The 53,135-nt window shown below is 69.6% G+C and carries 47 protein-coding genes and 2 pseudogenes; 24 read left to right on the top strand and 25 right to left on the bottom strand.

Going from position 1 to position 53,135, the window contains the following annotated elements; translation table 11 throughout:
• Nucleotides 1-64: 64 nt before the first annotated feature.
• Nucleotides 65-463, top strand: coding sequence for an ArsR/SmtB family transcription factor (locus KHC27_RS12515; protein WP_246519900.1), 399 nt, complete (start codon nucleotides 65-67; stop codon nucleotides 461-463).
• Nucleotides 464-508: 45 nt separating this feature from the next.
• Here KHC27_RS12515 and KHC27_RS12520 read toward each other — a convergent pair whose 3' ends face one another.
• Together KHC27_RS12520 and KHC27_RS12525 are read right to left on the bottom strand one after the other, a co-directional pair.
• Nucleotides 509-1,885: a malonyl-CoA decarboxylase gene (locus KHC27_RS12520; RefSeq protein ID WP_213339663.1), complete on the bottom strand. Its 1,377-nt coding sequence runs from the start codon at nucleotides 1,883-1,885 to the stop codon at nucleotides 509-511.
• 127 nt (nucleotides 1,886-2,012) lie between these two features.
• Nucleotides 2,013-3,365: an Nramp family divalent metal transporter gene (locus KHC27_RS12525; protein ID WP_213339665.1), complete on the bottom strand. Its 1,353-nt coding sequence runs from the start codon at nucleotides 3,363-3,365 to the stop codon at nucleotides 2,013-2,015.
• Between the two features lie 223 nt (nucleotides 3,366-3,588).
• On the opposite strand from KHC27_RS12525, the gene KHC27_RS12530 reads away from it, so the two are divergent.
• The 5 genes from KHC27_RS12530 to KHC27_RS12545 all read left to right on the top strand — a co-directional run bounded on the left by KHC27_RS12530 (nucleotide 3,589) and on the right by KHC27_RS12545 (nucleotide 7,757).
• Nucleotides 3,589-4,329 carry a DUF3750 domain-containing protein gene (locus tag KHC27_RS12530; protein WP_213339667.1) on the top strand — a complete coding sequence of 247 codons (741 nt, stop codon included), beginning with the start codon at nucleotides 3,589-3,591 and terminating at the stop codon, nucleotides 4,327-4,329.
• Nucleotides 4,330-4,446: 117 nt separating this feature from the next.
• Entirely contained in the window at nucleotides 4,447-4,923 is a 477-nt protein-coding gene (locus KHC27_RS22050; RefSeq protein WP_343210902.1) for a lytic murein transglycosylase, read from the top strand.
• On the top strand, nucleotides 4,913-5,278 hold the full coding sequence (locus tag KHC27_RS22055; RefSeq protein WP_343210903.1) for a lytic murein transglycosylase: 366 nt from the start codon (nucleotides 4,913-4,915) through the stop codon (nucleotides 5,276-5,278). The genes KHC27_RS22050 and KHC27_RS22055 overlap by 11 nt, the downstream gene beginning before the upstream one ends.
• 27 nt (nucleotides 5,279-5,305) lie before the next feature.
• Entirely contained in the window at nucleotides 5,306-6,937 is a 1,632-nt protein-coding gene (locus tag KHC27_RS12540) for a GMC family oxidoreductase (protein ID WP_213339675.1), read from the top strand.
• Nucleotides 6,938-6,953: 16 nt separating this feature from the next.
• Nucleotides 6,954-7,757, top strand: a complete 804-nt coding sequence (locus KHC27_RS12545; RefSeq protein ID WP_213339677.1) for a shikimate dehydrogenase family protein — start codon at nucleotides 6,954-6,956, stop codon at nucleotides 7,755-7,757.
• A 124-nt stretch (nucleotides 7,758-7,881) separates the two neighbouring features.
• Here KHC27_RS12545 and mepA read toward each other — a convergent pair whose 3' ends face one another.
• Complete coding sequence (gene mepA / locus KHC27_RS12550; protein ID WP_213339679.1) at nucleotides 7,882-8,823, bottom strand: penicillin-insensitive murein endopeptidase; 942 nt, start codon at nucleotides 8,821-8,823, stop codon at nucleotides 7,882-7,884.
• A 152-nt stretch (nucleotides 8,824-8,975) separates the two neighbouring features.
• Nucleotides 8,976-10,127 (bottom strand): L,D-transpeptidase, encoded by a 1,152-nt coding sequence (locus KHC27_RS12555; RefSeq protein ID WP_246519901.1) that lies wholly within the window; start codon nucleotides 10,125-10,127, stop codon nucleotides 8,976-8,978.
• A gap of 172 nt (nucleotides 10,128-10,299) precedes the next feature.
• On the opposite strand from KHC27_RS12555, the gene KHC27_RS12560 reads away from it, so the two are divergent.
• Complete coding sequence (locus tag KHC27_RS12560; RefSeq protein ID WP_213339686.1) at nucleotides 10,300-10,683, top strand: PRC-barrel domain-containing protein; 384 nt, start codon at nucleotides 10,300-10,302, stop codon at nucleotides 10,681-10,683.
• Between the two features lie 80 nt (nucleotides 10,684-10,763).
• Here the strand turns inward: KHC27_RS12560 and KHC27_RS12565 are convergent, their stop codons facing one another.
• Entirely contained in the window at nucleotides 10,764-11,213 is a 450-nt protein-coding gene (locus KHC27_RS12565) for a hypothetical protein (protein ID WP_213339688.1), read from the bottom strand.
• Between the two features lie 146 nt (nucleotides 11,214-11,359).
• Nucleotides 11,360-13,165, bottom strand: a complete 1,806-nt coding sequence (gene lepA / locus KHC27_RS12570) for a translation elongation factor 4 (RefSeq protein WP_213339723.1) — start codon at nucleotides 13,163-13,165, stop codon at nucleotides 11,360-11,362.
• A 134-nt stretch (nucleotides 13,166-13,299) separates the two neighbouring features.
• Here lepA and KHC27_RS12575 point away from each other — a divergent pair, with 134 nt between their 5' ends.
• The 3 genes from KHC27_RS12575 to KHC27_RS12585 all read left to right on the top strand — a co-directional run bounded on the left by KHC27_RS12575 (nucleotide 13,300) and on the right by KHC27_RS12585 (nucleotide 15,336).
• On the top strand, nucleotides 13,300-13,935 hold the full coding sequence (locus KHC27_RS12575; protein ID WP_213339724.1) for an MBL fold metallo-hydrolase: 636 nt from the start codon (nucleotides 13,300-13,302) through the stop codon (nucleotides 13,933-13,935).
• A gap of 8 nt (nucleotides 13,936-13,943) precedes the next feature.
• A complete protein-coding gene (locus KHC27_RS12580; RefSeq protein WP_213339725.1) occupies nucleotides 13,944-14,393 on the top strand; it encodes a PACE efflux transporter in 450 nt (149 codons plus the stop codon).
• A gap of 91 nt (nucleotides 14,394-14,484) precedes the next feature.
• A complete protein-coding gene (locus tag KHC27_RS12585; protein WP_213339726.1) occupies nucleotides 14,485-15,336 on the top strand; it encodes an MBL fold metallo-hydrolase in 852 nt (283 codons plus the stop codon).
• On the opposite strand, the gene KHC27_RS12590 is transcribed toward KHC27_RS12585, so the two are convergent.
• The 9 genes from KHC27_RS12590 to pdxY all read right to left on the bottom strand — a co-directional run bounded on the left by KHC27_RS12590 (nucleotide 15,314) and on the right by pdxY (nucleotide 26,331).
• Nucleotides 15,314-17,401 (bottom strand): putative bifunctional diguanylate cyclase/phosphodiesterase, encoded by a 2,088-nt coding sequence (locus KHC27_RS12590; RefSeq protein WP_213339727.1) that lies wholly within the window; start codon nucleotides 17,399-17,401, stop codon nucleotides 15,314-15,316. The two genes, KHC27_RS12585 and KHC27_RS12590, sit on opposite strands and share 23 nt — an antisense overlap.
• Before the next feature lie 97 nt (nucleotides 17,402-17,498).
• Nucleotides 17,499-18,788 (bottom strand): amidohydrolase family protein, encoded by a 1,290-nt coding sequence (locus tag KHC27_RS12595; protein WP_213339728.1) that lies wholly within the window; start codon nucleotides 18,786-18,788, stop codon nucleotides 17,499-17,501.
• Nucleotides 18,785-19,729, bottom strand: coding sequence for an ABC transporter permease (locus tag KHC27_RS12600; protein ID WP_213339729.1), 945 nt, complete (start codon nucleotides 19,727-19,729; stop codon nucleotides 18,785-18,787). Before KHC27_RS12600 ends, KHC27_RS12595 begins: the two co-directional genes overlap by 4 nt.
• Nucleotides 19,729-20,796 (bottom strand): ABC transporter permease, encoded by a 1,068-nt coding sequence (locus KHC27_RS12605; protein ID WP_213339730.1) that lies wholly within the window; start codon nucleotides 20,794-20,796, stop codon nucleotides 19,729-19,731. The genes KHC27_RS12600 and KHC27_RS12605 overlap by 1 nt, the downstream gene beginning before the upstream one ends.
• Before the next feature lie 166 nt (nucleotides 20,797-20,962).
• On the bottom strand, nucleotides 20,963-22,525 hold the full coding sequence (locus KHC27_RS12610; RefSeq protein WP_213339731.1) for an ABC transporter ATP-binding protein: 1,563 nt from the start codon (nucleotides 22,523-22,525) through the stop codon (nucleotides 20,963-20,965).
• 165 nt (nucleotides 22,526-22,690) lie between these two features.
• Nucleotides 22,691-23,728, bottom strand: a complete 1,038-nt coding sequence (locus KHC27_RS12615; protein ID WP_213339732.1) for a BMP family protein — start codon at nucleotides 23,726-23,728, stop codon at nucleotides 22,691-22,693.
• Nucleotides 23,729-23,850: 122 nt separating this feature from the next.
• Nucleotides 23,851-24,570 carry an NUDIX hydrolase gene (locus tag KHC27_RS12620; protein WP_213339733.1) on the bottom strand — a complete coding sequence of 240 codons (720 nt, stop codon included), beginning with the start codon at nucleotides 24,568-24,570 and terminating at the stop codon, nucleotides 23,851-23,853.
• A gap of 11 nt (nucleotides 24,571-24,581) precedes the next feature.
• On the bottom strand, nucleotides 24,582-25,478 hold the full coding sequence (locus KHC27_RS12625) for a PhzF family phenazine biosynthesis protein (protein ID WP_213339734.1): 897 nt from the start codon (nucleotides 25,476-25,478) through the stop codon (nucleotides 24,582-24,584).
• Nucleotides 25,479-25,482: 4 nt separating this feature from the next.
• Nucleotides 25,483-26,331, bottom strand: coding sequence for a pyridoxal kinase PdxY (pdxY, locus tag KHC27_RS12630; RefSeq protein ID WP_213339735.1), 849 nt, complete (start codon nucleotides 26,329-26,331; stop codon nucleotides 25,483-25,485).
• Between the two features lie 186 nt (nucleotides 26,332-26,517).
• Here pdxY and KHC27_RS12635 point away from each other — a divergent pair, with 186 nt between their 5' ends.
• Both KHC27_RS12635 and KHC27_RS12640 read left to right on the top strand, forming a co-directional pair.
• Nucleotides 26,518-27,771 carry an amidase gene (locus KHC27_RS12635; protein ID WP_213339758.1) on the top strand — a complete coding sequence of 418 codons (1,254 nt, stop codon included), beginning with the start codon at nucleotides 26,518-26,520 and terminating at the stop codon, nucleotides 27,769-27,771.
• Nucleotides 27,772-27,854: 83 nt separating this feature from the next.
• A complete protein-coding gene (locus KHC27_RS12640; protein ID WP_213339736.1) occupies nucleotides 27,855-28,835 on the top strand; it encodes an aliphatic sulfonate ABC transporter substrate-binding protein in 981 nt (326 codons plus the stop codon).
• A gap of 182 nt (nucleotides 28,836-29,017) precedes the next feature.
• Here KHC27_RS12640 and metH read toward each other — a convergent pair.
• From metH to KHC27_RS12660, 4 genes and pseudogenes are all read right to left on the bottom strand, one after another.
• A pseudogene (gene metH / locus KHC27_RS12645) lies at nucleotides 29,018-31,675 on the bottom strand (methionine synthase); the annotation flags it as partial.
• Nucleotides 31,676-31,865: 190 nt separating this feature from the next.
• A pseudogene (locus tag KHC27_RS12650) lies at nucleotides 31,866-32,921 on the bottom strand (homocysteine S-methyltransferase family protein); the annotation flags it as partial.
• A gap of 190 nt (nucleotides 32,922-33,111) precedes the next feature.
• Nucleotides 33,112-34,044, bottom strand: coding sequence for a methylenetetrahydrofolate reductase [NAD(P)H] (gene metF / locus KHC27_RS12655; RefSeq protein ID WP_213339737.1), 933 nt, complete (start codon nucleotides 34,042-34,044; stop codon nucleotides 33,112-33,114).
• Nucleotides 34,044-35,072 carry an ArsR/SmtB family transcription factor gene (locus KHC27_RS12660; protein ID WP_213339738.1) on the bottom strand — a complete coding sequence of 343 codons (1,029 nt, stop codon included), beginning with the start codon at nucleotides 35,070-35,072 and terminating at the stop codon, nucleotides 34,044-34,046. Before KHC27_RS12660 ends, metF begins: the two co-directional genes overlap by 1 nt.
• Nucleotides 35,073-35,158: 86 nt before the next feature.
• Here KHC27_RS12660 and tsaA point away from each other — a divergent pair, with 86 nt between their 5' ends.
• Nucleotides 35,159-35,668, top strand: a complete 510-nt coding sequence (gene tsaA / locus KHC27_RS12665; RefSeq protein ID WP_213339739.1) for a tRNA (N6-threonylcarbamoyladenosine(37)-N6)-methyltransferase TrmO — start codon at nucleotides 35,159-35,161, stop codon at nucleotides 35,666-35,668.
• A gap of 150 nt (nucleotides 35,669-35,818) precedes the next feature.
• The gene (locus KHC27_RS12670; protein ID WP_213339740.1) at nucleotides 35,819-36,910 is read left to right on the top strand and encodes a L,D-transpeptidase family protein; all 1,092 of its coding nucleotides are present in this window, start codon (nucleotides 35,819-35,821) and stop codon (nucleotides 36,908-36,910) included.
• Between the two features lie 32 nt (nucleotides 36,911-36,942).
• On the opposite strand, the gene KHC27_RS12675 is transcribed toward KHC27_RS12670, so the two are convergent.
• The gene (locus tag KHC27_RS12675; RefSeq protein ID WP_213339741.1) at nucleotides 36,943-37,551 is read right to left on the bottom strand and encodes an MOSC domain-containing protein; all 609 of its coding nucleotides are present in this window, start codon (nucleotides 37,549-37,551) and stop codon (nucleotides 36,943-36,945) included.
• Nucleotides 37,552-37,714: 163 nt separating this feature from the next.
• Here KHC27_RS12675 and KHC27_RS12680 point away from each other — a divergent pair, with 163 nt between their 5' ends.
• The 4 genes from KHC27_RS12680 to KHC27_RS12695 all read left to right on the top strand — a co-directional run bounded on the left by KHC27_RS12680 (nucleotide 37,715) and on the right by KHC27_RS12695 (nucleotide 41,255).
• Complete coding sequence (locus tag KHC27_RS12680; protein ID WP_213339742.1) at nucleotides 37,715-38,293, top strand: HdeD family acid-resistance protein; 579 nt, start codon at nucleotides 37,715-37,717, stop codon at nucleotides 38,291-38,293.
• A gap of 89 nt (nucleotides 38,294-38,382) precedes the next feature.
• Nucleotides 38,383-39,579, top strand: a complete 1,197-nt coding sequence (locus KHC27_RS12685) for an OpgC family protein (RefSeq protein WP_213339743.1) — start codon at nucleotides 38,383-38,385, stop codon at nucleotides 39,577-39,579.
• Between the two features lie 15 nt (nucleotides 39,580-39,594).
• Nucleotides 39,595-40,371: an SGNH/GDSL hydrolase family protein gene (locus KHC27_RS12690; protein ID WP_213339744.1), complete on the top strand. Its 777-nt coding sequence runs from the start codon at nucleotides 39,595-39,597 to the stop codon at nucleotides 40,369-40,371.
• Nucleotides 40,372-40,373: 2 nt separating this feature from the next.
• Nucleotides 40,374-41,255: an SGNH/GDSL hydrolase family protein gene (locus tag KHC27_RS12695; RefSeq protein WP_246519903.1), complete on the top strand. Its 882-nt coding sequence runs from the start codon at nucleotides 40,374-40,376 to the stop codon at nucleotides 41,253-41,255.
• A gap of 70 nt (nucleotides 41,256-41,325) precedes the next feature.
• On the opposite strand, the gene KHC27_RS12700 is transcribed toward KHC27_RS12695, so the two are convergent.
• The gene (locus KHC27_RS12700) at nucleotides 41,326-41,616 is read right to left on the bottom strand and encodes a hypothetical protein (protein ID WP_213339745.1); all 291 of its coding nucleotides are present in this window, start codon (nucleotides 41,614-41,616) and stop codon (nucleotides 41,326-41,328) included.
• Between the two features lie 170 nt (nucleotides 41,617-41,786).
• On the opposite strand from KHC27_RS12700, the gene prmB reads away from it, so the two are divergent.
• Entirely contained in the window at nucleotides 41,787-42,695 is a 909-nt protein-coding gene (gene prmB / locus KHC27_RS12705; RefSeq protein WP_213339746.1) for a 50S ribosomal protein L3 N(5)-glutamine methyltransferase, read from the top strand.
• Nucleotides 42,696-42,772: 77 nt separating this feature from the next.
• Here prmB and KHC27_RS12710 read toward each other — a convergent pair whose 3' ends face one another.
• Both KHC27_RS12710 and ettA read right to left on the bottom strand, forming a co-directional pair.
• Nucleotides 42,773-43,990 (bottom strand): lytic murein transglycosylase, encoded by a 1,218-nt coding sequence (locus tag KHC27_RS12710; protein ID WP_213339747.1) that lies wholly within the window; start codon nucleotides 43,988-43,990, stop codon nucleotides 42,773-42,775.
• 91 nt (nucleotides 43,991-44,081) lie between these two features.
• The gene (gene ettA, locus KHC27_RS12715) at nucleotides 44,082-45,737 is read right to left on the bottom strand and encodes an energy-dependent translational throttle protein EttA (protein ID WP_213339748.1); all 1,656 of its coding nucleotides are present in this window, start codon (nucleotides 45,735-45,737) and stop codon (nucleotides 44,082-44,084) included.
• 301 nt (nucleotides 45,738-46,038) lie between these two features.
• Here ettA and otsB point away from each other — a divergent pair, with 301 nt between their 5' ends.
• The 3 genes from otsB to KHC27_RS12730 are packed head-to-tail and all read left to right on the top strand — an operon-like array spanning nucleotide 46,039 to nucleotide 49,966.
• Nucleotides 46,039-46,785 carry a trehalose-phosphatase gene (gene otsB, locus KHC27_RS12720; protein ID WP_213339749.1) on the top strand — a complete coding sequence of 249 codons (747 nt, stop codon included), beginning with the start codon at nucleotides 46,039-46,041 and terminating at the stop codon, nucleotides 46,783-46,785.
• Entirely contained in the window at nucleotides 46,782-48,581 is a 1,800-nt protein-coding gene (locus KHC27_RS12725) for a glycoside hydrolase family 15 protein (protein WP_213339750.1), read from the top strand. The genes otsB and KHC27_RS12725 overlap by 4 nt, the downstream gene beginning before the upstream one ends.
• Nucleotides 48,566-49,966, top strand: a complete 1,401-nt coding sequence (locus tag KHC27_RS12730) for an alpha,alpha-trehalose-phosphate synthase (UDP-forming) (protein WP_213339751.1) — start codon at nucleotides 48,566-48,568, stop codon at nucleotides 49,964-49,966. The genes KHC27_RS12725 and KHC27_RS12730 overlap by 16 nt, the downstream gene beginning before the upstream one ends.
• A 130-nt stretch (nucleotides 49,967-50,096) precedes the next feature.
• On the opposite strand, the gene KHC27_RS12735 is transcribed toward KHC27_RS12730, so the two are convergent.
• Nucleotides 50,097-50,999 (bottom strand): aldose 1-epimerase family protein, encoded by a 903-nt coding sequence (locus KHC27_RS12735; RefSeq protein ID WP_213339752.1) that lies wholly within the window; start codon nucleotides 50,997-50,999, stop codon nucleotides 50,097-50,099.
• Nucleotides 51,000-51,112: 113 nt separating this feature from the next.
• On the opposite strand from KHC27_RS12735, the gene KHC27_RS12740 reads away from it, so the two are divergent.
• Entirely contained in the window at nucleotides 51,113-52,357 is a 1,245-nt protein-coding gene (locus tag KHC27_RS12740; protein ID WP_213339753.1) for an MFS transporter, read from the top strand.
• A 68-nt stretch (nucleotides 52,358-52,425) separates the two neighbouring features.
• The gene (locus KHC27_RS12745; RefSeq protein ID WP_213339754.1) at nucleotides 52,426-52,635 is read left to right on the top strand and encodes a DUF1328 domain-containing protein; all 210 of its coding nucleotides are present in this window, start codon (nucleotides 52,426-52,428) and stop codon (nucleotides 52,633-52,635) included.
• A gap of 7 nt (nucleotides 52,636-52,642) precedes the next feature.
• On the opposite strand, the gene KHC27_RS12750 is transcribed toward KHC27_RS12745, so the two are convergent.
• Nucleotides 52,643-53,135, bottom strand: a 493-nt coding sequence (locus KHC27_RS12750) for a VIT1/CCC1 transporter family protein (RefSeq protein WP_213339755.1), incomplete at its 5' end; no start/stop codon positions are given.

Raw genomic sequence — 53,135 nt, forward strand, 5'->3', positions numbered from 1 at the left:
ACTTCCATATCATCGACCCGCGAAATTTCCGGGTTTTGATGTAGGCCGAGTATATGATGAAAATATGAATTGTAAAGCCCCCACGACGCCCGGACCCGCCGGCCCGCCGACCGTCCGCCCCATGCCGGGGCGGGCGGCACTCGCCGCACGGGCGGGCGAGGCCGCCGACTTCCTCAAGGGCCTCGCCAATCCCCACCGCCTGCTGATCCTGTGCGAACTCGCCGGCGGCGAACGCAGCGTCGGTGCGCTGATCGAGGCGACCGGCATCGCCCAGACCTCGATGTCGCAGCATCTGGCGAAGCTGAAGGAGGAGGGAATCGTCGATTTCCGCCGCGATCACCGCACGTTGCACTATTCCATCCGCCACCCCGCGACGCTGGAGGTGATGGCGGTGCTCTACGCGCGGTTCTGTGCGGAGAGGGACGACGCCGCGCCCGCGCCGGACACCCCCCCGGCCGGCTGAGGCCGGGAGACGGGAGGCCGCGGACGGGCGCAGCGCGGTGCGGCGTCAGCCCGGAACCAGCGCCTTGGGCGCGCTGTCGGCCCGCAGCAGCTTGCGCACCGGCGGGCTGGCGACGATCTGGCCCTTGTCGAAGAAGGCCTCGTGATTGGCCTCGATGTCGTCGAGGAGATAGCGGTAGTTCACCATCAGCCCCGCCGCCTGCTCGATGCCCTTGGCGGAGAGGTCGCCGAACGGGTTGATCCGTTCCAGCCGGGCGCCGTTGCCGAGGTGGAAGCGCGCCACCGGGTCGAGCGGGCGGCCCTTGGGCGAGCGGGCGACGAGGAAGTAATGCGCCGCCAGCGCCGCCAGCACCGGGCGCAGCGCCGCCTGCCGCGCCGTGTCCCCTTCCAGCCCATCGCCGTCCAGCGCCTCCAGCGCCACGCGGTCGGCGGGGGTCAGCGCCGCCGGGCTCTCGGCCCGGCGCTCGCGCTCCAGCCACGCCCGGAAGCCCGGAACCGGGGAGAGGGTGACGAAGGTCTTGAGGTCCGGCAGCTCGCGGGAAATCTCCTCCACCACCTGCTTGATGAGGAAATTGCCGAAGCTCACCCCGCCAAGGCCGGGCTGGCAGTTGGAGATGGAATAGAACACCGCCACGCTCGCCCGCGCCGGGTCGACCGTGTGGGCGCGCTTCACCGCCAGGATCGGGGCGATCGCCTCCGGCACCTCGCGGGTCAGCGCCACCTCGACGAAGATCAGCGGCTCGTCGACCAGGGCGGGGTGGAAGAAGGCGTAGCAGCGCCGGTCCGGGCTGTCGACGCGGGCGCGCAGGTCGTCCCAGTCGCGGATGGCGTGCACCGCCTCGTAGCGGATGATCTTCTCCAGCACATTGGCGGGCGTCGACCAGTCGATGCGGCGCAGCACCAGGAACCCCCGATTGAACCAGGACGCGAAGAGGTGGACGAAGTCGCGGTCCACCACGGAGAGATCGGCCCGGCGCGGCAGCACGTCAAGCAGCGCCGAGCGCATGCCGACCAGCGCGGCGGTGGCGCCGGGGGCGAGGTTCAGCCGGCGCACCAGTTCCTGCCGGCGCGGCTCGCTGGCGGCGTGCAGGGCCGCGATGCTGGCCTCGCCGGGATGGCGGGCATACTCGGCAAGGGCGCGCTCCAGCCGGGCGCGGTCGGGGCCGAAGGTGGCGGCCAGCGCCTCGAAGAAGGCGATGCGCTCCCCGGTCTTCAGGGCGCGGTAGCGGGTGAGGATTTCCTGCGCCAGCGCGACGCCGGACGCCTCGCCCCGGCCGGAGAGCAGCCGCTCGCACAGCTCCACCAGCCCGGCCGCCCGGGCGGCGCCGGCCGGCTTGCGGTCGCGGCCGAGGTCGAGCAGCGCCCGGCCACGCTCGGAGATGGTGCCGAGCAGGTCGCCGAAGAAGCTGACATTCGCGTTCATGGCGGGGCGCCTCCGTTCCGCTGCGGGCCGGCCCCTTCCGCTGCGGAGGGGGCCGATGCGGCGACAGGATGGGCGCTGCGGCCGGCCCGGCGCAAGCCAGACCTTGGGCGGCGGACCGTCCCCGGCGTCAGGCGCCGGTCACGAAATCGTAGACCAGCTTCATGTTGAGCGCGATGATCAGCGCCGCCGCCAGCGCGGCGAGCACGGTCTGCCAGCGCGGGGCGACATGCACGCCCATCTTGCGGCGGTCGGCGGTGAACATCACCAGCGGCACCACCGCGAAGGGCAGTTGCAGGCTCAGCACCACCTGGCTGAGGATCAGCAGCGCCCCCGCGCCGCTCTCGCCATAGGCCACCGTCACCGCCGCCGCCGGCACGATGGCGATGCCGCGGGTGATGAGCCGGCGCAGCCACGGCGCGATCTTCAGGTTGATGAAGCCTTCCATCACCGCCTGACCGGCGATGGTCGCGGTCACGGTGGAGTTGAGGCCGCAGCAGATCAGCGCGATCGCGAACAGGCTGGGCGCCAGCGCGCTGCCGAGCAGCGGGTTCAGCAGCTCGTGCGCCTTGCCGAGGTCCGCCACCTCCCCCACCCCGCCATGGTGGAAGCTCGCCGCCGCCAGAATGAGGATGGAGGCGTTGATGGTGAGGGCGAACATCAGCGCCACGGTGGAGTCGAGCGTGGCGTAGCGGATCGCCTCGCGGATGCCGCTCTCGCTCGGGTCGTGGCGGCGGGTCTGGACGATGGCGGAGTGCAGGTAGAGATTGTGCGGCATCACCGTCGCGCCGAGGATGCCGAGCGCGAGATAGAGCATGTCGGGATCGGAGACGATCTGCGTCGTCGGCGCGAAGCCGCGGATCACCTGGCCCCAGTCGGGGTCCGCCAGCGCGATCTGGATGCCGAAGCACAGCGCGATCACCCCCAGCAGGGTGATGATGAGCGCTTCCACCCAGCGGAAGCCGAGCTTCTGCAGCCACAGGATCAGGAACACGTCGAGCGCGGTGATGACCACGCCGAGTTCCAGCGGGATGCCGAACAGCAGGTTGAGGCCGATCGCGGTGCCGATCACCTCGGCGAGGTCGGTGGCGCAGATCGCCGCCTCGGCCAGCAGCCACAGCACCAGCGCCACCGGGCGCGGGAAGCTGTCGCGGCAGGCCTGTGCGAGATCGCGGCCGGAGGCGACGCCGAGCCGCGAGCACAGCGCCTGCAGCAGGATGGCGATCATGTTGGAGAGCAGCGCCACCGTGAGCAGGGCATAACCGAAGCGCGAGCCGCCGGCCAGCGAGGTCGCCCAGTTGCCGGGGTCCATATAGCCGGTGGCGACGAGATAGCCCGGCCCGATGAAGGCGAGCACCCGCCACAGCCCCGGCCGCTTCGGCACGGCGACGGTGCCGTGCACGTCCGCCAGCGCCGCCTCGCCGCGCTCGCGGCGCCAGCCGCCCGGTTGCGACGTGCTCCCCAGCCGTTCCAGCATGTTCATGACAGCATTCCCCAGACACGGGCCGGCGCCGGCCGGAAGGGTTTCGACAGCCCGGCGCGCACCCTAGATGCAAACTGTTCGCAACAAAGATGGAGCCGCGGCGCGGTGCTGTCAACCAAGTTGCAAATCATTCGCATCAAGCGGACGGGCGTTCACGCAACCGTGCGCGGACGGGAGGCGCGGCACCGCCGTGCCGCCACTTTCGCCCGGGCATGAACACCCCATGTTCCGCAGCGTGAAGATCGCCCTCCTTGCCTTCTGCCTCCTGTTCCTCGCCCCGCTCGGCCTCCACGCGCTCACCTGGAAGAGCGCGGACGGCAATGTGTCGTGGCGCAACGCCGACTGGTCGAGCGCCGGCCTGCTGCCGGCCGCCCGCGCCCATCCCGAGGCGATGGTGCGGGTCTACGCCGCCCGGGTCGGGCGCTGGCGCGGCATCTTCGCCGTCCATAGCTGGGTGGTGGTGAAGGACCCCGGCGCCGGCGCCTATGAGCGCTACGACAAAGTCGGCTGGGGCTCGCCGATCCGCCGCAACGGCTATGCCCCGGACGGGCGCTGGTACGGCAACGAGCCCGAGCTGGTGTTCTCCGCCGACGGCGCGGAAGCCGAGCGGATGATCCCCCGCATCCGCGACGCGGTGGCGCGCTATGCCTATGCCAATGCCGGCGACTACCGGGTGTGGCCGGGCCCGAACTCCAACAGCTTCACCGCCTGGGTGCTGGCGGCGATTCCCGAGAGCGGCGCCACCCTGCCGCCCACCGCCATCGGCAAGGATTTTCCGGTGGACGGAAGCTGGTTCGGCCTCACCCCCTCGCGCACCGGGGTGCGGGTCACGCTGGGCGGCTATGCCGGCCTCACCCTGGGCTGGATCGAGGGCGTCGAGCTCAACATCCTCGGCGCGGTCGCCGGGCTCGATCTGCGCCGCCCCGGTATCAAGCTGCCGGGCTTCGGCCGCATCGGCGTGTGACGCCGGGTCACCCCCGCCCCTCACCTTGCCGGGAGCGGGATTGGCGAGCCGGCCCATAGGCTTGCGGAGCCCGTGCGCGCCGTCCTAGATAGGCGCACATTCCGATTGGGGTCCTGCATGTTTCCGCGCATCGACTGGAAGGCCGCGCTGCTGCGCGGAGCGCTCGTCCTCTCGCTCGTCTCGCCCTTCGCCGCCGCTCCCGCCCTCGCCGCGCCCTGCGGCGACGACGGCGCCGGCTTCAGCGCCTGGCTCGCCGACTTCAAGCGCAGCGCCGTCGCGCAGGGCATCTCCGCCCGCACCGTCTCCGCGGCGCTGGACGGCGCGAGCTACGACACGAGCGTCATCCGGCTCGACCGCAACCAGAAGCACTTCGCCGTCAGCTTCGAGCAGTTCATCCAGAACCGGGTGACCGCCGGGCGCATCGCCCAGGGCAAGCAGAAGATGAAGCAGTATGCCGACGTGCTCGCCCGCATCGAGCGGCAGTTCGGCGTGCCTGCCCCCATCCTCGTCGCCATCTGGGGCATGGAGACCGATTACGGCGCCAACCAGGGCAAGAAAGCCGATCTTCCCCTCGCTGGCGACGCTGGCCTATGACTGCCGCCGCGCCGACTTCTTTACCGACCAGCTCATGGCCGCGCTGCGCGTCGCCGACCGCGGCGACGTCGCCATCCCGGACATGCGGGGCGCCTGGGCCGGCGAGATGGGCCAGACCCAGTTCATGCCGAAGTCCTACTACCAGTTCGCGGTGGACTTCGACGGCAATGGCCGCCGCGACCTCATCCGCAGCGCGCCCGACGCGCTGGCCTCCACCGCGAACTATCTGCGCGGCTATGGCTGGAGCGGCATGAGCTGGACCAACGGCGCCAATGCCGCCGCGCTGGCCGGCTGGAACAAGGCCACCGTCTACCAGCAGGCGCTCGCCTATTTCGCCTCCCGCCTCGTCGAGTAAGGTCCGGCCCGCCGCCGGAAGCCCGTCATGACCGCGCCCCCCTCCCCGGCCGCCCCTGAGCGCTTCGACTACATCGTGGTCGGGGCGGGCTCGGCGGGCTGCGTGCTCGCCAACCGCCTCTCGGCCGACCCGCGCAACCGGGTGCTGCTGCTGGAGGCGGGCGGGCGCGACAACTGGATCTGGTTCCACATCCCGGTCGGCTATCTCTTCGCCATCGGCAATCCCCGCGCCGACTGGTGCTACCGCACCGAGCCCGAGCCGGGGCTGAACGGGCGGGCGCTGGCCTACCCGCGCGGGCGCACGCTGGGCGGCTCCTCCGCCATCAACGCCATGATCTACATGCGCGGGCAGGCGGGCGATTACGACCACTGGCGCCAGCTCGGCCTGCCCGGCTGGGGCTGGGACGACGTGCTGCCGATCTTCCGCAGCCATGAGGACCACTGGCTCGGCGCCACTACCCATCACGGCGCGGGCGGGGAATGGCGGGTCGAGTTCCCCCGCCTCTCGTGGCTGCTGCTCGACACGGTGCGCCGCGCCGCGCAGGAGGACGGCATCGCCCCGGTCGCCGACTTCAACACCGGCGACAATGAGGGCTCCTCCTATTTCCAGGTGAACCAGAAGCGCGGCCTGCGCTGGAGCGCGGCGCGCGGCTTCCTGAAGCCGGTGATGGGCCGTCCCAACCTGAAGGTGGAGACCGGCTGCCTCGTATCGCGGGTGCTCATCGAGGACGGCCGCGCGGTCGGCGTGGAGTGGCGGCAGGACGGCGCGCTGCGCCGCGCCCGGGCGGAGGCGGAGGTGGTGCTGGCGGCGGGCGCCATCAACAGCCCGACCCTGCTGCAGCGCTCCGGCATCGGCCCGGCGGCCGAGCTGGCGGCGCACGGCATCCCGGTGGTGCTGGACCGGCCGGGGGTGGGCGCCAACCTGCAGGACCATCTCCAGCTCCGGCTGATCTACCGCATCGCCGGCCTGCCCACGCTGAACGAGCGCTACCGCTCGCTGTTCGGCCGGGCGAAGATGGGGCTCGACTTCGCGCTGTTCCGGCGCGGCCCGCTGACCATGGCGCCCTCGCAGCTCGGCATCTTCACCCGCTCGCGCCCGGAGATCGTGCGCGCCGACCTCGAATTCCACGTGCAGCCGCTCTCGCTGCCGAAGTTCGGCGAGCCGCTGCACCCCTTTCCCGCCTTCACCATGAGCGTGTGCCACCTGCGCCCGTCGAGCCGCGGCCGGGTGGGGCTGCGCGACGCCGATCCCGCCTCGGCGCCGGTCATCGCGCCGAACTACCTCGCGACCGAGGAGGACCGCCGGGTGGCGGCCGACGCCATCCGCGTCGCCCGCCGCATCGTCGCGCGGCCGGCACTGGCGCCCTACCGCCCGGAGGAGATGCTGCCCGGCCCCGAGGTCGGCGACGACGAGGCCGCGCTCGCCCGCGCCGCCGGCGATATCGGCACCACCATCTTCCACCCGGTCGGCACGGCGAAGATGGGCCTCGCCAGCGACCCCACGGCCGTGGTCGACGCGCGGCTGCGGCTGTTCGGCATCGACCGGCTGCGGGTGGCGGACGCCTCGGTGATGCCGACCATCGTCTCCGGCAACACCAACTCGCCCACCATCATGATCGCGGAAAAGGCCGCCCGGATGATCCTCGAGGACCAACCCTGATGCCGGCGGCCACACGATGATCTCGGGCGCGACCCAGCTTCTGTTTCATATGGGCGACCCGATCGCGCAGGCCCGCGCGCCCGGGCTGATGAATCCGCGGCTCGTCGCCCGCGGTCACGACGCCGTGCTGGTGCCGATGCATGTCGCGCCCGCCGCCCTCGGCGCAGCCCTTGACGGCCTGCGCGCCGGGCAGAATGCACGCGGCGCCGTCATCACCATGCCGCACAAGATCGCCGCCGCGGCACTGGTCGACGACCTGACGGCGGACGCGAAGCTGATCGGCGCCTGCAATGTCATCCGCCGCACCGGCGAGGGCCGCCTCGTCGGTGCCATGCTCGACGGTGAGGGCTTCGTCGCCGGGCTCGCCGCCGCCGGCCGATCGGTGCGGGACGCGCACATCGTCATGGCCGGCGCTGGCGGGGTGGCACTCGGCATTGCCCTGGCGCTGGCCCGCCATGGTGCCCGCCGCCTCTCGCTGTTCAACCGCAGCGCCGCCGGGGCGCAGGCGCTGCGCGAGCGGATCGGCCGCGCCGTGCCGGGCTTCGGGATCACGCTGCTGCCGCTGCCCGATCCCGCTGGATGCGACATCGCCATCAACGCGACCTCACTCGGGATGCGGCCGCACGACCCGCTGCCGCTGCTGGCCGACCGGCTCCGTCCCGGCGCGGTCGCTGCCGACGTCGTGATCCGCGACACACCAACGCCCTTTCTCGAAGCCGCGTCCCGGCGCGGCTGCGCGACCCAGCCCGGCCTTGCCATGCTGGAATCGCAGATCGACCTGATGATCGATTTCATGCTGGCGCCCACGCCTCCGGCATGAACGCGGGGCGGCGCCTCCAGAGCCTATCCGGTGAACGCGGGTTCCTCGGACAGGCACCAGGTTGTTGTTTTAACGCATTTTCTTCACGCGAACCGGAATCCACTTCGCTCGAAAATGCTCTCGCCTAGCGCGCCAGCAGCACCTGCCGGCAGGCGTCGGGCATGTCGGCGAGCATCATGGGCGGCTTCGGCTTGGGCGGAATGGCGGGCGGCCTCGGGTGCAGCACGCCCTCGCTGAACCAGTAGTTCAGCTCCGCGCCGCAGCCTTCCCCCCCGGTCACCGGCTCCTGCGCCTTGCACATCGGGCTGTCGGCGGTGCAGCCGATCCGCACATGCATGTGGTAGTCGTGGCCCCAATAGGGCCGCACCTTGCGCAGCCAGGAGCGGTCGCCGGTGGCGTCGCGGCACAGCGCCTTCTTGATCGCGGCGTTCACCAGCACCCGCTCCACCTGCGGGTCCTGGGCGGCGGCGCGGATCACCGCGACATGGGAGGGCGTCCACACCTTGGGGTCGACATCCAGCCGGTCCGGGCGCACCACCATCACCGCCGACATGGTCTCGCGCTCCTGCGCGCTGAGCTGGCGCTGCGGCATCGGGGTCAGCCAGATGTCGACGTCGAGCCCGACCTGGTGCGAGGCGTGGCCGGTGAGCATCGGCCCGCCGCGCGGCTGCGACATGTCGCCGACCAGGATGCCCGGCCAGCGCGACACCTTCGGCACGGTGGCGGCGAACCGCTCGAGAAAGGCGATCATCGCCGGCTGGCCCCAGTTGCGGTTGCGCGACAGCCGCATCACCTGCCAGCTCGGCCCGTTCACCGCCAGCGCCTCCGCCCCCGCCATGCAGCCCTTGGAATAGAAGCCGATCGCCTGCGCCGGCCCGGGCGTGGCGGAGCGCACGCCGCCGAACAGCTCCTTGGCCGGCAGCGTCGCCGCCAGCGCCGGGGTCACCGCGCGGGCGGGCGGCGGCGGGTCGAGCGTGCCCGGCGTCTGCGCCCGCGCCGGAGCGGCGGTGGCGGCCAGCGCCGCGAGAAGGGCGGCGGCGGCGAGGCGGCGGCGGACGATTCGCATGAGGCTCTCCATCGCCGCAGAATCCGCCGCCCGGCCGCGCGGATCAACTCACACGGCGCGGAGAAGGCCCGGTTCGTCGCCGTTCAGGCGGCGGCAGCTCGGGAAGCACGCCCCGAAGGGCGGGCGCCACCCGCCGGAAGGCCGGGCCGCCCTCAGCTCGTGGCGGCGTCGACGATGACGAAATCCCTGGCGCTGCGGGTGCCGGAATGGGCGGAGAGATCGGTGATGAGCATGGTGGAGCCGGGCACCAGCAGCTTCGCCAGCGTCTGGTTCGCCGCCGGCTCCACCGAAATGCGGGTGATGGCGTCGGAGGCCTTGCCCTGCCCGGCGCCGGACCCTTCATAGGAAAACGCGGTCCACACCACGTCGCCCTTCGTCTCCTTCAGCACATAGACCACATTGCCCAGCGGGGTGCCGGGGTCCTTGATCGTGACCGGCGCCTGGAAGGCGATCTCGGCGCCCTTCATCACGATCAGCGCCTTGTCGGCGCCCGACACCACCACCCCGACCGGCTGCGGCCCGGAGGCGGGCGCGGAACCGTCGGCCCCGGCGCCCTGCCCCGCCGGGGAATTGCCGGGCGCGGCGCTGGAGCCCGCCTCCGCCGCCTCCATCGCCTTCATGGCGTCGGCCGGCAGCACGAGGCCGGGGTGCAGCACGTCGAGCGGCTGGGAATGGGAATCCGCCACGATCACCGGCGTGCCGTAATGGGTGACGCTGAACACCAGCCGGGCAAAGGCCAGCGGCAGGTGCACGCAGCCATGCGAAGAGGGATAGCCCGGCAGCCCGCCGGCATGCAGCGCCACCCCCGACCAGGTGAGCCGCTCGGTATAGGGCATGGAGGCGTCGTCATATTCCGAGGAGTGGTGCACCACGTCCTTCTGCAGGATGGTGAACACCCCGGTCGGGGTCGCAAAGCCCGTTCGCCCGGTGGAGACGGTGGAGACCCCGATGCGGATGCCGTTGCGGTAGACATAGCAGCGCTGGTCCGGCAGCGACACGATGATGCCGACAAAGCCGGCCGGGGCACGGTCGGGGAACCAGGCGAACTCGCCCGGCTTCATCGCGGCGACGTCGATCATCCCGGGGTCGAGCGCGGTCTGCGCCCGCGCCGCCCCGCCGGGGAGCGGCAGGCCGGGGAAAAGGCCGAGCCCGGCCAGGCCGAGGCCGGCGCCGGCGAGCTGCCGCAGCACCGCGCGGCGGCCGGCAGGGATCGGCCCGGAGGAAGCGGCCATAGGATCGGCCCCGGTGGGGCTCCCGCCCGTGACGGCGGCGTCGGCGGCAGGGCGTGCGGCTGTGTCGTCCATGGCGGGCTTCCGTCTCGAATCAGCGCGTCGACCATACGACATGCCGGCGCAAACTGCCGCCCCGCCATGGCACCCGCACGACACCCGCCGCGAACCGCCGGGCAGCGGCGGGAACCCGCCTGCCCTTACGGACGTTGGGTTTGCGAACGTCACAACAAACGAGGAGGACCTGATGCACAGCACCCAGCCCAATCTCGAAGCCCGCGAAACCATGACCCTGATCGGCAGCGACAAGGTCGAAGGTACCTCGGTCTATCGTCCCAACGGCGACAAGATCGGCTCCATCGCCCGGGTGATGATCGACAAGCTCACCGGCCAGACCGCCTATGCGGTGATGAGCTTCGGCGGCTTCCTCGGCTTCGGCGAGGACTTCTATCCCCTGCCGTGGTCGCTGCTGAAATATGACGAGGCGCTGGACGGCTATGTCGTCGACCTCACCGAGGAGCAGCTCACCGGCGCGCCCAAGCTCGCCTCCGTCGACGAGCCGGGCTTCGGCAACCGGGAGTGGGACCGCAAGGTCAACGACTATTACGGCACCCCGCCCTATGTGATCTGACGCGGCGGACAGGGACATGGACAGCGGCCGGGCTCGACGCCCGGCCGCCTTGATTCCGGGCCTTTCCGCCGCGCGGCGCCTCACGCCTCGATGACGAGGACGACGTTGTGCCGGGTGATGCCGGCAACGGGCGTCGCGAAGAACGTGCCGACCGGCAGGCAGGAGAGGTCCGCGAAATCCGGGTCGTTCACGCCGTACAGGTCGATATGGCTGCCGTGAACCTGCAGCTGCCCGCCACTGAGCCCAGCGCCGAGACCGGTGCCGCCGAGGGTCACGCTGTCGCCGTCATAGTCGCCGGCCGCCGCCAGCGGAATGGATTGGGACGTGGTCTGCGCCACCCCGCCCACGACCGCCATAACGTTCGACAAGGTGTTCAAGACCAGCGAATTGTCCGGTTCGGTGGTCAATTCGGCAAGGGGCAGCGACCATTGATACTGGATGCCCACCGTATCGCTGATCTGCCCCGGCCCACCATCCCCGCCGGAGATGGAGGCCGTCGTCAAGCTCTTGGTTATGGTGATGGTGATCACAGACGTTCCCCCGTCGTCGACGTGGGAAGACGGTACACCAAAACCGCGCATCCGTCGCACATCATCGCGCGGAACGTGCATAAATGTCGGCGACCACGGACCCTAGCCCGATTGCCATAAGCCCATCTCGACCGGCCCGCCGGGGCTCAGTCGTCGACCTTCAGCGCCGCGATGAAGGCTTCCTGCGGGATTTCCACGCGGCCGAACTGCCGCATCTTCTTCTTGCCTTCCTTCTGCTTCTCCAGAAGCTTGCGCTTGCGGGTGATGTCGCCGCCATAGCACTTGGCCGTCACATCCTTGCGCAGCGCCCGGATGGTCTCGCGGGCGATGATCTTGGCGCCGATCGCGGCCTGGATCGGAATCTGGAAGAGATGCTGCGGGATCAGGTCCTTGAGCTTCTCGCACATGGCCCGGCCGCGATATTCCGCCCGGGTGCGGTGCACCAGCATGGAGAGCGCGTCGACCGGCTCGGCATTGACGAGGATCGACATCTTCACCAGGTCGCCGGCGCGGTACTCCGTGATCTGGTAGTCGAACGAGGCATAGCCCTTCGAGATCGACTTCAACCGGTCGTAGAAGTCGAAGACCACTTCGTTCAGCGGCAGGTCATAGGTCACCATCGCGCGCGAGCCGACATAGGTCAGCTCGACCTGGGTGCCGCGACGGTCCTGGCAAAGCTTGAGGACCGCGCCGAGATAGTCGTCCGGCGTGAGGATCGTCGCGCGGATCCACGGCTCGCGGATCTCCTTGATCTTCACCACGTCGGGCATGTCGGCTGGGTTGTGCAGCTCGATCACCGAGCCGTCGTTCATCTCGATTTCATAGATGACCGACGGCGCGGTGGCGATGAGATCGAGGTTGAACTCGCGCTCCAGCCGCTCCTGGATGATTTCCAGATGCAGCAGCCCGAGAAAGCCGCAGCGGAAGCCGAAGCCCAGCGCCGCCGAGGTCTCCATCTCGAAGGAGAAGGAGGCGTCGTTCAGGCGCAGCTTGCCCATCGCCGCGCGCAGATCCTCGAAATCGGCGGCATCCACGGGGAAGAGACCGCAGAACACCACCGGCTGCGCCGGCTTGAAGCCCGGCAGCGCCTCGGCGGTGGGCCGCTTCTCCTCGGTGAGGGTGTCGCCCACCCGGGTGTCGGCGACCTCCTTGATCGAGCCGGTGAGGAAGCCGATCTCCCCCGGCCCGAGCTCCGACATGACGGTGAGCTTGGGCGTGAAGACGCCGACGCGGTCCACCTCATAGGCGGCGCCGGTCTGCATCATCTTGATTCGCTGGCCCTTCTTCATCACGCCGTCGACGATGCGGACCAGCACCACCACGCCGAGATAGACGTCGTACCAGCTGTCGACCAGCAGCGCCTTGAGCGGCGCCTCGCGGTCGCCCCTGGGCGGCGGCAACCGGGTGACGATGGCCTCCAGCACATCGGGAATGCCGATGCCGGTCTTCGCCGAGATCAGGATCGCCTGCGAGGCGTCGAGCCCGATCACGTCCTCGATCTGCGCCTTCACCTTTTCCGGCTCGGCGGCGGGCAGGTCGACCTTGTTCAGGACCGGAACGATTTCGTGATTGTTGTCGATGGCCTGATAGACATTGGCGAGGGTCTGCGCCTCCACCCCCTGCGAGGCGTCGACCACGAGGAGCGAGCCCTCCACCGCGGCGAGCGAGCGGTTCACCTCATAGGCGAAGTCGACATGGCCGGGGGTGTCGATGAGGTTCAGCACATAGGTCTTGCCGTCCTGCGCCTTGTAGGAGAGGCGGACGGTCTGGGCCTTGATGGTGATGCCGCGCTCGCGCTCGATGTCCATGCTGTCGAGCACCTGCTCCGACATCTCGCGCTCGGACAGGCCGCCGGTGATCTGGATCAGGCGGTCGGCAAGGGTCGACTTCCCATGGTCGATATGGGCGACGATGGAGAAGTTGCGGATGTTGTCGATCGGCTCGGTGCTCATGCCGCGCGGGATAGCATCGGCTCAGGCGGGCCACAAGCGCCGCGGGGCGCTGCTGCCTTGCGGGATGGGGCGCGATCGTGGAAAGTCCCGCTCCCCGCGCGCCCGCCGCGTCACGGACCCCAGCCGAGGAGCCCATGCCGGAACTGAAGATCGCCGTCGTCCCCGTCACGCCCTTCCAGCAGAACTGCTCCATCGTCTGGGACGAGGAGAGCAAGAAGGGCGCCGTGATCGACCCGGGCGGCGACCTGCCCCGCATCCTGGCGGCGCTTGAGGAGCTGGAGGTCACGGCCGAGAAGATCGTGCTGACCCATGGCCATATCGACCATGCCGGCGGCGCCGCCGAACTCGCCGAGACCCTGAAGGTGCCGGTGGAAGGCCCGAACGAGGCAGACCGCTTCCTGCTCGACGACCTGCCCAGCGCCGGCGCCCGCACCGGCATTCCCGGCCGCCCGGTCACGCCCTCGCGCTGGCTGAACGAGGGCGACACCGTCGAGATCGGCGGCTTTTCCTTCGAGGTGCTCCACGTGCCCGGCCACACCCCCGGCCATATCGTGCTGGTGAACCGCCCGGCCGGCTTCGCCATCGTCGGCGACACGCTGTTCCAGCGCTCGGTGGGCCGCACCGATTTCCCCTATGGCAATCACGACCAGCTCATCGCCGGCATCAGGACCAAGCTGCTGCCGCTCGGCGACGCGGTCGGCATCCTGCCCGGCCACGGCAGCACCTCCACCATCGGGGCGGAGAAGCAGTCGAACCCGTTCCTGCGCTGAAAACGATCATGTCCCAGCCTGTTCCCCTGCCGCGCGGCGCCCATCCGGTGGCGCGCCGCGTGTTCTATGTGCTGAGCTACGAGGGCATCGCCGTGGTGTTGGCGAGCCTCGGCCTGTCGGCCCTGTCCGGCGACGGGCTGGAGACGACCGGCGTCATCACCTTCGCCGTCTCGCTCATCGCGGTGGGCTGGAATTTCCTCTTCAACAGCCTGTTCGAGAAATGGGAAGCGCGGCAGAAGGTGCGGGGCCGCAGCTTCGCCCGCCGGGCCGCCCACGCCCTCGGCTTCGAATTCGGGCTGACGCTGCTCATCGTGCCGATGTTCGCCTGGTGGCTGGAGGTGACGCTGCTCGAAGCCTTCCTCTTCGACGCGACGCTGATCGGCTTCTTCCTGATCTATACCTTCCTGTTCAACCTGGCGTTCGACCGGCTGTTCGGGCTTCCGGCCTCGGCCCGGTAGCTTTTTCCGCCATCTCGCCCGGCTGTGAATGGCGCGCGGCGCGGCCCTGGCCGATCATGCCGCCTCCCCCAACGGCATGGGACGCGACAGGATGAAACGGCTCGCCGCGGTGCTCGCCCTCCTCGTGCCGGCTTTCGGCCTGCCGGCGCCGGCCTCGGCGGCGGCCGACCGCTGCCCCAAGCTGGTCGCCCAGCGCGGCCTTCCCGTCTGGCCGGCCCGGCTCCCGCCCCTGCCGGCGCGCGCCGCGCGCGCCATCCCGGCGGACTTCCGGCTGGCGGCGCTGCAGCCGGATCAGGTGAGCCTCACCTTCGTCGGCCACTCCACCTTCCTGATCGAAACCGCCGGAGGCGTCACCGCGGCGACGGACTACAACGACTATGTCCGCCCGCAAGGGGTGCCGCAGGTCGCCACCATGAACCGCGCCCACTCCACGCACTACTCGCTCGCCCCCGACCCCGGCATCGCCCATCTGCTGCCGGGCTGGGGCGAGGCCGGGGCGCCGGCCCGGCATGATCTGGAGGTCGGCGACCTCTGGGTCGGCAACCTGCCCACCAATATCCGCGACCACCAGGAAGGCACGCTGGTCAACGGCAACTCGATCTTCATCTTCCGCGCCGCCGACCTGTGCATCGCCCATCTCGGCCATCTCCACCACACCCTGACCGACGACGACCTCGCCGTGCTCGGGCGCATCGACATCGTGCTCGCCCCGGTGGACGGCAGCTACACGCTCGATCTCGACGGCATGGTGGAGGTGCTGAAGCGGCTCGAGGCGCCGCTGGTGATCCCGATGCACTATTTCAACCGGACCACGCTGGAGCGCTTCCTCGCCCGGCTCGGCAGCAGCCGCTACGCGGTGGAGCGCGCCGACAGCCCGACGCTGGTGGTCTCGCGCGCCACGCTGCCGGCACGCCCGACGGTCACGGTGCTGCCGGAAAGATGAGACGGGAGGCGATCTGCGCGGCCTCGCGCAGGCGCAGCCAGTGGGCCAGCTCGTCCGCCGGCATCGGCCGGCCGTGCAGATAGCCCTGCACCTCGTCGCAGCCGAGCCGCGCCAGCATGCCCGCCTGCTCCTCGGTCTCCACGCCTTCGGCCAGCACCGTCATGCCGAGATCGTGGCCGAGGCTGACCACCGCGCGCACGATGGCGAGATCGGCGGGGTTGCTGGTCATGCCGGCGATGAAGGACAGGTCGATCTTGATCTTGTCCACCGGCAGGCGGCGCAGATGCGTCAGCGAGGCGAAGCCGGTGCCGAAATCGTCGAGGGCGATGGAAAAGCCGAGCTGGCGCAGGTCGGACAGCACGCCGATGGCGTTTTCGCCGGCACGCCCCAGCGTCATGGTCTCCGGCACCTCGAACTCGAACTGGTCCGAGGTGAGGCCGTAGGCGGAGACGGTTTCCAGCATGAGCTGGGGCAGGCCACGGTCGCGCAGCTGCCCGGCGCCGAGATTGATCGCCACCCGGCCCGGCTTCAGCCCGAGGGCGCGCCACTCCCTCAGCCGGGCGCAGCAGGTCCGCACCACCTCCAGCCCGAGGCTCGGCAGCAGGCCCGCATTCTCGGCGAGGGCGATGAATCGGCCCGGCGCGAGAAGCCCGCGGGTCGGATGCCGCCAGCGCACCAGCGCTTCCAGCCCCCGCACGGTCTGGCCGGTGATGCCGATGAGCGGCTGGAAATGCACCTCGAACTCATGGCGGGCGAGACCGAGGCCGAGCTGCTCGACCAGCTCGCGCTGCTCGTCGCTGCCGCGCCGCATCTCCTGGTCGAAATAGCGGAAATCCCGGCCATCCTGGGCCTTGGCCATGTAGAGCGCGAGATCCGCGTTGCGCTGGAGCACCTCCACCGTCTCGCCGTCGGTCGGCCAGATGGCGGCGCCGACGCTGGCGCCGATCGTCACCGGCGTGCCGGCGCCGCGCGGACCTTCCACCCGGATCGGCTGGCGCAGGCGCAGCAGAACCTCCTCGGCGCGGGCCCGCGCCACCTCCGGATCGCTCACCCCGGGCAGGATGAGGGCGAATTCGTCGCCGCCGATCCGGGCGGCAAGGTCGCCCGGCCGCGCCACCGCCGAAAGCCGGCAGCCGACCTCCCGCAGCACCGCGTCGCCGGCGATATGGCCGAACGTGTCGTTGACGCCCTTGAACTCGTCGAGGTCGATGAGCAGCAGGGCGCCCCGTGCCGCCATGGCCGGGACCATCATCTCGCCGAGCCGCTCGACGAAATGCGCGCGGTTGGCGAGCCCGGTGACCATGTCGTAGGAGGCGAGGTACTGCACGCGCTCGCGCGCGCGCAGCGCGTCCGTGATGTCCCGCTCATTGACCAGGATCGCCGGCATGCCGGTGACGGGGTCGACCGTCGGCCGGGCGTCCAGCCGGTGCCAGCGGTTGCCGGCCTCGGTCCGCATGACGAACTCGCCCCCGAGCTCCCCGCCCTTGAACGGGTCGGTGCCGCCTTCCAGCCGCGCCAGAATGGCCTGCCACAACAGGGCTCCGTCCGCGCGCTCGGCGAACCGGTCGAGGAAGCGGTGCGCCGCGCCGGGATAGCAGATTTCCGCGGCGGGATTGCGGAACAGCACGTTGCCGTCGGTGTCGTAGAGCGAGACATAGACCGAGACATGCCGCAGCGCCTCGACCCCGCGCAGCTCCTCCGGGCCGACATCCGGGGCGGCGGCCTCGACCAGCATGCCGACCCCGCCATCCGGCAGGCGCACGCCGCTCATCATGCAGTCGACATGCACCGCGTGGCCGCGGGGATAGAAGGTCCAGCGCTCGGTCACCACCTGCCCGGCCTTGATGCGGGCGACGAGGTTGCCGAGCCGGGCCCGGATCGCCTCGGAGTGCGGCCAGAAGTCCCGGGAGAACAGTTCCTCCGCGCTGTCGGCCTGCCACAGCGCCAGCGCGGCGGCGTTCGCGAAGACCTTGTGGAAGGTACCGAGATGTAGAATCCAGACGGGACGATGCAGCAGTTCCAGGCCGTCCGGCCGGAACTCGGGCAGCTCGCGCGCGTCGGGCATATCCGATCGGGGCGTCATGTCACCACTGGGTTGGTCAGAAACCCCTGAAGCTTTAGCGATATTACCGCCCGGCTCCAACCATCTCCAGATACCGCGTTCACGCTGTGGCGGGGGCGTAGGCGGCGGCGTCCACCTGCGCGGGGCGACCGGGAAGCGCGAGCCGGGCGAGCCGCGGCGCGCTCTCGGCGATGACGCGGCCCCGCCGCACCACGAACAGCCGCGCCGCCTTGAGACGGATCGCCTCGATCGGGTCGGCGGCCTGCAGCACGACGAAATCGGCGTTGCAGCCCGGCGCGAGGCCGTAGCCCTCCAGCCCCATGATGCGGGCGGGATTGGTCGTCACCGCCTCGAAGCACCACCGCATCGCCTCGCGCGAGGTCATCTGCCCCACATGCAGGCCCATATGGGCGACGTCGAGCATGTCGCCGGAGCCGAGCGAGTACCAGGGGTCCATCACGCAGTCATGGCCGAAGGCGACATTGACGCCGGCGGCCCGCAGCTCCGGCACCCGGGTCTGGCCGCGCCGCTTGGGATAGGTGTCGGCGCGGCCCTGCAGGGTGATGTTGATGAGCGGGTTGGCGATGGCGTGCACCCCCGCCTCGGCGATGAGCGGGATCAGCTTGGCGGCGTAGTAATTGTCCATGCTGTGCATGGAGGTGAGGTGCGAGCCGGCGACCCGGCCGTGGAGCCCCAGCCGCTGGGTCTCATAGGCCAGCGCCTCGATGTGGCGCGAGAGCGGGTCGTCGCTCTCGTCGCAGTGGATGTCGACCTGCAGCCCCCGCGCCGCGGCGATCTCGCACAGCGCCCGCAGCGAGGCCGCCCCGTCCGCCATGGTGCGCTCGAAATGGGGGATGCCGCCCACCACATCGACCCCGAGGTCCAGCGCCCGCAGCAGGTTGGCGGCGGCGCCGGGCGAGCGGAAATAGCCGTCCTGCGGGAAGGCGACGAGCTGCAGGTCGATATAGTCCCGCACCTTCGCCTTGACCTCCAGCAGCGCCTCGACGGCGAGCAGGCGGTCGTCGCAGACATCGACATGGGAGCGGATCGCCAGCAGGCCCTGGCTGACGGCGAGGTCGCAGTAGCGCAGCGCCCGCTCGATCACCGCCTCCTGGGTCAGGATCGGCTTCAGCTCGCCCCACAGCGCGATACCCTCCAGCAGCGTGCCGGACTGGTTCAGCCGCGGCAGGCCGAGCGAGAGCGTGGCGTCCATGTGGAAATGGACATCGACGAAGGGCGGCGCGACGAGGCGCCCGCCGGCGTCGATCACCTGCCCGGCCTCCGCCTCCAGCCGCGGTTCCACGGCGAGGATGCGCCCGCCGGCACAGCCGATGTCGGCGGGGCGGCCATCCGGCAGGACGGCGTTCTTCAGCAGCAGGTCGAAACTCATCTCTGTCCCTTGAAGTACGGCTTCATCAGCGCACGCGGATAGTCGGCCCGCCGGGCCAGCAGCACCAGCGCGGCGATGGAGAACAGGTAGGGCAGCATCAGGAAGACCTGGCTCGGCACCACCCCGCCGGCGATGGTCTGGATGCGGAGCTGGTAGGCGTCGAGCGCGCCGAACAGCAACGCGCCGAGCAGCGCCTTGCCCGGCCGCCACGAGGCGAACACCGTGAGCGCGATGCACACCCAGCCGCGCCCGTTGATCATGCCGAAATAGAAGGCGTTGAACGCCGAGAGGGTGAGGAAGGCGCCGCCCAGCGCCATCAGCGCCGAGCCGGCCGTGACCGCCCCGACCCGCAGCGCCACCACCGAGAGCCCCTGCGCCTCCACCGCCTCGGGATTGTCGCCCACCGCCCGCAGCGCGAGGCCGAGCGGGGTCCGCGCCAGCACCACCGCGACGGCGCCGACGCACAGGAAGGCGAACACCGTGAGCGCGCTCTGCTGGCCGAGCACGGTGCCTATGAACGGCAGGTCGCCCAGCACCGGCACATGCAGCGGGGGAAACGGCTCGATGCGCGGCGGGGTGCTGACGGTGGAAAAGGCGACGCGGTAGCCGAAATAGGTCGCGGCGGTCGCCAGCATCGTCACCCCGAGGCCGGTGACGTGCTGCGACAGGCCGAGCGGCACGGTGAGCAGGCCGAGGAGCAGGCCGAACGCCGCCCCGGTCGCCGCCGCCACCGCCACCCCGCCCCAGAGCGAGGCGCCGAGATAGACCGCCAGCCAGCCGCTCATGGCGCCGGCCACGAAGATGCCCTCGATGCCGAGATTGAGCACCCCGGCGCGCTCGCACACCAGCGCGCCGAGCACGCCGAAGATCAGCGGGGTGGCGATGCGGATCGCCGCCGCCCAGAAATTCGCCTGCAGCAGAATGTCCAGCGCCGCCCACATCACACCGGCTCCCGGCGGACCCGGACGATGCGGAACCGGGTGACCAGCCCGCCGACCAGCACGCTCAGCAGCGCGAAGGACACCACGAGGTCGGCGAGATAGTTGGACACGCCGATGGCGCGGCTCATGCTGTCGGCCCCCACGAACACCCCGGCGACGAAGATCGCCGCCGGCACCACCCCGAGCGGCGAGAGATTGGCGAGCGTCGCCACCACGATGCCGGCATAGCCGAAGCCGGGCGAGAGGTCGGCGGTGAGATAGCCCTTCAGCCCCGCCACCTCGCAGGCCCCGGCAAGGCCGGCGAGACCGCCGGAGAGCAGGCCGACCAGCGCCATGGAGGCGCCGACCGGAATGCCGGCATAGCGCGCCGCGCGCGCATTCTCGCCCACCGCGCGGAGACGCAGCCCCCACACGGTGCGGCCGATGAAGACATGCAGCAGCCCCGCCGCGACCACCGCCAGCACCAGCCCGGCATGCAGCCGCAGCCCGGCGAACAGGCGCGGCAGCGTCGCCTCGTCCAGCAGCGGCGCCGATTGCGGCCAGCCCAGCGCCATCTCGTCCTTCATCGGCCCTTCCAGCATCATCTGCACCACCAGCAGCACGACGAAGTTCAGCAGCAGCGTCACCACCACCTCGTCGGCGCCGAACCGGGTCTTGAACAGCACCGGCACCAGCAGCAGCGCCGCCCCCGCCAGCGCCGCGCCGAGCAGCACCAGCGGCAGCAGCACATAGGCGGGCGCCGCGATCGCCCCGCTGCCAAGCGCCACCGCCGCCAGCGCGCCGGCATAGAGCTGGCCCTCCGCGCCGATGTTCCAGAGCCGGGCGCGGAAGGCAACGGCGGCGGCAAGGCCGGTGAAGATCAGCGGCGTCGCCCGCGTCAGCGTCTCGGCGAGGGCGAAGCCGGAGCCGGCGGCGCCCTGCGCCATCAGGCCGAAGGCCCGCAGCACCGGGGCGCCGGAGAGCGCGAGGGGAATGACGGTCAGCAGCAGCGCCGCCACCCCGGCCCCGATCGACACCGCGACGGTGAGCCAGAGCGGGGTGCGCTCGCGCGGGACGAAGCGGATCATGCGGGGCCTCCGGCCACATTTGTCCTGCCGGCGGCCGTCGCGACGCGCGGCGTCGCCCGCGCGCCGACGGCACCGGGCCGGCTCCGGCCTTCCGCGGACTCCCGAATGAAACCGGTGGCGTCGACGGGGTGGATGCCCCGGCCCGGTTGCGTGCCGGCGGCGGCCATCACGCGGCCTCCCCGGCGGCGTGCCCGGCCATCATCAGGCCGACCCGGCGCAGGTCCAGCCCCTCCGCCGGCAGGGCGGGCGAGAGCCGGCCGGCATGGATGACGGCGATCCGGTCGGCGAGGGCGAACAGCTCGTCGAGGTCCTCCGAGATCAGCAGCACCGCGGCGCCGCGCCCGCGCGCCGCGAGCAGGCGGCGGTGCACATCCGTCGTCGCGCCGATATCGAGGCCGCGCGTGGGCTGATGCGCCAGCACGAGGCGAGGCGCGCGCTCCAGCACCCGCGCCAGCACCACCTTCTGCATGTTGCCGCCGGACAGGGCGCGGATGGCGGCGTCCGGCCCGGGACAGCGCACGTCGTAGTCGCGAATGGCCTGCGCCGCCCGGGCCCGCAGCGCGCCGTAGCGCAGGAAGCCGGCGGACTGGTTTTCCGGCGCGGCGATGGTCTCGATCACCAGATTCTCGGCGACGCTGAGCGCGCCGATGGTGCCGTCGCGGTGGCGGTCCTCGGGAATGCGGCCGACGCCGGCCGCAACCCGGGCCGCCGGGTTCGCCGCGCCGAGCCGGGTGCCGGCGAGGTCGGCGCGGCCGCCGCTCGGCGCCATCAGCCCGGCCACCAGCCCCGCCAGCGCGCCCTGGCCATTGCCCGAGACGCCGGCAATGCCGACGATCTCGCCGGCATGGACCTTCAGCGTCGCCTCGACCAGACGGTCGCGCTCGCCGGCGCGGCCGACGCTGACGCCGTCGAGGTCGAGCACGCAGGCGCCGGGCCGGCCCGGTGTGCGGGTGCGGGGCGGGATCGGCCGGCCGACCATCAGCTCGGCCAGCGTGGCGCGGTCGGCACCCGCGCTCGGCCGGTCCGCCACCTTGGCGCCGCCGCGCAGCACTACGATGCGCTCGCACAGCGCCAGCACCTCCTGCAGCTTGTGGCTGATGAAGAGGACCGCGAGGCCGCGCGCCGCCAGCCGGCGCACGGTCTGCGCCAGCCCCTCCGCCTCCTGCGGCGTCAGCACCGCGGTCGGCTCGTCGAGGATGAGCACGCGCACGTCGCGGTAGAGCGCCTTCAGGATTTCCACGCGCTGCTGCTCGCCCACCGACAGCCGGCCCACCGGCACGTCGAGGTCGATGTCGAGCCCGGAGCCGCGCATCAGCCCCTCGATCTTCGCCCGCGCCGCGCCACGGGAAAAGCCCAGCCGCCACAGCGGCACGGTGCCGAGCACGATATTTTCGAGGCCGGTCAGATTCTCGGCGAGGGCGAAGTGCTGGTGCACCATGCCGATGCCGGCCGCGAGCGCGGCCTGCGCCGAGCCGCCCGGCAGCGGCGCCATCTGGCCCGAGGCGTCGGCGATGTGGATGCTGCCGGCGTCGGCGACGTAATGGCCGAACAGGATGCTCATCAGCGTGGTCTTGCCGGCGCCGTTCTCGCCCAGCAGCGCGACGATCTCGCCGGCCCGCACGTCGAGGTCGATGGCGTCGTTGGCGGTCAGCGCGCCGAAGCGCTTGGTGATGCCGGAGAGCGACAGTACCAGCGGGCGGGTCTCGTGCGGCGGCAGGTCGGATGGCATTCGCTCGCTCCGGCGGCACGCCCCGGCCGGGATGGCACGGCGCGGCGGGATCGCGGGACCGGCGGACGGTCCCCCTCTCCGGCCGCGGCGGCCGGGGAGGCATCGGCAGTCAGGATGGACGCGGCGCCCCCGGCGGGGCGCCGGCCCGGCCTCACGGCATCGGCGTCACAGGGTGGACTTGGGCTCGGCGTCGTTCACATTGACGCGGAACAGGCCGTCCTTGATCTCCTTCTCCCGCGCCAGCACCAGCTCGATGACGTCGGGGGGGACCAGCTTGGGGTCGAGCGGGGCGAGGCTGGCGCCACCCTCCGCCATGTAGCTGTAGGGGCCGTAATCGGCGGCGACGAAGGTGCCGTCGATCACCGCCTTGATCGCCCGGTCGATGGTCGGCTCCATCTGCCACAGCGCCGAGGCCACGATCGTGCCGGGATACTGCGCGGAGGTGTCGATGACATTGCCGATCGCCTTGACGCCGCGCTCCTTGGCGGCGTCCGACACGCCGAAGCGCTCGGCGTAGAGAACGTCCGCGCCCTTGTCGATCTGGGCGAAGGCGGCCTCCTTGGCCTTGGGCGGGTCGTACCAGCTGTTGATGAAGGTCACGATGAACTTCACGTTCGGGTTCACCGAGAGCGCGCCTTCCATGAAGGCCTGCATCAGCCGGTTGACCTCGGGAATGGCGTAGCCGCCCACCAGCCCGATGATGTTCGACTTGGTGAGCTTGCCCGCCACCATGCCGGTGAGGAAGGAGGGCTCGTGGATGAAATTGTCGAACACCGAGAAGTTCGGCTTGGTCGGGCCGAAGGAGGAGCCCATCAGATAGGCGGTCTTGGGATAGTCCGCCGCCACCTTGCGGGCGGGCCGCTCCACCGCGAACACCTCGCCGACCACGAGGTCGGCGCCCTCCTGCGAATATTGCCGCATCACCCGCTCATAGTCGGTGTTGGCGACGTTCTCGGAGAATTTGTAGGTGATGTCGCCGCGCGCCTCGGCCGCCTTCAGCGCCTTGTGGATGCGCGAGACCCACTGCTGCTCGACCGGCACGGTGTAGATCGCCGCCACCTGGATCGGCTTGGCCTTGGCCGCGAAGGCCGGTCCGCCGAGGGCCGCGACCGCGAGCGCACCGGCGCCCAGCGCCAGAACCTGCCGCCGGTCCACCGAGGCTGACGAAAAAAGCGGCAGGGACCGCGACGATTTCACGTCCATTGTTCTCTCTCCCACGCAGCGACCGGGCGGCCCTGCCCCCGGCGCGTCTGAAGCCGAACCCAGATGCGAGCGACGTGCCATTCTCGGACGGGCATGGCGCGAGGGCCAGCCCCGCCGCGACGTCAGCCGCCGCGTTTCCACATCGACCTGAGATAGGCGACGATGAAATCCGGCATGGCGGGCGAGAGGTCGTTCTCGCCGCGCACCACCACCACGCCGTCGAGTTCCGGCCGCTCCTGGGTGGCGAGCAGGGCGCGGATGCGGGCGGCCACCGCCTCGGCCTCCTCATGCGCCACGAGCTGGCGCATCAGCGCGATGCGGGGGCCGGCGAGCACCGCGTCCCACCCCGGCGCGGGGGAAACGTCAGCCGCGCCGAGCCCGGTCTCCTCGCCCAGCTCGCGCATCACGCTGCCGGCGAGGTCGACCCGGCCGTCGGCGGTGACGTCGGAGGGGTCGGGCGTGCCGGCGGCGAAATAGATCCGGCCGGGATTGGCGGTCCAGCCAGCCATGACGCCGAGGATGAAGGCGCCGTCGGCGCCGCGCAGCGCGCCCATGGCGAAGGCGTTGCGCAGCGTCGGGTCGGGAAAGCCCATGTCGCGCCACCACATGAAGGCGGCGAAGTCGCACTCGCGATAGGCGCCCGTCAGCGCGCCCGCGGCGATGGCGTGGCGGGCCAGCAGCAGCACCCGGCCGTTCCACAGCGCCGGGTTGGCCGCCTTCAGCGTGTCGAAATGGGCGGCGATCGCCGCGGCGTTGGCCTGCGCGAAGGCCGGCGGGCCCTCCTCGCGGATGAGGTCCAGCCGCGCCAGCGGCTCGATCTCGGGCGCGAGGGCACCGCGCATCCCGGCGCCGCTCACAGATGCAGCGCGCCTTCGGAGACGACGACGGCGCCGCCCCCGATGGTGACGCCGGTGAGAACCCCGTCCGCCACCTCGAGCCCCAGCCGCACCAGGCTGGGCCGGCCCATCTCCACCCCCTGCAGGATGTCGAAGGCGTGGAAGCCGTCGGCCGGGCGCTCGCCGGCCATCAGCACCGCCGCCAGCGCCGCGGCGGCCGAGCCGGTGGCGGGGTCCTCGGCGATGCCCATGCTCGCCCCGAACATCCGGGCGCGCAGGTCGCCCTCGCCATCCTCGTCGCGGCAGAACACATAGACCGAATCGGCCCCCACGCCGAAGGCGCGGATCAGCCGGCCGACGCTCGGGGTGATCCGCGCCAGCGCCGAGCGCGAGGCGAGCGGCACGCAGACGAAGGGCACGCCCGCCGAGGCGACCACCGGGCGGTAGTCGTCGAAGCCGATATCGGCGATGTCGAGCCCCAGCGCCTGGGCGCAGGCCTCCACCGTGACCGGCTCGCTTTCCAGGATCTCCGGCAGGCGGGGCACCGCGAAGGTGGCGGTGCCGTGGCGCGGGCCCTTCACCTGCACGTGGCAGGAGACCGGCCCCACCCCCTCCTCCAGCACGAAATCGGTCGAGGTCGTCACCCGGTCGAGAATGGCGAGCAGCACCGCCGAGCCCACGGTGGGATGGCCCGCGAAGGGCAGCTCGTGGTTGACCGTGAAGATGCGCAGCTGCGCCCGGTGCTCGCCTTCTGCCGGCTTCAATACGAAGACCGTCTCCGACAGGTTGAACTCCCGCGCGATCGCCTGCATCTGGTTGCCGTCGAGCCCGTCCGTCTCCAGCACGACGGCCAGCGGATTGCCGGACAGGGCCCGGTCGGTGAAGACGTCGAGGGTGACGAAGCGGCGGGGCATGGGATCAGAGCTTCTCCGGTGTGAAGACGCGCGAGGGGCTGACGAACTCGTCCTGGGCGGCGACGGTGAGGATTTCGCGCGAGCCCGCCGCCGCGGTCCGCGCCAGCAGGCCATAGGCCGAGGAGGCCGCCTTGGCGAGGGCCTCGGCGGCGCTGTGGGTGGTCTTCCAGTGCACGAAGAACAGCGCCGCGATGGCATCGCCCGCCCCGTTGACCGAAACGTCGAGCTTCGGGGTGCGGACGCGGAACCGGCCGTCCGGCCCGCTGGCCAGCAGGTCGATCGAATCGGCCGGCGTGTCCTCGGTGTGCAGGCTGGTGACGAGGATGACGCGCGGTCCGCGCGCATGCACCGCGTCGCAGGAGGCGACCGCCTCGGCCAGCGTCGAGCTGCCCCGGCCGGAGAGATAGTCCAGCTCGAACTGGTTGGGGGTGATGAGGTCGGCCGCCGGCACCGCCTTGTCCCGCATGAATTCCGGGATGCCCGGGCGGACGAAGATGCCGCGGCCGACATCGCCGATCACCGGATCGCAGCAGTAATGCGAATCGGCATTGGCCGCCTTCACCCGGGCCGCGGTGTCGAGAATGGCCTCGCCGATGTCCGCCGCGCCCATATAGCCGGAGATCACCCCGTCGCAGCGCGGCAGCACGTTCAGCTCCTCCATGCCGCCGACCAGCTCGCGGATCAGCGCGGCGTCGAAGACCTGCCCGCGCCACGCGCCATAGCCGGTGTGGTTGGAGAACTGGACGGTGTGGATGCCCCAGGCCTCGTGCCCCAGCCGCTGGATGGGAAACATGGCGGATGCGTTGCCCACGTGGCCATAGGCCACCCAGGATTGGATCGAAAGGAAGTTCATCGCGCAAGCCCCGGCCGTTTCTGAACAATCCGCGCTTAGCGCAGAGCTGGCAAGCACCCAAGCGAATTTCGGTGAAACGATTCATAAACGCCGCGGGCCCCGCCGGCCGGCCCGCGCCTTGCCACGCCGGGGCACGCATGCGAGAGCCCCCTCACCCGGCTTCTGAAGGACCCGCCCATGACCGAGATGCTCTCCGCCCGCGCCCTTGCCGCCGACATCCGCAGCGGGCGGCTGACCCCGCTCGACGTGGCCGAGCGCTGCGCCGCCGCCATCGCCGCGCGGGAGGCGGAGGTCGGCGCCTTCGCCGCGCTGGACCTCGACGGGCTGCGCCGTGAGGCCGCCGCCCCCGGCCTCGGCCAGACCGCGCTCGCCGGCCTGCCGGTCGGCATCAAGGACGTGCTCGACACGGTGGACTTCCCCACCCGGCGCGGCTCGCCCATCTTCGCCGACCACCGCCCGGCCAGCGACGCCACGGTGGTGCGCATGGTGCGGCGGGCGGGCGGCCTGGTGCCCGGCAAGACCGAGACCACCGAGCTCGCCTTCCTGGAGCCGGCCCGCACCCGCAACCCGCGCGACCTTACCCACACGCCCGGCGGCTCCTCCGCCGGATCGGCCGCCGCGGTGGCGGCCGGCATGCTGCCGCTGGCGCTGGGCACCCAGACCGGCGGCTCGGTGATCCGCCCCGCCTCCTTCTGCGGGGTGGCGGGGTTCAAGCCCTCCTTCAAGCTGATCCCGACCACCGGCATCAAGGCCTTCTCCTGGTCGCTGGACACGATCGGCCTGTTCGCCGCCGGGGTCGAGGACCTCGCCTTCGCCATGGGGGCGATCACCGGGCGGGACTTCGCGCTGGCCGAGGAGCCCGGCACGCCCCGCATCGCCGTGGTCGACACGGTGGAGGGCGCCAGCGCCTCCGACGCCGCCCATGCCGCGCTCGCCGAAGCGGCGCGGGCGCTGGCGGCGGCGGGACTGCCGGTGGCCGCCTTCACCCTGCCGGAGGCGGTGCAGGCGGCGAATGCGGCCCACGCCCTGGTGCAGGACTTCGAAGCCTTCCTCGCCCTCGCCGACGAGTGGGACCGCCACCGCGACCAGCTCTCCGACCTGCTGCGCCACCATCTCGGCGGCGCCGCCGCGATCACGCCGGAGCGTTACGACGAGGCCCGCCGCACCGCCCGGCGGGCGCGCCACGCGCTGGCCGACAGCTTCGCCGGCTTCGACGCCATCCTCACCTTCTCCGCCCCCGGCATCGCCCCGGAAGGGCTGGCGACCACCGGCCTTTCCAGCTTCAACCGGATGTGGACGCTGCTCGGCTCGCCCTGCGTGAACGTTCCCGGCCTCACCGGGGAAAAGGGCCTGCCGATCGGGGTGCAGATCGTCGGCCGCTTCGGCCGCGACCGTGCCGCGCTGGAGACCGCCCGCCTGCTGGAGCGCGCCCTTTCCTGAGGCGGGGTGACGGAGCGGCGAAAAGGGTTGCGCCGCTGGGTGTGCCGATTAGTATATTTTGACGATATACTAATGGTGGAACAATGACCCCAGACCGTCGCCTCTCCCGCCGCGCCTTTGGCGGCCTCCTCGCCGCGCTCTCCGCCCTCGCCGTATCGGCCACGGCCCGCACGCCGGCCCGCGCCGACACCGCCACGGTGCGCATCGGCTACCAGCGCTCCTCCACCCTCATCACCATCCTGAAGACCAATGGCGCGCTGGAAAAGGCGCTGCAGCCGCTGGGCGTCGAGGTGACGTGGCACGAATTCACCAGCGGCCTGCCGCTGCTGGAGGCGCTCAATCTCGGCAAGATCGACGTCAGCGCCGATGTCGCCGACACGGTTCCGGTCTTCGCCCAGGCGGCCGGCGCCAAGCTCGTCTTCTTCGCCGAGGAAGGCCCCTCGCCCACCGCGCAGGCGATTCTGGTGCCGAAGGATTCGCCCATCACCTCGGTCGCCGGGCTGAAGGGCAAGCGGGTCGCGGTGACCAAGGGCGCCGGCAGCCACTACCTGCTGCTGGCCGCGCTCGCGCAGGCGGGGCTCTCGTTCAAGGACATCACCCCGGCCTACCTCACCCCGGCGGACGGGCGCGCCGCCTTCGTCAGCGGCAATGTCGACGCCTGGGTGGCGTGGGACCCCTTCCTCGCCACCACCCAGCAGCAGTCGGGCGCCCGGGTGCTGGCGGATGGCGCGGGCCTCGCCGGCTACAAGCGCTACTACCTCACCACCGCGAGCTTCGCCAAGGAGCACGGCCCGGTGCTGGCGGTGCTGTTCGACCAGCTCAAGGCGACCAGCATCTGGGTGAAGCAGCACCCGGCCGAGGCGGCGCGTCTGCTGGCCGGGCTCTGGAACATCGATGCCGCCGCCATCGAGACCGCTAACGGGCGCCGCAGCTATGCCGTCGCCCCGGTGACCCGGCAGGGGCTGGCGGAGCAGCAGAAGATCGCCGACGCTTTCGTAGCGGAAGGTCTGGTGCCGAAGCCGGTCGACACCGCCGATGTCGGCATCTGGCAGCCGGCGGGCTGAGCCCGCGGCGGCGGCGCATCGGCGGCGATCGCGCTCCCTTCCCGGGGAGGCGGTTGTCCGGCCGTGATGGACGGTCTCATCGGCCGATGGATGGTCTCATCGGCCGGATCGTCCACCTCACCAGCCTGACCATCCACCGCCGGGGCGAGGCTGTATTGGTATTTTAATACAGGTCCAAAGGGCTACTCCGCCGCGGCCTTCAGCGTGGCGGGATCGTAGTTCAGGATGGGGGCGAGCCAGCGCTCGGCTTCCTCCACGCCCATGCCCTTGCGGCGGGCATAGTCCTCCACCTGGTCGCGCTCGACCCGCCCGACGCCGAAATAGGCCGCGTCGGGATGGGCGAAATAGAGCCCCGACACCGCCGCGCCCGGCCACATCGCGAAGCTTTCGGTCAGCTCGACGCCGATCGCCGCCGTCGCGTCCAACAGCTTGAAAAGCGTGGCTTTTTCCGTGTGGTCCGGCTGCGCCGGATAGCCCGGCGCCGGCCGGATGCCGCGATAGGCCTCCTTGATGAGCGCCTCGTTGTCGAGCGCTTCGTCGGCGGCATAGCCCCAGAACTCGCGGCGCACCCGCTCATGCATCCGCTCGGCGAAGGCCTCGGCCAGCCGGTCCGCCAAGGCCTTGAGAAGAATGGAGGAATAGTCGTCATGCGCCGCCTTGAAGGCGTCGGAACGCTCCGGCTCGCCGAACCCGGTGGAGACGCAGAAGCCCCCGACATAGTCGGCGACGCCGCTTTCCAGCGGCGCGACAAAATCCGCCAGCGCCAGATGGCTCCGCCCGGCGCTCTTGGTCATCTGCTGGCGCAGCGTGTGGAGCCTCGCCAGTTCCTCCGCCCGCGCGTCGTCGCGGTAGAGAACGATGTCGTCGCCGACCGCGTTGGCCGGCCAGAAACCGACGACGGCACGGGCACTTAGCCACTTCTCCGCGACGATGCGCTCCAGCATGCGGCGGGCATCCTCATAGAGCGCCCGCGCGGGAATGCCGACCTTGGGGTCGTCGAGAATGGCGGGAAAGCTGCCGATCAGCTCCCACGACTGGAAGAACGGCGTCCAGTCGATATAGGGCACCAGCTCGGCGAGATCGTAGGTCTCGAACACCCGGGTGCCGAGGAGACGCGGCGCCGGCGGCACATAGCCGGCGAAATCGAGCAGCGCCCGGTTGGCGCGGGCGTCGGCGATCTTCACCCGCACCTTGTTGCGGTCGGATTTCGCATGGGCATCGGCGACCTTGGCGTATTCGGCGCGGATGCTGGCGACATAGTCCGGGCGGCTGTTGTCGTTCAGCAGGTTGGACACCACGCCGACGGCGCGGCTGGCATCGGTGACATAGACCGCCTGTCCGCGCAGATAATGCGGCGCGATCTTCACCGCGGTGTGGACACGGGAGGTGGTCGCCCCGCCGATGAGCAGCGGCACATCGAAGCCTTCGCGCTCGAGTTCGGAAGCAACATGCACCATCTCGTCCAGCGAGGGGGTGATGAGACCGGAAAGACCGATGACGTCGACCTTCTCGCGGCGCGCCACTTCGAGGATCTTCGCCGCCGGCACCATCACGCCGAGATCGATGACTTCGTAATTGTTGCACTGAAGCACGACGCCGACGATGTTCTTGCCGATGTCGTGAACGTCGCCCTTCACGGTCGCCATCAGCACCTTGCCGGCGGCCTTCGACTCGGTGAGGCCGAGCTCGAGCTTCTCCTGCTCCATGAAGGGCATGAGATAGGCCACCGCCTGCTTCATCACCCGGGCCGATTTCACCACCTGCGGCAGGAACATCTTGCCCGCGCCGAACAGGTCGCCGACGACATTCATGCCGTCCATCAGCGGGCCTTCGATGACATGCAGCGGTCGCGCCACGCGAAGCCGGGCCTCCTCGGTGTCGGCCTCGACGAAGTCGGTGATGCCGTTGATCAGCGCGTGCTGCAGCCGCTTGTCCACGCTCCAGCTCCGCCAGGCGAGGTCCGCCTCCTTCTTTTCGCGGGCTCCGCCGCGGAAGCGCTCGGCAATCGTCAGAAGGCGCTCGGTGGCGTCGGCACGGCGGTTGAGCACCACGTCTTCGCAGGCTTCGCGCAGTTCCGGCTCGATTTCGTCATAGACCGCGAGCTGGCCGGCATTGACGATGCCCATGTCCATGCCCGCGGCGATGGCGTGGTAGAGAAACACGGCATGCATCGCCTCGCGCACCATCTCGTTGCCGCGGAACGAGAAGGAAAGGTTCGAGACGCCGCCCGAGACATGGGCATAAGGCAGGTTCTGCCGGATCCAGCGGGTCGCCTCGATGAAGGCGACGCCATACCCGGCGTGCTCCTCGATGCCGGTCGCCACGGCGAAGATATTGGGGTCGAAGATGATGTCCTCGGGAGGAAAGCCCACCTCCTCCACGAGAATGCGGTAGGCCCGGGCGCAGATCGCGATCTTGCGCTCATAGGTGTCGGCCTGCCCCTGCTCGTCAAACGCCATCACCACCACGGCGGCGCCATAGGCCCGCACCAGCCGGGCATGATGGCGGAAGGCCTCCTCCCCCTCCTTCATGGAGATGGAGTTGACGATGCCTTTGCCCTGGATGCACTTCAGCCCGGCCTCGATGACGCTCCACTTCGAGCTGTCGATCATGATCGGCACGCGGGCGATATCCGGCTCGGCGGCGAGCAGGTTCAGGAAGGTGACCATGGCCTTCTCGGAATCGAGCAGGCCCTCGTCCATGTTGACGTCGATGATCTGGGCGCCGTTCTCCACCTGGTCCCGCGCCACCGCCAGCGCGGCGGCATAATCGCCATTGGTGATGAGCTTGCGGAAGCGCGCCGAGCCGGTGACGTTGGTGCGCTCGCCGATATTGATGAAGGTCGCGACGGGGGCGGTCATGTCGGCTGCTCTGTCTGCATCGGAGATGGAATATAGGGCAGATGGTCGGCACGTTCGATCGAGCAGGCGGCCGGGACGCCGGAGCGCCGGGAACCTTCACGTGGAAGCCGCGCCGGTCTGACGCCGGCCGGCCCCGGCGCCCGCGCAAAAGGGATCACGCCACCACCTCGAAGGCTTCCAGCCCCGAGAGCCGCAGGCGCGGCGCAATCTCGGGCACCTCGCGCGGCGCGTGGGGAGCGACCGCCTCGGCAATGGCGCGAATATGGTCCGGCGTCGTGCCGCAGCAGCCGCCCACGATGTTGACGAGGCCGGAAGCGGCGAACTCGCCGACCAGTTTCGCCATCGCTTCCGGGCTTTCGTCGTAAAGGCCGAATTCGTTGGGCAGGCCGGCATTGGGATAGGCGCAGACCAGCGTGGCGGCGATGCGGGAGAGTTCGTCGATGTGGGCACGCATCTCGCGGGCGCCAAGCGCGCAGTTGAGGCCGACCGAAAACGGCCGGGCATGGCGCAGCGAATTCCAGAAGGCGGCCGGCGTCTGGCCGGACAGGGTGCGGCCGGACAGGTCGGTGATGGTGCCGGAGATCATCACCGGCACGCGCAGATCACGCGCCGCGAACAGCCGCTCGATGGCGAAGACGGCCGCCTTGGCATTCAGCGTGTCGAAGATGGTTTCGATCAGCAGCAGCTCGGCGCCGCCCTCGAGCAGGGCCTCGGCCTGCTCGCCATAGGCGGTGGCGAGTTCGTCGAACGAGGTCGCGCGGAAGCCGGGATCGTTCACGTCCGGCGAGATGGAGGCGGTACGGTTGGTCGGGCCGATGGCGCCGGCGACGAACCGGCGGCGGCCATCCTTCGCCTGTGCCAACGCCGCCGCCTCGCGGGCAACCCGCGCGCCCTCGATATTGATCTCGCGCACCAGGCTCTCCATGCCGTAGTCGGCCATGGCGATGGTGGTGCCGGAAAAGGTGTTGGTCTCGACGATATCGGCCCCTGCCAGGAAATAGGCGAGGTGGATGTCCCGCACCGCCGCCGGCTGGGTGAGGTTCAGCAGGTCGTTATTACCCCGCAGATCGCGGTTCCAGGTACGGAAACGCTCGCCGCGATAACCCGCTTCGTCCAGCTTCAGCTGCTGGATCATGGTGCCCATCGCCCCGTCGAGGATGAGGATGCGCTGGGCCGCCGCCTCGCGCAGGGCCTCGAAGGTGTCGCTCGGATGGTTGGCGGTCATGGCAGGCTCACTCTCTGCGGCCCCGTGGCCGCGGAAGGCAACGCTGGGAAGGATCGGTGCGAGGGCCGGCGTACGCAGCGCCGTCGTCTCGCGCAGACTCTCGATACGGCACGTCAGATGGTTATGCCAGCAGGGCGGGAGGAGATGGTGGCCGCACCGGCCGGCCCCCTCGCTCCCGGTGCACGGCGACTCATGCGGCCACGCCGGCGGCCACCCCAGGCCCCTCCGCCGCGGCCGGCGGGCGGATGCCGAGCAGGTGGCAGATCGCGTAGACGAGATCGGCGCGGTTCAGCGTGTAGAAATGGAACTCGGTCACGCCGCGGTCGACCAGATCGAACACCTGTTCCGCTGCCACGGCGGCGGCGATGAGCTTGCGGGTCTCGGGATCGCCGTCCAGCCCCTCGAAACGCGAGGCCAGCCACTCCGGCATATAGGTGGCGGTCTTCTCGGCGAAATTGCGCGCCTGCTTGAAGTTGCTCACCGGCAGGATGCCCGGCACCACCGGCACGTCGATGCCCCGCGCCCGCACCTTGTCGAGAAAACGGAAATACAGGTCGTTGTCGAAGAAGCACTGGGTGATGGCACGGCTGGCGCCGGCATCCACCTTGGCCTGAAGAATGTCGAGATCGACCTCGAAGGAGGGGCTTTCCGGGTGCTTTTCGGGGTAGGCCGAGACCGACACCTCGAAATTCGCGATGCGCCGCACCCCGGCCACCAGTTCGGCCGAGGAGGCATAACCCTGGGGATGGGGCTCATAGGCCTGGCCGACCCCGCCCGGCGGATCGCCGCGCAACGCCACAATGTGGCGCACGCCGGCATCCCAGTAGCCCCGCACCACATCGTCGACCTCGCCCCGGCTGGCGGCGACGCAGGTGAGATGAGCCGCTGGCGCGAGCCGGGTTTCATCCACGATACGGGCCACCGTGGCATGAGTACGCTCGCGGGTGGAGCCGCCAGCGCCGTAGGTTACCGATACGAATTTAGGTGCCAGCGGCGCGAGCCGGGTGATGGAGCTCCACAACGTCGCCTCCATCTCCGGCGTCTTCGGCGGGAAGAACTCGAAGGAGACGGAAATGGGCCGGCCGCCGGCTCGGCGGCTGCGGCGCTCGGTGTCGGTGGGCATCAGGCGACCTCCTTGCGGTCTTCCGACCCGGCGGGGGTCGTGTCGGTTGCGGCCGCCCCGGGGCTGCGCGGATCGCGCGCCAGCCAAAGCGACACGGTGAGGGCCTGCCCCGCTGCGCTGCCGGGAGCGAGCGCGATGTGGGACAGCGTTTCAAAGCCGGAATGGGCCAGCCAGCCTTCCATCGCCTCGCTGGAGAAGCCGAGCCGACGATGGGCGTGCTGCTCGCGCAGGAATTCGAGATCGTGGGGAGCGAAATCCACCACCAGCAGCCGGCCGCCAGGCTTCAGCACCCGGCCGGCCTCCTTCAGCGCACGCGGCACGTCGTCAAGGAAATGCAGCACCTGATGGAGGATGACGACGTCGAACGTGTCGCGCGGCAAGGCGAGCCCATAGATGTCGCCCTGCCGCACGGTGCAGTTGCGCGCACCGGCGCGCTCCAGATTGGCGCGCGCCACCGCGAGCATATCGGCGGAGAGGTCTATTCCCACGCCGCGCTCGATGCGGTGGGCGAACAGTTCCAGGATCCGCCCGGTGCCGGTGCCGAGATCGAGCAAGGCGCCGATAGGCTCAGGACCCAGTGCGGCGAGGATGGCGGCCTCCACCTGCTCGTCCGGGGCGTGCAGCCGGCGGATCGCATCCCATTCGTGGGCGTGCGCTCGAAAATAGGCCTGCGCTCCCGCAGCCCGGGCGGCCCGCACGGCGGCGAGCCGTTCGCGGTCGCGCTGCAAAATCTCGTCGTCCGGGGCCATGAGGCCCAGCAGCGCGTCGGTCAGCGCCGCACCCGGCGTGTCAGCGCTGCGGCGGTAGAACACCCAGCTCGCCTCGCGGAACCGCTCTACCAGCCCCGCCTCCGCCAGCAGCTTGAGATGGCGCGAAATGCGCGGCTGTGACTGGCCCAGAATGTCGGTAAGCTCGGAAACCGTCAGCTCCCCGTCCGCGATGAGCGCCAGAAGGCGCAGGCGCGTATCCTCGCCGGCCGCCTTCAGGCCGTCGAGCAGCGGCGCCAGGCGGAGCGTCGGAGCGGACATGAACACCTCATTCAAGATATAAAGATATCTTTATGTCTTTTTTCGCCGCCCCGCAAGCGGCTCATCGAGCGACGGGACACGACCCAATGACCTCATCCAGCGCCGGCGCGGCATTCGGCCATCGGACCGGCGAAGTCACAATCGACCTGCCGGAGCGGCCGGACGCCGCCCTCTTCTTCATTGGCCGCCTCCACACACCCTGGCAGGAGCGGTCAGCCTGTCCGAAGAACGGGCGTGAAAGCGATGCGCTGTGCACGGTCGAGCTCGACCCCCGCTACCAGCCTGCCCTTGAGGGGCTGGAGGGCACCACGCACCTCTGGCTACTGTACTGGATGAACCTGGCGCCACGGGATCTTCTGGTCCAAATTCCCCGCCATTATGGAACAGGTCGCGGCACCTTCGCCCTGCGCAGCCCGGCGCGGCCCAACCCCATCGCGCTGAGCGCGGTTCGCCTCATCGCGATCAACGAGGCGAGCCTGACGGTGACGGGGCTTGATTGCCTCGACGGCACGCCGCTGCTGGACATCAAGCCGTACTTCGCCTCCACCGACAGCCACCCCGAGGCCCTCGTGGGCTGGCGCGAAGCGCGGCGTTGAGGCCAGTGTGGCCGCGAAACATCACCCCGGCTTCTCACGCATATCTGACAAACCCTGGCCACCCCTTGGACCAAGTTGGTCTTGAACCTGCCTTCTTCCTAGGTCATCAGCTTTGTCAAACATTCCCGCAGACCTTGCCTTGCAGGATCAATGATGGCCGTTCGTCTCGCCCTCGCCCCCGCTGTCGCGATTTCCGTGCTGACCATCGGCACCGCCTTCGCACAGACCTATCCGGCGCAGACCGGAACCGCACCGATCTATCAGGAGCCGGACGCCGGCGCGTCCGAGCCGCCGGCTCCGCAGGTGCCCGCCGCGTACGACCCGTATGGCTCCGCCACCTCGACGGCTGCACCGGGTACCACCCAGCCGGCCACGGCCGCGCAGCAGGGCTATCCCGCCCAGACGGCTAACGCGCCCTCGCAGCCCTACACGCCGGCCGGCTATCCCCCGGGGGCCTATTCCGGCCAGCCGCCGGCGGGCATGAACTCGCCCTATGGCGCGACGACGACCTATGCCGCGCCGGCCCAGCCGGCCGCCACGGGTTCGGCCTATCCCGCCCAGCAGCAGGCTGCCTATCCCGCGCCGGCCGCGGCGGTGCCGCCCGGCGGCGTCGGCATGAACAATGCCGCTGAAGGCGCCAATGGCTCCAGCGTCGCCATGCTGCCGCCGGAAGACCAGCCGGAAGAGGGTGCGCCGCGGCCGCTGCCGGCCAACCTCAAGCGCCAGGTGGTGGACTACACCGGGAAGGACGCGCCGGGTACCATCGTCATCGATACCCCCAATACCTACCTCTATTACGTGCTGCCCGGCGGCAAGGCCGTGCGCTACGGCATCGGCGTCGGCCGCGAGGGCTTCACCTGGTCGGGCACCGAAAAGATCACCCGCAAGGCGGAATGGGCCGACTGGCGCCCGCCGGCGGAGATGATCGAGCGCCAGCCCTATCTGCCGCGCTTCATGGCGGGCGGCCCCGGCAACCCGCTCGGCGCGCGCACCATGTATCTCGGCGGCACGGTGTATCGTATTCACGGCACCAACCAGCCCTCGACCATCGGCCAGTTCATGTCCTCGGGCTGCATCCGCATGCTCAATGAGGATGTCGAGGACCTCTACGACAAGGTGAAGGTCGGCACGAAGGTCGTGGTGCTGCCGGGCAATGCTCCGAAGACCGCGTCGGCCGCCGATGCCGCGGCAACGCCGCAGCCTATCCCGGTGAGCGCCCCGGCCAGTTCGGCCGTCCGGTGAAGCCTCGCGGCTGAGGCTGGTCGCCCCTGCGCCTAGCGCCGCCACAGGCGCTGGGCGGGAACCCAGACATCGACCTGCGTACCGGAGACGAGTTCCCCGGCACGCTCGACCCAGCCGACCAAACCGCGCAGACCGCGCGCGGCCGTGACAAAGGCGAGGTCCAGTCCCGCCGGCGCGTCCGGAACGGCCGCAGCCACAGCCTGCCCGGCGTGGCGGCACGGCGCATTCTCCCCTTCCACCACCAGCGTGACGCCACCTGCGTGCAGCCGTGTTCCCGGCGGCAGGCGCGTCAGTTCTCCCACCCCTTCCAGCACCATATTGGCTCCGAGCCATTCGGCGCGCACCTCCGCCACGCCCAGCCGGGCGGCGATCGCGACCAGTTCGTCCGGCGCGACGATGGAGATCTGCCGGCTGTTGCGGATCGGCGTGCGACGGGGAAACCACGGCACCCGGCTGCAGGCCGGCCGCGCGAAGCCGCGATGGCGATCACCGGCAATCCCCTCCAGGTCGACGTCGAGGCGGTCCACCGGCCGGGTGCCGAATCCGACGCCATCGGCGACCAGAAGCTGCGCAAGCCTTGCCCTGAAGCGTTGCGCCGGCATCTCGTCCGCTACGCCGAAAAGCTCAGCCTGCTGTCCCATCGCGCGTCTCCCCGAGGCACGTGCCCGGGCGGATATCGACATGAGCCGCCCCCTGTCGTGCATACCGCACAGGCGTAACATAGAAGAGTGCGTTCCCGGCGACTCCGCCCGGAACGAGGAAGACGCGGGAGCGTTCTCGCGTCGGGGATATTGGGGAATCGTCATGTCACTTCCGTCCGACTCGCTCCCGCGCTCTCCGGCCAGCGGCCTTGCCGGCTCGCTGGCGGCGCTGCATGCCAAATGGGGGTGGTTCGTCGCCCTGGGCATCGTGATGATCGTCGCCGGCATGATCGTGCTGGGCAATGAGGTGCTCGGCACCGTGCTTTCGGTGGTCACGCTTGGCGTCTTCCTGCTCGCCAGCGGCATTGCCCAGATCATCCACTCCTTCCAGGTCAAGGCCTGGGGCGCCTTCTCGTTCTGGCTGCTGGACGGCCTGCTCTATGTCGCGGCGGGCGCCATCGCGATCTACAATCCCGTGCTCGCCGCGGGCGTGCTGACCCTCATCCTCGGCGTCTCGCTGCTGGTCGCCGGCGGCTTCCGGCTCGCCGCGGGCTTTTCCGCGCGCCACACCGCCGGCTGGGGCTGGATCATCGCCTCCTCCCTCGCGACGCTGCTGCTGGGTGCGCTGATCGTGCTGGGCTGGCCGGTGAATTCGCTCTGGGTACTCGGCCTCCTGCTCGGCATCGACCTCGTCTTCAACGGCGTTGCCGTGCTGATGCTCGGCCTCCGGCTGAAGAGGTGAGTCGGTTGCCCGCGGCACTGCGCGAGGGACAGGCGAAGCGGGGGCGTGCCCCCGCCGATGTCGGCCCCTTTCGGTCCGGGGGCACATCGGTGCTCCCGCCCGGGGATGCCAGCCTCGGTGCCTCGCCCTCGCGGGGGAGCGAGGAGACCGGCGGCCAGCCGGAGCGCTCCACCGGGCGGGACCTGCGCCTCGACCTGTTCCGCGGGCTGGCGCTGTGGTTCATCTTCCTCAACCACGTGCCGAACAACGTCCTGAACTGGTTCACGACCCGCAATTTCGGCTTCTCCGACGCCACCGAGATCTTCGTGTTCATCTCCGGCTACACCGCCGCACTGGTGTATGGCCGGCAGATGGACAAGGCCGGCGTCATTGTGACGTCGGCGCGCATCCTGCGGCGCGCCTGGCAGCTCTATGTCGCCTTCATCTTCCTCTTCGTCGTTTATCTCGCCGAAATCTCCTACGTCATCGGCCGCTTTTCCAATCCGCTCTATGCCGAGGAAATGGGCGCGCTGCAGTTTCTGAGCGAGCCGGACGTGGCGCTGGTGCAGGCGCTGCTGCTGAAATTCCGGCCGGCCAACATGGACGTGCTGCCGCTCTACATCGTGCTGCTGGCCGGCTTTCCGCCGGTGCTGTGGCTGCTGAAGCGCCGGCCGGACGCCACCCTCGCCCTGTCGTTCCTCATCTATGTCTGCGCGGGCCGTCTCGGCTGGAACCTGCCGGGCTATCCCGACGACCGCGTCTGGTTCTTCAACCCGATCGCGTGGCAGTTCCTGTTCGTGTTCGGCGGCTGGTGCGGCCTTGGCGGCAGCGACAGGCTCGGCCGGCTGATCCAGTCGCGGCTGGTGGTGACGCTGGCGGCGATTTACCTCGTGGCGTCGCTGGTCGTCGTCGTGAGCTGGTGGTGGCCGCCTCTGGAGGGCGTCGTCCCCGAGTCGCTCGGCCGCTTCATCTACCCCATCAGCAAGACCGACCTCGCTCCGCTGCGTCTGGTCCACTTCCTCGCGCTCGCCATCGTGGTGGTCAAGCTGGTGCCGGTGAACGCCCGCTTCCTTGAGCGCCCGGTGCTGCGCCCCATGATCATGTGCGGCCAGCACTCGCTGGAAGTGTTTTGTTTCGGCGTCTTCCTTTCTTTCGCCGCACATTTCGTGCTGAACGAGATGGTTGGTTCGCTTTGGATGCAGTTGGTGCTCAGCGGAACCGGCATAGCACTTATGGTAGCTCTTTCGGCTTTGCTCTCGTGGTATGCTGGCGTCGAACGCGGGCTGGCCGCGCGGAAGGGCAAGTAATCGGCGCGGTCATTCGTGGCACGGACGGGACTCGGCTTTCTTCTCACGCTGGCGATGCTGCTGGCCGTGGCTCTTCCGGCCGAGGCCGACGAGGAGCCGGCCTGCGTTGCGCCCTCGACGCTGGCCGCGGCCACCCGCCTGCCCCGCCTCGCAGCCTCGCTGAAGGAAACGGCGCCGACCACCGTCATGGTGCTGAACTCCTCGGCCGGCAGCGCCAAGAGCAACCTGACGGGCGAGGTGTCGGGCGACGCCGTGCCGCGCAGCTTCCCAAGCTACGTGCAGGAGGCGCTGCGCAACCGCTATCCCGACGGGCGCGTCGTGGTCGTGACCCGCAACGAGCCTCGCCGCACCGCGGCCGAAGTCATCGTCGCCCTGCCCCAGCTTCTGGCCCAGGACAAGCCTACGTTGATGATCTGGCAGACCGGAACCCATGACGCCATCCGGGGCGTCAGCGTGGACGGTTTCGCCGACGCCGTGGCCGCCGGCATCGACCTCGCTCACGGGGCGGGTGCCGATGTCATCATCGTGTCGCCGCAGTACAGCCCCCGGACCGATTTCGCCTTCGACGTCACACCCTATGTGGCCACGCTCCGCTGGGTGACGCGCAGCCGTGATGTCGGCTTCTTCGATCGCATGGCGCTGATGCGCTACTGGAGCGACGAAGCCGTGTTCGATTTCAGCGGCGGCCGCAGCAACGCCGCGCTGTTCAACAACGTCCACCGCTGCATCGGGCGCCTTCTAATCCGCATGATCAGCGAGGGCGTGGATCTCAAGACCGTCGGATCACACTGAACATGACCAGGAAGCCCTCCCTTCGCCTGACCGCAATGGCCCTGCTGGCGCTCGCCGTCTCGGCGCCGGCAGCGCATGCGACGACTCTGCTGCCGGCCGCCTGCCCGGCGAGCGCCGCGGCCATCGGCAAGCTGGACAAGCCGCTGCCGAAGCTGGCCGCGGCTCTTGCGGGGGACGGGCCGGTCACGATCGTGGCGATCGGCTCCTCCTCCACCGCCGGCGCGGGCGCCAGCAGTCCCGCCGCGGCCTATCCCGCGCGGCTCGAGGCCGCGCTGCGCGAACGCTATCCCGGCCGGGACATCACGGTCATCAATCGCGGCGTCAACGGTCAGGACGGGCCGGAGATGCTGGCGCGCTTCACCACCGATGTCGAGGCGTCGAAGCCCACCCTGGTCCTCTGGCAGGGCGGCGTGAACGCGCTGTTCCGTGACGATGGCCTCGCCACGGCTGGAGCGATTCTTCACGATGCGATCCAGCGCACCCGGGCGCTGGGCGCCGACATGGTCATCATCGACCCGCAATATGCCCCGCGCGTCGTGGCAGATGCGGATGCCGGCCCGATGGTCTCGCTGATCAACGCGGTTGGCGAAGGCGAAGGCGTGCCGGTGTTCCATCGCTTCGCGCTGATGCGCGACTGGCACGAGCGCGGCGGCGTGCCGTTCGATTCGTTCCTGTGGAAGGACAAGTTCCACATGAACGACTGGAGCTATGACTGCCTCAGCCGCGATCTTGCCCGTGCGCTGACGGCAAATGTCGAAGCGCAGCAGCGCTCCGCCGATGCGTTCGGCGCCACCACTGCCGCCAAGGCCGGCACATCGGCCAAGCCCCCCGGGACGCCCGCCCCCGCGCTGCCGGCAGCGGGCACGGGCACCCTCGCCAATTGAGGGCGGTGCACCACAATCCTCGCTCGGCGGCGGCCGGCCCCGTGGGGGTGAGGCCTCCGACCGCCGGGCGTCAGCCCTCGTCGTCCTCGCCCTCGGAAAAGGCGCTGCCGAAGCGCTGCGTCACCGCCTGCCGCGCCGCCAGCACCTTGCGCTCGTAATCCGGCGCCAATGGCTCGGTGAGCACGCTCTCCAGCGCGGCCATCATGACCCACAGCGCGGGGATTTCAGCCTCGTCCTCGATGAAGTCGAGCAGGGCGTCGCCATCCTCGTCGTCTACCGTGCGGGACAGGAACTCGAACAGTACCAGCGCGACCGAACGGTCGAGGGTAAGGGTGATCTCTTCGGCGGGCTTTTCGGCCATGGCGGGGCTCCAGCGGCGATCCGCGCAAGACTTAGCACGCCAGTGAACGCGCGCCCGCCTTTTCCGCGCGACATCGCACCTTCAGGCCTGCCCCGGCATCTTGCTTTCGCGCCGCGGGCGTGCTGCCACTTCGCGGCCGCGCGCGAAGCGGCGAAGCCGGAGGCGGGCGGGTGACGGTGGCAGACGATCTTCAGACGGTGCGGGACTTCGTGCGCTACGGCCTCAGCCGGCTGACAGCGGCGAAGGTGGTGTTCGGTCATGGCACCACGACCGCGCTCGACGAGGCGGTGTTCATGGTGCTGGAATCGCTGCACTTGCCGGTGGACGAGCTGGAGCCCTGGCTCGATGCGCGGCTGACGCGGGCCGAGCGCGAGCGGCTGGTCGACCTGTTCGAGCGGCGCTGCACCGGGCGGGAGCCCGCGGCCTATCTGCTCGGCCGCAGCTACATACGCGGCATTCCCTTCCGCTCCGATGCGCGGGCCATCGTGCCGCGCTCGTTCATCGGGGAGCTGCTCGCCGGCGATCTCTTCGGTGCGGACGGCGTGGGCCTTCTTCCCGATGCCGCCGGCGTGCGCCACGTGCTCGACCTCTGCACCGGCTCCGGCTGCCTCGCCATCCTCGCCGCACTGGTCTATCCAGAGGCCGCCGTGGACGCGGTCGACCTCTCCACGGAAGCGCTCTCGCTGGCGCAGGAGAATGTCGCGGAACACGGCATGGAGGAGCGGGTGAGCCTCTATCAGGGCGATCTGTTCGCGCCGCTGCCGGCCCGCCGCTACGACCTCATCATCACCAACCCACCATATGTCGACGCCGAGGCTGTAGCGACCCTGCCGGCGGAATACCGTCACGAGCCGATGCTCGCCTTCGCCGGCGGGCCGGATGGTCTGGATATCGTCCGTCGCATCCTCGCCGAGGCCCCTGCCCGCCTTGCTCCCACGGGCGGCCTTGTGTGCGAGATCGGCACCGGCCGGGAGATTCTCGAGGAAGAATACCCCCATCTCCCCTTCCTCTGGCTCGACACCGAGGACAGCGAAGGCGAGGTGTTCTGGCTGTCGGCGAAGGACCTTCGGGTCAGGTGAAAGGGGAGCACGAGGCACGGAGCGGGCCGGCGCGCGCCGGCCGGCGCATCTCTGACTGCGCCTCGACCTGAAGACGGCTAGCCCCGCCGCATATGCTCCAGCAGCGCCTGCGTCGGCCAGCAGTCGACCTCCAGCCCCTTCGCCTTCTGGTAGGCTCCGAGGGCCGCCCGGGTCTTCATGCCGGCCTTGCCGTCGATCTTCTCGTCATAGAAGCCCTGCTGCGTCAGCACCGTCTGCATGAAGGCGAGGTCGCTGGTCTTCACCAGCCGGATATCCTGCCAGGGCTGCGCAAAGGGCCGGTCGTCCTCGATGCGGTCGGCGAGATGGCCGACGAACAGCACGTAAAGGTCAGCGAAATTGTAGCTCTTCAACACGAAGTAGTTCTTCGGTGTGAGGAAGGCGGGGCCGAACGGACCAGCGGGCATGATGATGGAGGCTTCGTCGCGCAGGGCGGAGGGCGGCACGCGACGCCCGTCCGCCACCACGACGCCGCGCTTCAGCCAGTCGCCGATCGGCGCCGTCACGTCGGGCTCGGCCTCTGTGCAGTCGAAGCCGCGCGGCAGGCGCACCTCATAGGCCCAGCGTTTTCCGCGCTGCCACTCCTTTGTCGCGAGCAGGCTGGCGGTGGCCGCCAGCGCCTCCGGCACGGAGGTCCAGATATTGGCGGTGCCGTCGCCATCGAGGTCGACGCCGTAGCGGAGATAGTCGGAGGGCATGAACTGGGTGAGCCCAAGCGCACCAGCCCAGGAACTCTTCATCTGCGCCCGCGTGACGTGGCCCTCGTCAAGGATCTTGAGGGCGGCGAGAAACTCCTCCTGGAACTTCTCCCTGCGGCGGCCGACATAAGCCTGCGTCGCCAGGACCTGAAGGGCGTCGCGGTTCAGCTTGGCGGCGCCATAATCGGTTTCGCGTGCCCAGATCGCCAGCAGGATGCTCCCGGGAACGCCGAATCGCTTCTCGATGGCGGCGAGATCGCCCGCATAGCGCCGCGCCAGCTCCCGGCCGCGGCCGGCAAGCCGGCCGATGGTGACGTCAGAGAGATAGGCGGCGGGCGTCTGGACGAATTCCGCCTGGGCGTCCGGCTTCTTGGGCTTGCCGGGAATGGCAAGATCGGGAAGCGAGAGGTCCGGCTCCAGCCCCGCCGTCTCGCGCTGGAAGGTGGCGCGGGAAACACCTGTCGCCTGCGCCGCCGGCCACTGTGCCGCCAGCCAGCGATCAAAGGCGGGATCGGCCTGCGCGACCCCTGCAGGCCAGAGCGCGAGCGTGAGAAAGGCACTGAGAATGAGCTTACGCATTCCTCATCAATAGACCGGGAATGCGCAGAGTTGAAAGCGCAGGCGCGTGGGCGTGCCCGGGGGGCGGGCCAGGCCCGTCCCCCCCCGCGCGTCAGCGCGTCAGCTTCTTGTGCTTCATCCGGTGCGGGATGATGGCATCGACGCCCAGCCGGCGCTTCTTGTCTTCCTCGTAGTCGTGGAAGTTACCCTCGAACCACTCGACATGGCTGTCGTCCTCGTAAGCGAGGATGTGGGTCGCGATACGGTCGAGGAAGAAGCGGTCATGCGAGATGATGACCGCGCAGCCGGCATAGTCTTCCAGCGCCTCCTCCAGCGCGCGCAGCGTCTCGACGTCGAGGTCGTTGGTCGGCTCGTCGAGCAGCAGGACATTGGCTCCCTGCTGCAGGATGCGGGCGAGGTGAACGCGGTTGCGCTCGCCGCCCGAGAGCATGCCGACCTTCTTCTGCTGGTCCGGCCCCTTGAAGTTGAAGGCGCCGCAATAGGCCCGCGAGTTGATCTCGCGCTTGCCGAGATAGAGCACCTCATGGCCGCCTGAGATTTCCTCCCACACGGTCTTCTTGTCGTCCAGCGCGTCGCGGTTCTGGTCGACATAGCCGAGTTTGACGCTGTCGCCGATGGTGATGGTGCCGGCGTCGGGCTTCTCCAGCCCGGCGATCATGCGGAACAGCGTGGTCTTGCCCGCGCCGTTGGGACCGATGACGCCGACGATGCCGCCGGGCGGCAGCTTGAAGGACAGGTTGTCGATCAGCAGCCGGTCGCCGAAGGACTTCGACAGGCCTTCGAAGGCGATGACATTCTGGCCGAGGCGCTCGGCAACCGGAATGACGATCTGTGCCGTGGTCGGCGCCTTCTCGGAGGCCTTCCGCACCAGCTCGTCATAGCGCTGGATACGGGCCTTGTTCTTGGCCTGACGGGCACGGGGCGAGGCCGCCATCCATTCCTGCTCGGCGGCCAATGCGCGCTGGCGGGCCTCGTCCTCGCGGTTCTCCTGCGCCATGCGCTTCGTCTTCTGGGCGAGCCAGGAGGAGTAGTTGCCCTCATAGGGGATGCCGCGGCCGCGGTCGAGTTCGAGAATCCAGCCCGTCACATTGTCGAGGAAGTAGCGGTCATGGGTGACGATCAGGATCGCACCGGGATAGCTCCGCAGATGTCCTTCGAGCCAGTTGGTCGTCTCGGCGTCGAGATGGTTGGTCGGCTCGTCGAGCAGCAGCAGCTCGGGCTGGGACAGCAGGAGCTGGCACAGCGCCACGCGGCGGCGCTCGCCGCCCGAGAGCCGACTGACGTCAGACCCCTCTTCCGGGCAGCCGAGCGCGTCCATGGCCTGGTCGATCTTGCTGTCGAGATCCCACAGCCCCTGACCCTCGATCTCGTCCTGGAGCGCGGTCATTTCGTCCGCGGTCTCCTCCGAGTAGTTCATGGCCAGTTCGTTGTAGCGGTCGAGGATCGCCTTCTGCTTGGCGACGCCGAGCATCACATTCTCGCGGACCGACAGCTTGGGGTCGAGCTGCGGCTCCTGCGGGAGGTAGCCGACGCGCGCGCCTTCCGCCACCCAGGCTTCGCCGGTGAAATCCTTGTCGAGGCCCGCCATGATCTTGAGCAGCGTGGACTTTCCCGACCCGTTCGGGCCGAGGATGCCGATCTTGGCGTCGGGGTAGAAAGAGAGATGGACGTTGTCCAGAACCTTCTTCCCGCCCGGGTAGGCCTTGGACATGCCGTGCATGTGATAGACGTACTGATAGGAAGCCATGGGTGCGGAGCCTTTGGCGCGGTGGCGCGTCTCGGTAGAAAATAGGGTGTGGCCGGGTTGAGCGCTATGTAAACGCGCGGTCCCCTCCGGGCAAGCGCCGCCTCGCGCGCGGCGGCGCGCTCCTGCCCCCGGGCACATCGGACGTCGACAGGTTTTTGCGGTGGCGGGGTGGGAACCGGCAGGCCCCGCCGTGCGTTGGAAGGTGCTGCATTGCAATACCCAAGGCGGACCGGAACAGTGCCGGCGGGCGCCCGGCGGGCGCTGTTGAGTCTTCGATCAGCCTGGGACGACAGGATTTCGCATGCTACCTCCCCCCCAACCCGATTGGGCCCTGTTCCTTGATATTGACGGCACCCTCATTGAGCATGCCGACCACCCGGAGGCGGTAAGCATCCCCGCCGACCTGCCGGCACGGCTTCAGGCCGCGCAACGGGCCCTGGACGGCGCGGTCGGGCTGGTGTCGGGCCGCACCATCGCGTGGATGGACAGCAAGTTCGCGCCGGTCGTGCTGCCGGCCTCGGGGCAGCACGGCGCCGAGACGCGCCTCGCCCCGGACGCCCCCGTGGTGCCGATCCCGATGCCGAAATGGCGCGCGCCGCTGGAAGAGCGCCTGAAGCGCGAGCTTGCCTCCTGGCCGGCGGTGTTCGTGGAACACAAGCCGCTCTCGCTGGCGGTGCATTTCCGCGCCGTGCCCGAATTCGGCGACGCGATCATGGAGCGCGTAACCCGGCTGGGCGAGGAACTCGACCCGGCCGTGGAATTCCTGCGCGGGCGCTTCGTGATCGAGGTGCGGCAGGGCGGGGTCCATAAGGGCACCGCCGTGGCGGCGCTGATGAAGACCGCGATCTTCGCCAACCGTGTTCCTGTCTTCTTCGGCGACGACACCACCGATGAGGACGGCTTCCGCGAGGCGCGCCGGCTGGGCGGCCTCGCCGTGGCGGTCGGCCCCCGGCCGACCCAGCAGGCCGACTACCGCCTCAGTGGGCCCGTCGAAGTGCGCGCCTTCCTTTCCCGCGTCCCGCAACTTCTGGAGCAAACGGCATCGTGAGGGCCGATCTCGATCTCGCCGCCATCGGCAACGGAACCATCGCCGCGCTGATCGATCGCGCCGGCCGCATCGCATGGTGCTGCTGGCCGCGGATCGATGGCGATCCCGTCTTCTCCAGCCTGCTCGGCGGCGAGGAGCCGCAGAGCGGCTTCTTTGACGTCGTTCTCGAGGGCGAGGGCGTCCGGTCGACCCGCCGCTATATCGATAACACGGCGATCATCGAGACCATTCTGGAGAACGACGAGGGCGCCCGGCTTCGGATCGTCGACTACGCCCCCCGCTTCAAGCTCTACGACCGCATCTACCGTCCCGCCATGCTGGTCCGGCGGATCGAGCCGCTGAGCGGCACCTGCCGGATCACCGTGCGGCTGCGGCCGCACTTTCAGTGGGGCGCGCAGGCCGTGCGCCCGGTGCGCGGCAGCAACCATATGCGCTTCGCCAGCGACGACCTGACCATGCGGGCGACCACCGATCTGCCGATCGTCTACGTCGCCGAGGAACGCCCCTTCGTGCTCGGACGCTCCGCCGTGGTGGTAATCGGGCCGGACGAGCCCTTCGCTTCCGACCTCGTCGCCACCACCCGCAGCTTCGAGGAGAAGACACGGGACTACTGGTACGAATGGGTGCGGTACCTCTCCATTCCGTTCGAATGGCAGGAAGCGGTGATCCGTGCCGCCATATCGCTGAAGCTCTGCGCCTACGAGGAAACCGGCGGCATCGTCGCCGCGCTGACGACCTCGATTCCCGAGGCGCCCCATTCCATCCGCAACTGGGACTACCGCCACTGCTGGCTGCGGGATTCCTATTTCACCGTCCGCGCGCTGAACCAGCTCGGCGCGACACGGACCATGGAAGATTTCATCCGCTACCTCACCACCATCATCGCATCCGAGCCGAGCGGGCGGCTGGCCCCGGTCTATTCCATCGTGCCCGGCACGCCGCTCGACGAGCACTTCGCCGAAAGCCTCGCCGGCTATCGCGGCATGGGGCCGGTGCGGGTCGGCAATCAGGCGGCACTGCAGGTGCAGAATGACGGCTATGGCCACGTCATCCTCGCCGCGGCGCAGATGTTCTTCGACCACCGGCTTCCCCAGCGCGGCGACCGTGCCCTGTTCCACCTGCTGGAGGCGGTAGGGGCGCGGGCGGTCGATTATGCCTTCGAACCCGATGCCGGCCTGTGGGAGCTGCGCGGCAAGCGCCGGGTCCACACTTTCTCGGCGGTAATGTCGTGGGCCGCCTGCGACCGGCTGGCGCGCATCGCCCGCGTGCTCGCCATGCCTGATCGGGCGGTCTACTGGGGCGAACAGGCGAACACCATCCGGACCCGCATTCTTGCCTTCGCCTGGAACGAGAAGCTCGGCAGCTTCGTCGATGCCGACGAGGGCGGCCAGCTCGATGCCAGCCTGCTGCTGCTGGCCGAGCTCGGCTTCGTGCGGCCGGACGATCCCCGCTACGTCGCGACGGTTGATCTCATCGGCAGCGAGCTGAAGCGCAACGGCTATCTCATGCGCTATGCGAATGAGGACGATTTCGGCCTGCCCGAGACCTCCTTCACCATCTGCTCGTTCTGGTATGCCGGCGCGCTGAACATGATCGGCCGCCGCGAGGAGGCCCGCGAGATGTTCGAGAGCCTGCTGGCCCGACGAAACGGTGCCGGGCTGCTCTCCGAGGATATCGACAACACCACGCTCGAACTGTGGGGAAACATCCCCCAGACCTATTCCATGGTCGGGCTGATCGACACCGCCATGCGGCTTTCCAAGAGCTGGGAGGAAGCGTTTTGGCGCGGCTCGTAATCGTCTCGAACCGCGTCGCCTCACCGAAGGAGCGTGCGGCCAAGGCCGGCGGCCTTGCCGTCGCCTTGCGCGAAGCCCTCGGCAAGCGGGGCGGGCTGTGGTTCGGCTGGAGCGGGGAAACGTCGGCCGATGCCCCTGCCAAACCCAAGATGATGAGGTCCGGCCCCATCAGCTACGCCCTTCAGACGCTGGACACCGAGGACCAGCGGGCCCATTACGCCGGCTATGCCAACGGTACCCTATGGCCGCTGTGCCATTACCGGCTCGGCCTTTTCGCCTTCCGACGCTCGGACTGGGAAGGCTATCGGCGGGTGAACGCAACCTTCGCCCGCTCGCTCATGCCGTTGCTGAAGCCGGACGATGTGGTGTGGGTGCATGACTACCACTTCATTCCGCTGGCCAGCGAATTGCGGGCGCTCGGTTTCGAAGGCCGCATCGGCTATTTCCACCACATACCGTGGCCGACGCCCGAAGTGTTCTATTCCCTCCCCTCCCACGCGGCGCTGGTACAGGATCTCGGGCAGTACGACCTCGTCGGCCTCCAGACCGAGCACGATGTCCGCGCGCTGCTCACCTACATCTCCGCCGAAGCCCGTGGGTGGATCGGACCAGGGGGCGTGGTGGGGTTGCACAACCGCCGATTCCGCGTCGCGGCCTACCCGATCGGCATCGACGCCGAGGCCTTCGTGACGGACGCGAAGGCCGCCGAGCGGAGCAAGGACCGCAAGCGCCTGCTGGCGAGTCTGGCAGGCCGATCGCTCGCCGTCGGGGTCGACCGGCTGGACTATTCCAAGGGCCTGCCGAACAAGTTCAACGCCTTCGACAACCTGCTGGAGCGCTATCCCGAGCACCGCTCGCGGGTGACGATGATGCAGATCGCCCCGGTGAGCCGCGGCGAAGTGGCGGAATATCAGCAGCTCCGGCGCGAGCTGGAGGAACTGGCGGGCCACGTGAACGGGCGCTACGCCGAATTCGACTGGGTACCGCTGCGCTACCTCAACAAACCTTTTCCCCGCGCAACTCTCGCGGCCATCTACCGGACCGCGAAACTCGGCCTGGTGACACCGCTGCGGGACGGCATGAACCTCGTCGCGAAAGAATACATCGCGGCGCAGGACCCCGAGGATCCCGGCGTGCTGGTGCTTTCCCGCTTCGCCGGCGCAGCCGACGAACTGCCGGGCGCGGTGACGGTGAACCCGTACGATATCGAAGGCATGGCGGATGTGATGAACCGCGCGCTGCTCATGCCGATCGAGGAGCGGCGCGAGCGCTGGCGTGCCAACATGGACAATGTCGTCTCCAACACCATCCACGACTGGTGCGAGCGCTTCCTGGAAGACCTCGGCGCACGGGAAGACCGCGCTGAGGAAAGCAGCGGGTCATAAGCCGGTGGAGCCCGCGCCGCCTCTGTCCGGCGGCGCCTGACCGGCTTTCCTTCAAGCCGGCCGGTCGTTCCTGCAACGGCACCCGTCCAAATGGGGGTAGCCGGCGGCTCAGTTTTTCGGAGCCCCGCGATCAGGCCACGAGATTGCGGCCCACGTCGGGAAGCCAGCGGATGGTCATGGCAAAGCGCACCTCGGCGCCCGGCAGAACCTGGATCAGCCCCGGCTTCTCGACGAAGGGGCGACGGTCGTCTTCGGGCGTGGCATAGCCGAACCACGGCTCGATACAAACGAAGGGGGCGCCGGGCTTGGACCAGATACCGAGCTGGGGCATTCCCTCGAAGGCAATTTCCAGCCCGGGCTCGCCGGGTGCGCCATAGCGCACGTGCCGTGAACGCAGCTCGGTGAAGATCAGCGCGTCGCGCTCGAAACGGGTGGCGTCGTCCAGCGCAAAAGCGCCGTCCATCGCCGGGCTCGGCTCGGTCGCGCGGGACAGCAGGCCGTCAACCGGACGGTGAATCGGCGCCACTTCGGGCATCTCGAATCGGATCTGGTGCTGTTCCGGCGTGCCGCCGTAGGGAAGCGGCCAGCGAAAGGCGGGATGGAAGCCGAAGCTCGCGGGCAGGTTCACGGTGCCGGGATTGTGCACCCGGGCCTCAATGGTGAGGCTTGCCTCCTGCAGCGTGTAGGTGACGTAGAGGCCGAAGGCGAAGGGATACTGCTTCAGCGTCTCCTCGTCTTCGGTCAGGCGGAAGGTGGCACGGGTTTCGGTGGCGCTGAGAAGGGCAAAATCTCGGCGGCGCGCGAAACCGTGCTGCTTCATCGGGTAGGAAGCCCCATCATGGACCAGCGTGTCCTCCGGCAGCCGCCCGACGATGGGGAACAGCAGCGGCGCGCGCCCGGCCCACCACGCCGCGTCCCCGTTCCACAGCAGATCGCGCCCCTCGCCATCGGCAAGGCGCACGAGTTCGGCGCCGAGCGTTCCGATCTCGGCCTCAAGCAGGCGCGACCTGAGTTTTACCGGCATATTCGTCATTCTGACCTGCCATCTCGACTCTGCCTTGGTTCAGGTCTAACCGATCCTGGAGCGCCATGCACCGGGCGCTGTTCGACTTTTCGTCGTTTCCTCTCGCCGCCGGTTCTCACGTCATGGCCCAGACCCTCGGCCCCGTCGCCTCGCTGCTGCTCGGCGTGTTCTTCCTCGTCTCGGGCAGCGGCCTGCAGGGCACGCTGCTGCCGCTGCGAGGCGCGTTCGAGGGGTTCAGCGCGGTCAATCTGGGCATTCTCGGGTCGTGTTATTATTTCGGCTTCGTCGCCGGCTGCCTCATCGTGCCGAAGCTGGTGCGCCGGGCCGGGCACATCCGTTCCTTCGCCGCCCTTACCTCCGGGGCGATCGCCACCATGCTCGGCCACGCGATCCTGATGCATCCGCTCGCCTGGTTCGTGCTGCGCGGCATCACCGGCTTCTGCTTCGCCGGGCTGTATCTCGTCATCGAGAGCTGGCTCAACGATCGCGCCACCAACAAGACCCGCGGGCTGGTGATGTCGGTCTATGTGATGGTGGACTATGTGGCGCTGACCGTCGGCCAGATGCTGGTCACGGTCTATCCGGTGAAGGGATTCGAGCCCTTCGCGCTCGCCGCCATCCTGTTCGCGCTCGCCATGCTGCCGGTGACCATCACCCGGGCCGGGCAGCCCTCGCCCATCGAGGCGGCGCGCATCCGGCCCGGTCGCCTGTTCAAGGCGGCACCGGTGGCGATGGTCGGCTGCTTCATCATCGGCCTCACCAACGGGTCGCTGTGGTCGCTGGGGCCCATCTTCGGCATCGGGCGGGGGCTGACCGCCGACGGCGCCGCAACCTTCATGAGCGCGGTGGTCGCCGCCGGCGCGCTGGCCCAATGGCCGATCGGCCGGCTTTCGGACCGGATGGACCGACGCAACCTGCTGACCTTCCTCCTGTTCGGCGCGACGGTGGCGGGCCTCGCGCTCGGGCTGGTCCCGGGGCAGCTCGGGCTGCTGTGCGCCCTCGGCATGTTCTTCGGCGCTTTCGCGCTGCCGGCCTATTCGCTGGCGGCGGCGCACGCCTATGACCGCACCCCGCCGCAGGAAGCGGTGGAAACCGCCGCGGGGATTCTCCTCGCCTACGGCATCGGCTCCGTCGCCGGCCCTTCCGTCGCCTCCGTGGCGATGTCGCATGCCGGGCCGGGATCGCTGTTCCTGTTCACCGCCGCCAGCCATTTCGCCTTTCTGCTCTTCGTCGTCTGGCGGATGCGCTGGGAGAAAGCCTGCACGCCGGAACAGAAGGCGGGGCATGACGCCGCCGCCATCGCCCCTGTGGGAATGGTAGGGGTGCCCGAAACCGTCGAGCGCCGCACCGGCTCTACCAGCGCCTGAAGGAAGGGAGCGGAACTCCCGGCGCGTGTGGCGGTTGAAGAGCACCACCGCCAGACGTCGGAGCCGCCATGCTGAAATACGCCTTTCTGTTTCTCACCATCTCGCTCATCGCCGGAGCTATCGGCTTTTCCGGGATCTCCGCCGTTGCGCGGCGCATTTCGCTGATCCTGTTCGGCGTATTCTTCCTCGTGTTCCTGGCGCTGGCCCTGCTGGCGGTGCTGGTGGACCGGGCGGTGCAGAGTTCTTTACTGGAGCACGCGGTCGCGCTGATGGCGTGACCGCGCCTCAGCTTCCGCCGATCAGGATGCCCGCGGCCAGCACCAGCGCGCCACCGACCACGACCTGGAACACCGCCCGCAGGAACGGTGTCTCCATGTAGCGGTTCTGGATCCAGGCAATGGCCCAGAGTTCGACGAAGACGACAAGGCAGGCGAGGATCGTCGCCGTCCAGAACTCGGGGATGAGATAAGGCAGCGCGTGGCCAAGCCCGCCGACGGCCGTCATGATGCCGGAGGCAAGCCCGCGCTTCAGCGGCGAACCGCGCCCTGAGATGACGCCGTCATCATGGGCGGCCTCGGTGAAACCCATCGAGATGCCGGCGCCCACGGCCGCCGCGAGACCCACTGTCAGTGTCGTGCGCGAATCCTGCGTGGCGAAGGCGGTGGCGAAGATGGGCGCAAGGGTGGAGACGGAGCCATCCATGAGCCCGGCGAGGCCGGGCTGTGCGGATTCCGACGTAACCGGCCACCTATTCCAATCATTATCCGGCCACCGTTCC

It is taken from the genome of Ancylobacter lacus (assembly GCF_018390635.1).
GTDB classification, from domain to species: domain Bacteria; phylum Pseudomonadota; class Alphaproteobacteria; order Rhizobiales; family Xanthobacteraceae; genus Ancylobacter; species Ancylobacter lacus.

Bases quoted from the DNA above. Each gene is read 5' to 3' on its own strand.
- KHC27_RS12515 (WP_246519900.1), top strand. From the start codon at position 65: ATGAATTGTAAAGCCCCCACGACGCCCGGACCCGCCGGCCCGCCGACC.
- KHC27_RS12520 (WP_213339663.1), bottom strand. From the start codon at position 1,885: ATGAACGCGAATGTCAGCTTCTTCGGCGACCTGCTCGGCACCATCTCC.
- KHC27_RS12525 (WP_213339665.1), bottom strand. From the start codon at position 3,365: ATGAACATGCTGGAACGGCTGGGGAGCACGTCGCAACCGGGCGGCTGG.
- KHC27_RS12530 (WP_213339667.1), top strand. From the start codon at position 3,589: ATGTTCCGCAGCGTGAAGATCGCCCTCCTTGCCTTCTGCCTCCTGTTC.
- KHC27_RS22050 (WP_343210902.1), top strand. From the start codon at position 4,447: ATGTTTCCGCGCATCGACTGGAAGGCCGCGCTGCTGCGCGGAGCGCTC.
- KHC27_RS12540 (WP_213339675.1), top strand. From the start codon at position 5,306: ATGACCGCGCCCCCCTCCCCGGCCGCCCCTGAGCGCTTCGACTACATC.
- KHC27_RS12545 (WP_213339677.1), top strand. From the start codon at position 6,954: ATGATCTCGGGCGCGACCCAGCTTCTGTTTCATATGGGCGACCCGATC.
- mepA (WP_213339679.1), bottom strand. From the start codon at position 8,823: ATGCGAATCGTCCGCCGCCGCCTCGCCGCCGCCGCCCTTCTCGCGGCG.
- KHC27_RS12555 (WP_246519901.1), bottom strand. From the start codon at position 10,127: ATGGACGACACAGCCGCACGCCCTGCCGCCGACGCCGCCGTCACGGGC.
- KHC27_RS12560 (WP_213339686.1), top strand. From the start codon at position 10,300: ATGCACAGCACCCAGCCCAATCTCGAAGCCCGCGAAACCATGACCCTG.
- lepA (WP_213339723.1), bottom strand. From the start codon at position 13,165: ATGAGCACCGAGCCGATCGACAACATCCGCAACTTCTCCATCGTCGCC.
- KHC27_RS12575 (WP_213339724.1), top strand. From the start codon at position 13,300: ATGCCGGAACTGAAGATCGCCGTCGTCCCCGTCACGCCCTTCCAGCAG.
- KHC27_RS12580 (WP_213339725.1), top strand. From the start codon at position 13,944: ATGTCCCAGCCTGTTCCCCTGCCGCGCGGCGCCCATCCGGTGGCGCGC.
- KHC27_RS12585 (WP_213339726.1), top strand. From the start codon at position 14,485: ATGAAACGGCTCGCCGCGGTGCTCGCCCTCCTCGTGCCGGCTTTCGGC.
- KHC27_RS12590 (WP_213339727.1), bottom strand. From the start codon at position 17,401: ATGCCCGACGCGCGCGAGCTGCCCGAGTTCCGGCCGGACGGCCTGGAA.
- KHC27_RS12595 (WP_213339728.1), bottom strand. From the start codon at position 18,788: ATGAGTTTCGACCTGCTGCTGAAGAACGCCGTCCTGCCGGATGGCCGC.
- KHC27_RS12600 (WP_213339729.1), bottom strand. From the start codon at position 19,729: ATGTGGGCGGCGCTGGACATTCTGCTGCAGGCGAATTTCTGGGCGGCG.
- KHC27_RS12605 (WP_213339730.1), bottom strand. From the start codon at position 20,796: ATGATCCGCTTCGTCCCGCGCGAGCGCACCCCGCTCTGGCTCACCGTC.
- KHC27_RS12610 (WP_213339731.1), bottom strand. From the start codon at position 22,525: ATGCCATCCGACCTGCCGCCGCACGAGACCCGCCCGCTGGTACTGTCG.
- KHC27_RS12615 (WP_213339732.1), bottom strand. From the start codon at position 23,728: ATGGACGTGAAATCGTCGCGGTCCCTGCCGCTTTTTTCGTCAGCCTCG.
- KHC27_RS12620 (WP_213339733.1), bottom strand. From the start codon at position 24,570: ATGCGCGGTGCCCTCGCGCCCGAGATCGAGCCGCTGGCGCGGCTGGAC.
- KHC27_RS12625 (WP_213339734.1), bottom strand. From the start codon at position 25,478: ATGCCCCGCCGCTTCGTCACCCTCGACGTCTTCACCGACCGGGCCCTG.
- pdxY (WP_213339735.1), bottom strand. From the start codon at position 26,331: ATGAACTTCCTTTCGATCCAATCCTGGGTGGCCTATGGCCACGTGGGC.
- KHC27_RS12635 (WP_213339758.1), top strand. From the start codon at position 26,518: ATGCTCTCCGCCCGCGCCCTTGCCGCCGACATCCGCAGCGGGCGGCTG.
- KHC27_RS12640 (WP_213339736.1), top strand. From the start codon at position 27,855: ATGACCCCAGACCGTCGCCTCTCCCGCCGCGCCTTTGGCGGCCTCCTC.
- metF (WP_213339737.1), bottom strand. From the start codon at position 34,044: ATGCCCACCGACACCGAGCGCCGCAGCCGCCGAGCCGGCGGCCGGCCC.
- KHC27_RS12660 (WP_213339738.1), bottom strand. From the start codon at position 35,072: ATGTCCGCTCCGACGCTCCGCCTGGCGCCGCTGCTCGACGGCCTGAAG.
- tsaA (WP_213339739.1), top strand. From the start codon at position 35,159: ATGACCTCATCCAGCGCCGGCGCGGCATTCGGCCATCGGACCGGCGAA.
- KHC27_RS12670 (WP_213339740.1), top strand. From the start codon at position 35,819: ATGATGGCCGTTCGTCTCGCCCTCGCCCCCGCTGTCGCGATTTCCGTG.
- KHC27_RS12675 (WP_213339741.1), bottom strand. From the start codon at position 37,551: ATGGGACAGCAGGCTGAGCTTTTCGGCGTAGCGGACGAGATGCCGGCG.
- KHC27_RS12680 (WP_213339742.1), top strand. From the start codon at position 37,715: ATGTCACTTCCGTCCGACTCGCTCCCGCGCTCTCCGGCCAGCGGCCTT.
- KHC27_RS12695 (WP_246519903.1), top strand. From the start codon at position 40,374: ATGACCAGGAAGCCCTCCCTTCGCCTGACCGCAATGGCCCTGCTGGCG.
- KHC27_RS12700 (WP_213339745.1), bottom strand. From the start codon at position 41,616: ATGGCCGAAAAGCCCGCCGAAGAGATCACCCTTACCCTCGACCGTTCG.
- KHC27_RS12710 (WP_213339747.1), bottom strand. From the start codon at position 43,990: ATGCGTAAGCTCATTCTCAGTGCCTTTCTCACGCTCGCGCTCTGGCCT.
- ettA (WP_213339748.1), bottom strand. From the start codon at position 45,737: ATGGCTTCCTATCAGTACGTCTATCACATGCACGGCATGTCCAAGGCC.
- otsB (WP_213339749.1), top strand. From the start codon at position 46,039: ATGCTACCTCCCCCCCAACCCGATTGGGCCCTGTTCCTTGATATTGAC.
- KHC27_RS12735 (WP_213339752.1), bottom strand. From the start codon at position 50,999: ATGACGAATATGCCGGTAAAACTCAGGTCGCGCCTGCTTGAGGCCGAG.
- KHC27_RS12740 (WP_213339753.1), top strand. From the start codon at position 51,113: ATGGCCCAGACCCTCGGCCCCGTCGCCTCGCTGCTGCTCGGCGTGTTC.
- KHC27_RS12745 (WP_213339754.1), top strand. From the start codon at position 52,426: ATGCTGAAATACGCCTTTCTGTTTCTCACCATCTCGCTCATCGCCGGA.